Here is a 55938-nt window from a genome sequence, read left to right on the forward strand (position 1 = left end):
TTCGCCCGCGCTGCGGCGGCGAGTACGCGTGCGTCATCGGCTTCGCACAGCACGATGCGCATCGGCGCGAGACGTGCGTTCTCGACGATACGGTTCAGGGCTTTCATGGTGTCATGGGCTCAAAAACGGATGGACTCGCGCCAGCACCTGGCGTCACCAGACGAAAACCGGCCACAAGCGGATGCCCCGCCTGCGGCCGGCAAACGCGCAAGTCCGCGTGCGCCGCTTTGCAACCTATGGCGCGCGCGGGTTGCTGCTGGCCCTTCAGACGAAATCCTTGTACTTGTCGAGCAGACGCACGGGCTTCGAGAGCGCGTCGCGGCGGAACGGATCGCCCAGCTCGCGCGTGCACATGATCTCGACGATGGTCGTCTTGCCCTGGTTCATCTGCAGATCGATCGCGCGCTTGAGCGCCGGGCCCACATCCTCTAGCTTGTCCACCACGATGCCTTGCGCGCCCATCGCCTTCGCGATGCCGGCGAAGCTCGGGCTTTCCAGCTCGCCGGCCACGAAGCGGCGGTCGTAGAAGTCCACCTGGTTCTTCTTCTCGGCGCCCCATTGGCGGTTGTGGAACACGACGGCCGTCACCGGAATGTTGTGACGCACGCAGGTGAGCGTTTCCATCATGCTCATGCCCCAGGCGCCGTCGCCCGCATACGAGATCGCGGGGCGGTGGGGCGCCGCCACCTTTGCGCCGATGATGGTCGGGAACGCGTAGCCGCAGTTACCCCAGCTCATCGCGGCGAAGAGGCTGCGCGGCTTGTTGAAGCGCAGATAGCTGTTCGCGACGGAGTTGATGTTGCCGATGTCGGTCGACACCATGACGTCCTCGGGCATCGCCTTCTCGAGTTCGCGCAGCACCTGGCGCGGATGCAGATACTCGCCGCCGGTGGGCGTGCGCTCGTGCTTCTGCTCTTCGATCATGTCGAGGCTGTAGGCGTCGCGCTCGTGCGTCCACGAGTCGAGTTCCTTTTCCCAGGCGGCCTTTTCCGTGGCGATCTGGTCCGCGCGCTCGGCGCGGTTGGCGTCGCTTGCGAGGGTGCGGTTGGCGAGGCGCTCGGTCAGCGCCTGCGCCGAAGCCTTCGCGTCGCCGCAAATGCCCACCGAAATCTTCTTCACGAGGCCGAGCATCTTGTGATCGGCGTCGATCTGGATGATCTTCGCGTCTTTTGGCCAGTAGTCCATACCATGTTGCGGCAGCGTGCCGAACGGGCCGAGGCGCGAGCCGAGTGCAATCACGACGTCCGCCCGCGAGATCAGCTTCATCGCGGCCTTCGATCCCTGGTAGCCGAGCGGGCCGCACCAGAGCGGATGGTTCGCCGGAAACGAATCGTTGTGCAGGTAGCTGTTGACGACGGGCGCGCCGAGGCGTTCGGCGAGCGCCTCGCACGCCTCGATCGCATCGCCCATCACGACGCCGCCGCCGGAAATGATGACCGGGAACTTCGCGGCTGCGATCAGATCGGCTGCTTCGTTCAGGCTTTCGGCGCCGCCGGGGCCGCGGTCGAGCCGGCGCGGCTGGGGAATTTCGGCCTTGATCTTGCCGTAGAAGTAATCGCGCGGAATGTTCAGCTGGGTCGGGCCCATTTCGGACATCGCGCGGTCGAAGCAGCGCGCGGTGTACTCGGCCATGCGCGCGGGGTTCGTCACGTGGCCCTGGTACTTCGTGAACTCCTGGAACATCGGCAGCTGATTCGCTTCCTGGAAGCCGCCGAGGCCAATGCCCATCGTGCCTGCCTCCGGCGTGACGATCACGACCGGGCTGTGGGCCCAGTAGGCCGCCGCAATGGCCGTTACGCAGTTGCTGATGCCGGGACCGTTCTGGCCGATCACGACGCCGTGGCGGCCCGATACGCGCGAGTAGCCGTCGGCCATGTGCGCCGCGCCCTGCTCGTGAACCACGGGAATGAGACGAATGCCGGCGGGCGCGAAAATGTCCATCGCATCCATGAACGCGGAGCCCATGATGCCGAACATGTCGGTCACGCCGTTGGCCGCGAGGGTTTCGACGAAGGCCTCGGACGGGGTCATGTCCTGCGGGCCGCCAGCCGTCTGGGTGGGGGTCTTTTCGCTCATCAACTGTCTCCGGTTATCGTTTGACGGAACGCCGTGTTTTGAATGCTATTCGGCACCCTATGAGGGTCAAGGGATTCCGTCCTCGATGGGTGAATCTGAAATGGAATGGAACGTTTCGTTTCAAAACACTGGCGACCGCTGCGCCGCTGCACGCCGGTCAACCGGGCTGCCTTGGGCGCTCCTTGCGGAACGCGCGCTTCACGGCGATCAGGCCGTCGCGGAACTCGAAGAGATCGCAGCCTTCGGCCTCGATGCGCCAGCCTTCGGCATGCGTGCCGCTGAATACCCATTCGGATACGCCGCGTTCGCCCGCGACGTAGTGGCGGCCGCTGCCCCAATGGGCGTCCGGAAACGAGCGGAAGACCGCTTCGAAAGCGGCGCGTACCGCCTCACGCCCGACGAAGCGGGTGCCATGGATGTCGGGACCGCCGGCCGCGTCGAACACGCAGTCTTCGGTCATGAACCCCATCAGTGCGTCGGCGTCATGGCGGTTGAAGGCATCGGAAAAGGCGGCGAGCGTGCCGGCCGTGACGGCGCGTTGGGCGCCGAGCGTGTCTGCCATACGTGTCTCCACTGGGAAAGCGGGTGCCGTCCGCTGCGCGAGGCGTCGCGCGCGGTACGGTATATCGACACGTTAGGGTTTGCCTGCCGACGGCGGTAGCACCAGTGCCGGGCTTTCGCCTGGGCCAGTGCCCGGAGACTTTCTGGGAGACTCAGGCAGGCCGCTGCTTGCGCACGACCTCGGCGAGCGCGCGCACGCCGGGTTCGATTTTCTCGAGCTTGATGGCGGAGAATCCCATGCGGAACCATGGGCTGGGTCCGGCCTCGTCGGCGAAGAACACGCCGCCGGGCTCGATCAGAATGCCGGCCTCGCGCGCATCGTCGGCAAGGCGCGCGGCGTCCAGCCACGCCGGCCCCTGGACCCAGCACGACGCGCCGCCGCCGATCGACACGTAACGGACCTCGGGCAGGTGGGCGTCGAGCGCCGCCATCAACGCGCGGGCTCGCTCCTTGTAGGCATGCGCGAGCCGGCGCAGAAGCGCGTCGTGGTGTCCGAGCGCGAGAAACGTCGCGAACGCGCGCTGGATATAGGCCACCGGGTGGCGGACCATCAGGCGGCGCAGCGCGCGCAACTCGCGCACGAGTTCTTGCGGGCCGACCACGTAACCGAGACGCAGTCCGGGAGCGAACGTCTTCGAAAGGCTGCCGACGTAGATCACGCGATCGGCCGTGTCGAGGCTCTTCAAGGCCGGATGCGGCGTGCCGGAGAAAGTGTTTTCGCTCTCGTAGTCGTCTTCGATGATGACGAAGTCGTGCTGCTGGGCGAGTTCGAGCAGTGCCTGGCGGCGGGCGAGGGGCATGGTGGCCGTGGTCGGGCACTGATGGCTCGGCGTGACGAACACGTAATCGCAGCGGGCGAGCGAGTCGCGCAGGCGCACGGGATCGATTCCTTCTCCGTCGATCGGCAGTTCGAGCAGCTGCGCGTTGCGATTCACGAAAATATTGCGGGCATCGGGATATCCCGGATTCTCGAAGCCGACCGTCGTGTTCCTGCCGCAGAGCAGGTCGGCGACGAGATAGAGCGCCTGCTGGCAGCCGTTTGTGATGATGATTTCCTCGGGCATGGCGAACACGCCCCGCCGTGGCAGCACCCGCGTGCGGATCTGCTGGATCAGCGACTCGTCATCGCGTTCGATCAAGTCGGGCGCCCAGTTGCGGATCTCCATGATCGAGAGCGCTTTCAGGCAGCACTCGCGCCAGTCATTGGTCGGGAAGAGCGACTGATCGAACTGCCCGTAGATGAAGGGATATGCGTAGTTCTGCCAATTGGCGGGTTTGACGATGTTGCGCTGGGCCGAGGGCGGGCGCACGATGCGCGACTTCCATGAGGGCGGGGCGGGCATTGCGGCGTCATGGGGTTTGACGACCTCGGGCTGCCGCACCCGTTGCTGGACGCGCTGTTGGACCCGCTGTTGGACCCGCTGTTGGACCCGCTGTTGGACCCGCTGTTGGACCGTTACGCCGTGCAGGCCCTCCAGCATCCCCGGGTTGACGAAGTGGCCGCTGCGTTCGCGCGAGACCAGATAGCCTTCCTCCACGAGCATCTGGTAGGCGAGCACCACGGTATTGCGCGCCACGCCGAGCTGCTCGGCCAGCTCGCGGCTCGACGGCAGGACAGAGTCTGGCGGCAGCTGCCCGTCCAGGATGGAGGCCACCAGCATCTCGCGGATCTGGTGCTGCAGACTGGTTTTCGACTCCGGTGACCGTCGGAATTGCTGTGCCCAAAGGGCGGCCGGGGTACGGGTCGGCATGCTGGCTCCTGGAAATCGATGATGGCAGTGAGAGACGGAAGAGCGGCGGGATATCGGCTAGATCGGCCAGTCAATCGACACACGATATTCAACTCTGGCCGTCCGAGTCGATTAGGTCAATTTCGGAGCGACAATTTTGGAGCGACGGTTCGCGAGGAGACGTTCAGCACGATGTTTTCCGAAAGACACTCGACGCGTACACACGCTCGCCGGGCCCTTGCTGCGGCGCAGCGCGACCGGCCGGCGGGCCTTGGGGCCGGGAATCGCGGATTTCAAATAATCGGAGGAAATTGGCTGCTGCGCTTCGGGAAAGCGGCAGACAGCGGTCATTCCCGGCTGGCCCCATCGGAACTTCCCGCCTGGTACTACCCGCCGCTTTATTGATTGAGAATGCTTGACTAAACGGGCGAGTTTGCACGAGCGAAATAAAAGAAGCCGAAATTTGCCCCGGTAGCCGCTGACTATACTTGAATTGAGACGGAACCCGAACCGGACGCGGAGCTTCGCGCTGGCGTGCGCATTGTTTTTCAACTTGAGGAGACGGCGGTGAGAGCCTTACCCAGACTAAAGACGATGAAGCATTCCGCGGACTCGCCGATCGAGCCGGTGATCAAGATTCGCCGCGGCCACGGGAAATTGAATTCTTACTGGCTGACCACGGGCGTGCTCGTGATATGCGTCTTGCTCTGGCAGGCCGTATCGATGGCGGGCATCTTTCCGGCGTTCGCGCTGCCTTCGCCGGTGGCGGTGTGGCAGGCCTTCGTCGAAATCGTCCACAACGGCTATGGCGGCCAGTCGCTTGTCAGCGACATCCTGATTAGTTGCTTTCGCATCGTTATCGGTTTTGTCGGTGCGATTGCGATCGGCGTACCCATCGGGCTGCTGATGTCGCGCAACAAGATTGTGTTCGACATCATCGATCCGCTGCTGCAGTTCGTCCGGCCGGTGCCGCCGCTTGCCTATATTCCGCTGCTGGTGGTGTGGTTCGGCATCGGCGAATTGCCTAAAGCCATTCTGATTCTGGTCGGCACCATTCCCGTCATCATCATCGGCACGATGTCGGGCGTGAAAAGCACGCCGCCTCTGCGCATCGAGGTGGCCCGCACGCTCGGTGCGAGCAACGCGCAAATCTTCCGCAAGGTCGTGCTGCCCTCGGCAATGCCGGAGATCTTCACCGCGATGCGCGTGGGTATCGGCGTAGCGTGGACCTGTCTCGTCGCCGCGGAACTGATCGCGGCAAGCAGCGGGCTAGGCTGGCTCGTGCAGTTCGCCGGACAGGCCTTGCAGGTTGCCATCGTGATCGTCGGCATCGTGATCATCGGGTTGATCGGCTATGCAATGGAGCTGGCGATTCGAAAAATCGAAAATATCGTCGTACCGTGGCGCGGACATAACTGATCGGGTGACTGAGGAGACGAAAAATGAAAAAGATGCAATGGATCTACGGCATGAGCGCGGCTATGCTGGCGAGCAGTTGTCTGGTTCCCGGCGCCGTGCATTCGCAGAGCAAGCCCGAGGTGATCATCGGCTACGAGGACAATGGCGCCGATCCGTACATGGTGTCGATGGCCGAGCACCTGTTCGAGAAGCAGATGAACGCCGACGTCCAGTACAAGCTCTTCAGCTCGGGTCCGGCGGCGATGAGTGCGCTGGCATCGAACAGTCTCACGTTCATGTGCGGGCTCGGCGTTCCGCCGCTCGTCACCGCTATCGCACAGGGCTTGCCGATGACCATCGTGTACAACCAGGAGCGCTATACGAATGCGGCGGGCATCGTGGTCAAGCCGGATAGCGGCATCCACGACGTCGCCGGGCTGCAAGGCAAGAAGATCGCCATTGTTGCCGGCTCGCAGGCCTCGTTCGAACTGGCGACCTTCCTCGCGGCTGCGCATGTGCCGTATGCCTCCGTCACGCAGATCAATATGGCGCCGCCCCAGATGCGCACCTCGTGGGTGACCGGAGCGATCGACGCCGCGATCGTCTGGGATCCGGTATTCAGCGCGCTGCGCACGGCCGGCGGCAAGGCGATCAAGACCGACGGCGACTTGCCGCGGGAAGCCTCGAGCTACAACGTCTGTATCGCCAACTCCGAGTGGGCGAAGGCGCATCCGGACCTGGTCCGCGGTTTCGTCGCGGCGCTCGACCAGGGCTATCAGGTGACGATGAAGGATCGCGATAAGGCGCTCGCGGAGATGGCGAAAGCAACGGGCGTGACGGTGCCGGTTGCGACGAGCGAACTGGCCGGTTACGAGCTGTTTTCGGGCGCCGACCAGACCACGCCGAAAGTCATGGGCCTCGACGCAGGCGTCAAAACCTCCGCGACGTACCTGACTCTGGTGAATACGGCGAAGGTGCTCAACTCGATAGGGCGCATTCCGAGTGTGCCGGCGAATTTCGACAACAACGTCGCGCCGCAGTACTCGAAACATCTGGCGCATTGACTCATCGACGGTCTAGCAGGAGACGAACTTGAACATCGTCATCGATTCACTGTACAAGACATTCGGCGCCACATCGGCACTGGAAAACATCAACCTGCAGTTCCGGGGCGGCGAATTCATCACCGTGCTCGGCGCCTCGGGCTGCGGAAAGACGACCTTGCTGCATTTGCTCGCCGGTCTGACTTCGCCCACGAAGGGCAATATCTATATCGATGGCGAGATCAAGGACCAGCCCGGGGCCGACCGGGTCGTCGTGTTCCAGCAGGCCGGCTTGTTTCCGTGGCTCAGCGTGGAAGAAAACATCGAGTTCGGGCCGTCCCTGCATGGGGTGCCCAAGGCGCAACGGCATAAGGAGTCGGCGGACATCCTGCGCATCATCGGGCTGGAGTCCTTCGCCCGGCACAAGCCCTATGAGCTATCGGGCGGCATGCAGCAACGCGTCGCGATCGCGCGGGCGCTCGTGATGAAGCCGAAGGTGCTGCTGATGGACGAGCCCTTCGGCGCGCTGGATGCGCAGACGCGCAGTTCGATGCAGACGTTTTTGACCGCGCTGTGGGAGCAGCTCCACTGCACCGTCGTCTTCATCACCCATGACATCGACGAGGCGATCTTTCTCGGTACGCGCCTCGTTGTGCTTTCGGCGCGACCGGGGCGGGTGGCGCTCGACGTACCCATCGAGCTGGAAAGGCCGCGTACGCCTCAGGTTGCATTCGAACCGCACTTCCTGGATCTGAAGAAACGCGCGATGGGGATTCTTGCGCACTGACTGCATTCGTCGGCTTCTACGCGCTCGCTTACGCACGCGCTACCCAGATGCGAGGCGCTTGCGGGATCAGCGGCGCGCGGCCGCCGACGCCATTGCAGAAGGCGAAGCGGCGGCGCGCGCCTGCGTGTCGATGCGGCGGAAGATCAGTGCGGAGACCAGCGTGATCGCGCCCACACCCGCGAAGCTCATGCGAAAACCGGGCGCCACCGAACCCCACTGTGCCTCGCCAAGGCTCACGAGCGCGCCGCCAATGGTGACGCCGAGTCCCATTGCGAGCATTTGCACCATGGAGAAGAGGCTGTTGCCGCTGCCGGCGTCTTCGTGGGAGAGATCCTTGAGCGTGACACTGTTCATCGCGGCGAACTGCATCGAGTTGGCCGCGCCGAAGATGGCCAGCACGGCAATCTCCACGGCGACAGGCGTGCCGCGCGAGATCAGTGCGAACGCAACGATCGATGCGCCCACGACGAGCGTGTTGACCAACAGGAAGGTCTCGTAGCCGTAACGGCGGATCAGCGGCGCAATCCAGCGTTTGGCAACCGTCCCGGCGAGCGCGGCGGGCAGCATCATGAGACCCGAGCGCAGCGGCGAGTAGCCGAGCTCGATTTGCATGAGCAGTGGCACGAGAAACGGCACGGCACTCGAGCCGATGCGGCAGACGAGATTGCCGATCAGCCCGACGCTGAAATTCGGCTCGCCGAACAAGCGGAGCTTGAAAAGCGGATCGCGGCGGTCGCGTGCATACGCCACGTAAGCGAAGGCCGCCGCGATGCCGACTGCGAAGAGCCCGGCGGACCACGCGGCGCGATGCGTCTGGACCGGTGTGTCGAAGGCCAGTGAGAACGCAATCATGCACAGCGACACGAGTGCGCAGCCGGCGAGATCGAAGCGGGGCGCGGCGGTGCCCGACGCGTCCCGCAGATAGCGGTGGACCGCGAACACGCCGGCGAGGCCGATCGGCACGTTAATGAGAAAGATCCAGTGCCACGAGATCGCCTGCACGAACCAGCCGCCGAGCGTCGGGCCGACGATCGGCCCCACCTGGCCGGCGACCGAAATGAGCGCGAGCGCCGAGACGTACTGCTCGCCGCTCACCGCACGCAGCACCGCGAGCCTGCCGATCGGCATTAGCATCGATCCGCCGATGCCCTGCAGCACGCGCGCGACCACGAGCTGCGCGAGCGTGTGCGCACTCGCGCAGCACAGCGAGCCGAGCACGAAGATCAGAATCGCGACGAAATAGACGCGGCGTGTGCCGAAACGGTCGGCAAGCCAGCCCGAAGCGGGTGTGAGCATGGCCATGGTCAGCGTGTATGCGACGATGACCGGCTGCATCACGAGCGGTCCTACGCCAAGGCTGCGCGCAATGGAGGGGAGTGCGGTATTGACGATCGTCGTGTCGAGCGTCTGCATGAAAAAGCCCGCGGCGACGATCCATAGTAGCGCCGTGTGGCTCGAATTATTGTTCATCGGGAACTTCTCGGCGCGCCGCGTCGGGGCGGGTACGGCTTTGCGGCGCAATTGTCATCAATGGCGTCATGATATTGTTACCATCGCTCATCGGGAACCCCAGTAGAGACTTTGACTGTCATCGACATTGCCGATAACCATCCGCCATGCTCAATCCCATCTGGCTCAGGACCTTCGAGGCAGTCGCGCGTTGCCACAGTTTCACGGAAGCGGCGCGCCAGCTCGGACTGACGCAGTCGAGCGTGAGCGATCACGTGCGCCGGCTCGAAGCGGCGGTCGGGCGCCGCCTCTTTATTCGCGATACGCATTCGCTCGCCATCACGTCCGATGGCGAGGCGATGCTGGCGCATGCCGGCAGCATCCTGCAGGCGATCGACCGCGCCGAGTGGCAGTTCCGGGCGCCGCGCCTGCGCGGGCGGGTGCGGCTCGGCTGTTCCGACGACGTTGCGCTCGGCCCGCTGCCTGCCGTGCTGACGGCGTTTCGCAACGCGCACCCCGATGTGGAGCTGGAGATCACCATTGGGATGACGGGCCGGCTGTACGAGTTGCTGGATTCGGGTGCCATCGACCTGATGGTGGGCAAGCGGCGACTGGGCGACAAACGCGGCGCGGTGCTCTTCACCGGACGGCTCGAATGGCTCGCGCGCGCCGGCACGACGATGGATCTCGCGCAGCCGCTGCCGCTCATCCTTGTCGCCGAGCCGAGCGTGACGCGGGCCGTGGTGCTCGACGCGCTTGCGCAGACTGACTTCCGCTGGCAACTGGTATGCACGAGCAGCAGCCATTCGGGCTGCGTGGCGGCGGCGCGCGCCGGACTCGGCGTCACCGTGCGGCCTCAATACCTTGCCGCGCGCGGACTGGCGCCGCCCGTGAACGTCGCAAGCCTGCCGGCGCTGCCCAATGTGGAATTCATCGTGCTCGCAGGCAAGCGGCTTTCCCGCCCGGCGCAAACGCTGCTGCAACTCATGCACGACAGCGACTTGCGCGGTTCGTGGATTGGGGAATGAGCGTGAGGCGAGGACGCCGGGAGTCCGGGTGGCGCGCGGTTCAGGTGTTGTCGGATTCGGAAGTTGCTTTATTTGACATAATATAATTTATCGATTTTTATAATTAGAGTCCGACCCAATATAATCCCCGCGTTGATCACCCATGAGAAACAGCGAACCCCGGGCGCGCCCGTTGGGCATCCAGCCAACGAACGAGCGAAGGCATCTCCGGCTGCGCAGCAAGCAACGTGCGGAAACGATCGTTGAGGCCGTACCACCGGTGCACGGCCAATGCCACCACGAGATCGGCGAGCGTGAACTGATCCAATGCCAGGTAGTCGCGCGTTTGGAGTCGCTCGTCTGCAATACGGAGAAGACGAGCCGACTCGGCAAACGACGCGCGAATCGCTCCATAGTCGCGTTGCGGTTCCGGCGTGCGTGTCAGCCCGAGGAACGCCACGCGCAACGTCGCCCACAATGCGCCCAGTTGCCAGTCCATCCATCGTTCGACCTCCGAGCGCCCTGCCGCATCCAATGGCAGCAGGTGCGCTGCGCCGCGCGTCGCCGCAAGGTAGCGCAATATCGTGTTCGACTCCCAGATCACTTGCCCGCCATCCACGAGCGTCGGCACCAGGCCGTTCGGATTGAGCGTCCGGTACGCCGGCGTATCGACGACACCGAACTGCAATCCCGCGTCGATGCGCTGAAAATCGGCACCTTCCACAAGCTCAAGCTCGGCAAGGCACCACAGCACTTTCTGCACGTTGATCGAACTGCGTCTTCCATAGAGTTGCATGTCATTTTCCCTCAATTGATTTTGCCCAGCAGGATGTTCAACATGCCCGCAACAAGGAGAACAATAAGCGGATTGATCCGTGCCCGCGACATGAATACGGCCAGTGCGGCAAGCGCGAGAACCCAAACCGGCCAGGTTGACGCCGCCGCGCGCAATACCGTCAGCGAGCTAGCCAGGATGAGTCCTGTCGCAACTGGCGCGAGTCCCGCTTGAATACGCTGATGCCATCGATGGCGATCGTGCCTGCGCCAGATGTGCGTTGCCGCGAGCGCAAGCAGCGACGACGGCAAAAAAAGCGCGAGGGATGCGACGACCGCGCCGGCCCAGTCGGCTTCTTTCCAGCCAATCAGCGTGGCCAGCAATGAGCCAGGACCGGGCGCCGCCCGCGAGATCGCGAACAGGTCGATGAACTCGCGCTGCGTCATCCACCCGTGAATGGCGACGGCTTGCTGGTTGATGTCTGCGATGACGCTTTGTCCGCCGCCGATGGAGAGCAGCGATAGCGGTGCGAACACCGCTATCAATTGCAGATAAATGTTGTCACGCATCCGGCGCTGTCCCTCGCGAGAGTAGCACGCCGGCCGTGCCTGCAACGAATGCAACCGGTACGAGTGGCCAGCGCAGTACGCCCACTGCGACGAACACCGCGACGCTCACCACGAGCGGCCAACGCCGCCCATCCTTGACGGCGCGCGCCCCACGCACGCCGACCGCCGCCGTCATGCCGACCGCGGCTGCCGCGACTCCCTCAAGAAACGCATGGACTGCCACGCCTTGTATCCACGTGTCGAAGGCATTCGCAATCAGCACGATCACGATCATCGGGGGAGCGAGCAGCGCGACGACCGCCACCACGCTGCCCGGCAATCCGCGCATCCGGTACCCGACGTACACGGAAAGGTTCACCACGTTCGAACCGGGCAGGATCTGCCCGAGTGTCATCGCGCCGAGGAACTCCCCTTCGTCGAGCCAGCCGCGCTGCGTCACCACCTCGCGGTAAAGCCATGCGGACAGCCCGCCGCCGAAGCTCGTCAGCCCGACGCGTGCAAAGAGCGCGGCAATGTCCACGCAAGAGACGTCGTGCACCGGGCTGCTGGGCTGCGTATTCATCTGGACTCCGAATAGCGGGTTTGGGCGGCGCCGGCGCTCAACGGCGGTCGTCGGCGAGCTGGTGTTCCGTCAATTGCTCCTGGGTTTCCTGAAACGCCTTTGGCGGCTGCCGGCGACTCCAGATCGACGCGCCTATGCTAATGCACGCGCACACTAGCAGCCCGGCGGAAATCGGACTGCGCACGAACACGGTCGGATCGCCGTTCGAGATGGTCAACGCTTGGCGGAACGACTGCTCGAGCGTATGGCCGAGAATCAGCCCGAACAACAACGGCGCCTTCGGAATATCGAACTTGCGGAACCCATAACCAAGTACGCCGAAGCCGAGCGCCATATACAGGTCGAAGGTATCGCTGTTGAACGAGTACACGCCGGCCGATGCGATCACGAGAATCAGGCTCAGCAGCACACCCGGCGGCACATACAGGATGCGCGACAGAATCCCGACGAGCGGCAGGTTCAACAGTAACAGCATGATATTGCCGATGTACATGCTCGCGATCAGCCCCCACACGAGGTCCGGCTGCGTATGGAACAACAGCGGTCCCGGCTGGATGCCGTACATGATGAACGCGCCCATGATCACCGCGGTCGAGCCGGATCCCGGCACGCCGAGCGCCAGCAGGTGAACGAATGCGCCGCAGGTGTCCGCATTCGTTGCCGCCTCGGGCGCGGCTACGCCTTCGATGGCTCCGTGACCAAATTCCTCGGGATGCCTGGAAATTTTCTTTTCCAGCACGTACGAGAGCATCGACGCGAGCGTGCCGCCGAGACCCGGCGCGGCGCCGCACAGGAAGCCGACAAACGTTCCGCGCAGGGCCGCCGGACGCGCACGGCGCCATTCTTCGCGCGAGAACCACAGCTTGCCCTCGACGCGCACCGTGTGCAGCGTGCCGCCGAGCGTTCCTTCGACCATGCGGCCCACCTCCGAGATCGCGAACAGGCCGACCACCACGACGAGGAAGTTGACGCGGTCCTGCAGTTCGGTGAAGCCGAGCGTGAAGCGCGGTACCCCGCTTTGGAGATCGATCCCGACGGTGGCGAGTCCAAGACCGAGGAACACTGAGATCATGCCCTTCGCGAGCGACTCACCGGTGAGCGCACTGGCCGTCGAAAGCGCGAAGCAGATTAGCGCGAAATATTCGGTGGGACCGAAATGCAGCGCGACGGCCGCAAGCGGTGCCGCCACGAACGACAGCAGCGTCACGCCGATCATGCCGGCGATGAACGAGCTGGTCGCGGCGATCGCGAGCGTGGCGGCCGCGCGCCCTTTACGCGCCAGCGGATAACCGTCGAGCACCGTCATCACCGCGGCGGCATCGCCGGGCGTATTCAGCAGGATCGCCGTCACCGCGCCGCCATACATGCAGCCGTAATAAATCCCGGTCAGCATCATCAATGCCGAAGTCGGATCCATGCCGAACGTCACCGGAATCAGCAGCGCGATGCCCGCCGACGGTCCGATTCCGGGCAAGTGGCTGATCATCGTGCCGATGAAGACACCGATCAGCGTATACAGCAGATGGGTCGGCGTTGCCGCGATCGACAACCCATGCAGAATGCCTTGCAGACTTTCCATCATGCGGGCCTCAGAATGACAGCAACCCCGTCGGCATCGGAACGCCGAGAAGCCTGGAGAAGACAAGGTCAAACGCCAGCGCCACACCCAAGGCGACGATCACGTTCATCACGTGACGCTTGCGGTTGAAGTAGCTGAGCAGACCGAGAAGGAACACGCTCGTCGAGATCAGATAGCCGACGGGCTCAAAACACGCGTAATAGATGATGGCCCAGACGATCATCCCGATCAGCACCGTCGGCTGAACCTTGGGCGCTGGTTCGACGTGCGCGGCACGTGTGCGCGCCTCGGTGTTGGGACGCGTCTTGCGCTTGCTGCGCGTTTCGAGCAGCAACAGCAAAGCCGACACGATCAGTCCTGCGCCGACTAGCGCGGGAAAAGCTTTCGGGCCGAGCGGATCGCTCAGTCTGACTTCGGGCAACTGCATGTTGAGCACCAGATAGCCCGCCGCCAGGGCGATCACGCACACGGCGAGACCTACGTCGCCCTTGATAGATTTCATGTCTCCTCCAGTTCTGCGGCCGCGCAGCGCGGGTGCCGGAAACGAACACGGCCTATTAGTGGCGTGGTTCGTCTCCGGCGTGGCCCGACTTACTTCTCGTTGTAGCGGCCAGGCTTCACCACCTCGGCAATCGTGCCGTCCGGTGCGCGGAACTTGAGCGCGCCTTCGCCCTTGGCCGAGAGAATTTCGCCGCCGTACTGGCGAATCTTTTCGGCGGCCACTTCCTGGTCGTCGACCGTCACGCCCCAGTGATGCAGACGCGGGCCGGGACCGGCCAGTTGCGCCTCGTGCGACTCTTCACTGTCGTACTTCATCAGCGTGAAGTCGATATGGCCGTCGGTCATGTGGCGGGAGATGTGCTGACGATTACGGCCCGTCTTGACTTCCGTGAAGCCAAACACTTCGGTATAGAAACGGGTGGCCTCGTCGAGGTCGAGAACTTTGACAGCGAGGTGAACGATGCGTGACATATGGCTCTCCATGTCTATATTTACAGCGATGAAAAGATAAAAGTGAAACTGGCGGCAGCCGGGGGCGGCTGTCCGACCGGACTGGAAACCGGTCAAACCTTTCTCTGGTGATTAGTTCCGCGCGAGGCCCAGTTCACCCATGAGCGGGCCAAGGCGTCCGGCTTCCTCGTCGAGAAACTGCCTCGTCTGCGCGCTGTTGCGATACGCAGCCGTCCATTCGTTGCGTTTGACCGCCTCGGCCCATTCGGGTGACGACGTCGCCTTCTGCAACACGTTGTCCCACCACGCGATCTCGTCGGCACTCATGCCCTTCGGTCCGACCAGCACACGCCAGGTGGTGAAGTCCACGTCCAGTCCCTGCTCCTTCCAGGTCGGCACGTCGGCGAGCGCGCCGCCATCGCGCTCGCCACCGGCGACCGCGATCATGCGCGTGCGGCCGGACTGGCTCGGTCCGATCACCGTGCCAGCCGGCGTCGCCGTCACGGTCACGTGGCCGCCCATCAGCGAGGTCACCGCTTCGCCGCCCGAATCGAAGAACACGATCTTCAACTTCTTCGGATCCTGGCCGGCCGCCTTGACCACGAGCGCTGCGGCGTCGTGGCTCTGCCCGCCGGGCGAACTCGATACACCGATCGTCACGTTTTGAGGGTTTTGTTTGAGCATCGCGATCAGGTCCTTGCCAGTCTTGATCGGCGACGACGCGGGCACCGAGAACACCACCTGTTCGGTCACGAACATGCCGAGCGGCGTCACGTCGCCGACGCCGACTTTCGACAGGCCGGTGATCTGGTTGGTGATGAGTGGCAACGCCTGAACGCTGACGTAGTGGCCGTCGCCGTGGTGATTGTTGATATATGCGAGACCGACCGTGCCGCCGCCACCCGGGCGGTTCAGTACCGTCACCGGCTTGTTCGACAGCTTTTCCTGCACGATGGCGTTCTGCAGCGTGCGTGCCACGAGGTCGAGGCCGCCGCCCGCCGCGCTCGGCACCACGATCTCGATCGGCCGGTGCGGCTCCCAGGCGTCGGCCGCGAGGGCCGGAAACGCTTGCGCACTGAGCAACGCTGTGCACATCGCGAGTGCGGCGCGAGATGCAGTCAACCTCTTTGTCATCGATCGTCTCCAGTTTTGTAATGTATTGCGTATCGCGAGGGGGAATGCGAGAGGTATTGCGAGGGCTCCCTAGAAACTAAATGCGTCGAAGGTGCTGACGGCAAACAACTGCTCGACCGGTACCGCTCCGTCGATCAGGCCATCATCGGTCGCGTAGCGCTGCAGCGTATCGATGTCATGGCGGTTGCCAGCCATGCCGTAGCGCCAGTAATCGTCGCCCATCACGCCCTTCACGCGCTCCACCTCGGACGCGATCCAGGGATGCATCACACGCAGCGTGTCTGTAATGACGATTTCCTGCATCGCGATCTCGTGCGCCTTGCGAAACGCCTGATAAACGTTCACGGGCAGCCATGGGTGCTGCTCGACCAGCGCGCGGCGAATGCCGACCATGTGCATCGGCGGGAAAAGACCTGTCTTGCGGACCCACGCTTCCTCCGCCGAGCGGAAGTCGGGAAAGAGCCGTTGCACGTTCGCATTGCGGCCGAAGCAGGACGGCGGGCGCGGTGCGATCACGGCGTCGATGTCGCCCGCGTCGAGCAGTGCCGCCAGTGTCTCGTCAGGGCCTACCGGCTCGATGTTCAACTCGGGTGGGAGGTTGACCGGCATGCGCGCCTGGCGCCCGGCCTGCTCGAGGCCGCCCACTACCCACGTCACATCACGCCGGTCGAAGCCGTATTCGTCGGCAAGCATGCCCCGAACCCAGATGCCTGCGGTCTGCTGGAAATCGGGCACGCCGATACGACGTCCCTTGAGCGCTTCGGGTGCATCGATGTCGCGATCACTGCGCACGTAGATTGCCGAATGGCGGAACGAGCGTGACAGGAACACCGGAATGCCGATATAGCGGCTTTGGCCCCGCGCCGTCGTGAGAATGTGCGTGCCGAGCGACAGCTCCGATATGTCGAATTCCTCATGACGAAACGCGCGCTGAAACAGCGCTTCCGCCGGGCCCTCGATGAAGTTGATCCGGCAGCCCTCGATCCGTACGCGGCCGTCGAGCAACGCCCGGCTGCGATCCGTGTTTTGGCATGCTAAAGATAGCTCAAGCATAAGAATTGAGAAGTAGCGATCCTGGTGCGTTGACATGCCCGACAGACAGCCAGGCCGGACATGCATGGTGATTCTCTTTTGTACTACCAAATAATGAACCCGGTTCGTGCGCGGACCTTCCAACCCGGTTCAGCGTGCGCTTCGCACCGCGAAGAACAGGTCAATGCCAGGCGGCTTCGCTGACAGATTGGTTGCCGCCCTCGCCGTTCTTCGTCATGCCGTCGAGCGAAACGAGCATGCGCTCTTTGCCCCGCGAAACGTGGCCAAAGCTCATGCGGTAGCTCAGTTCGATATCCTTTGCTTTCAGCGCGGCCACGATCTCGCGGTGCTCCGCGTTCGACTCCAGCAAGGCGCCGCGCTGCACCAGCCCGTGAACGCGGAACAGGTGAAACTCCTTGACAAAACCACGATACAGCCTGATCAAGCGCGAGTTGCCGGTCGAGCGCACGATGTAGTCATGGAATTCGAGGTTGAGTGGATCGAAGCGTGCGAAGTCGCCCTTCTCGGCCGCGTCCTGCATGTCATCGACATAACGTTCCAGTTGGCCGGCCATCTCTTGAGTGAGCATCGGCGCAAGCAGCGACGCCGATAGCGCGGTGAGGCCGGAGCGCAGGTCGTAGACCTCGATGGCGTCGTCGCGCGTCACGCGCTTGATGAATACGCCGCGATTCGGAATGAGATAGACAAGACCGAGTTCGGCAAGTGCACGGCAAGCTTCGCGCACGGGCCCGCGACTCACCGCGAGCTTGTCCGCGACAGCCTTTTCGTTCAGACGTTGGCCTGGCGCGAGTTCGCCACTCAGGATCATCCGTTCGATTTCGCGCTGCACGACGCCTGTGAGCGTATGGGCGCGGAACTCGGCAACGGTGACGGTGACGGAGGAAGCGTTCAGTTCAGTGTTCATGTGCAAATTCTAATTGCCGAATGAAAACTGTCAACACTTTTCATTTAACCGTAGGGTCTTCCCCAGGCGATGCGGCGTGCCGACGACGTGTCTCGTCCCCACATTCCGCAGTAGCGAGCCGGGATGGACGACTCACTTGTCAAAAAGCCCTGCCCGATCGCCCGCTACGTCACGCTGCAGCCTCGTCAAACTTAAAAAAAGAAAAATGTTGACAGTTGGCGTATCGCATTTTACATTGCCGCATCAAGACCAGGTGCGGTCGTTTGCGTTCAGCTGCGCCCTGCCACGCGAGTTCGTGCAGCACGCGCCTCGCAATTTAATATGTAGTACGAATTTGATGATCTGGAGCACCTGATTTGAAGTGACAATCACCCGAATCACCGATGCCGAAACGGCGTCGCTCTGATTCGATTAAATAATGATTGGAGACAACATGCGACCTTTCCTGCGGATGGGATTTTTTGCCGTTGTAGCGGCTTGTACCTTTACCGGAATCGCGAAGGCGGAGGGACAATCGCATTACAAACTTGTGAAGACAATCGACCTGCCCGGCAAAGGCGGTCACGGCGATTGGGTCGTATATGATCCCGCCGTCAATGAGGTTTGGCTGGCGCAAGCGCCTAACCACTCAGTGGTGGTCATTGACGCAGACGATCTCAAAGTCAAAGCCGCGATCGGCGGCATAGAAGACGGTAACGGCATTGCATTGAACGACCGCTACGCGTTTGTCGCCGACGCAACGGCGAACAAGCTGGTGGTGATCGACAAGCGTTCCTACAAACAAGTGGCAAGCGTCGACACAGGCGGGAAAGGCTCCGACGGAGTGAGCATCGACACTCGTGCGGGCCGCGTCTACGTGGGCAACGACGACAGCGATACCGAGTCCGTATTCATGGATCGGCCGCCCTTCAAGAAAGTCGGCGACATCGCGCTGACCCCCAATCCGGCGAAACACGGACCCGACGTCAATCTGTATGTGCCGAGTCTCGCGCGCGTCTATCAACCCGTCGACAACGTCGTCGATGTGATCGATCCGAAGACACAAAAAGTAGAAGCCGTCTGGGACTTCAACCTCAAGAAAGATGCAAAGCCCATGGTTTACGACAGCCAGGGCAAACATCTGATCATCGGAAGCCGCGACAACAAGGTCCTTGTTGCCGATCCCGATGGAAAACTCGTTTCAAGCATCCCGTTCGATGGCGGCAATATCGACCAGATTGCGATAGACGTACGTGCACGGCGCATTTTTCTCGGAGACAAATCCGGCCAGCTCGAAGTGATCGATCTCGACACGAACCAGGTCGTTGATCACCTTCCGGCGGAAAAGGACACACATACCTTGACGGTCGATCCCCGTACGCACCGGATCTTCGTGTATCTGGACTCGAGCAACAAGGTCGCCGTATTCGAACCGGCATAATTTTTTGAAACGAATAATTAGTAGTCGAAAATATAGACAGGAGACAAAATGAACCATCAGAAAATCTGGGCCGGCGTAGCGGCTATTGTACCGACGCTAACATTTGTGCCGGGCGCCCACGCACAAAGTACCGTCACACTGTACGGCGAACTCGACGAAGCGCTAACCTACTACAACAAGGTCGGAAATCATTCTCTGGTTGAGTTGCAAGGCGCCAATCTGACTGCCAACAAGTGGGGAATGGTGGGCAAGGAGGATCTCGGCGGCGGTTTGAAGGCGATTTTCAAACTGGAAAGCGGCTTCAACATCAATACGGGGAAATCGAGCCAGGGTGGGCGGTTATTCGGAAAGCAAGCGTGGGTTGGGTTGGCGAGCGACAGCCTCGGGACCGTGACGATGGGCCGACAACTGGATACGACCGTCGATCTTGTGCAGCCGCTGACGGCCGACAACTACGGCCCCGCATTTACTACGCCGGGCGACGCCGACAACAACGACAATACCTTTCGTCTTCAGAACGCGATCAAATATGCCAGCCCGACCTACCGCGGCCTCCAGTTCGAGTTGATGTATGGCTTAGGTGGCGTAGCCGGCGATTTCACGTCGCAAGGCTCATCGTCCGCGGCCGTGGCCTATACCAATGGTGGTTTTGGGGTGGCAGCGGGTTATGTCTATGCACGTAATGACGGACCCGGCGGCGCCGGCACCGCTGACCAGACCCAGAACAGCTCGGTAACGCCGCTTTTCGGCGACACGCCGTTCGTCGGTTCGCGGATGATCGTCCACGTCGCCACGCAGTACGAATTTGGCAAATTTACCGCCAACGTTCGTTACAGCAATGCCCAGTGGAAACCGTACGCGACCTACGCGGCATTCAATCGAACGCAGACGTTCAATACGGCAGCGACGTCGCTGGCCTACCAGATGACCCCGGCATTCACGATGATTGCCGGGTATACCTACACAAAATCGAGTGGCGCCTCCTCGGCGACCTATAACAATGTTGCGTTGAGTGCCGAATATTCCTTGTCCAAACGCACCATGCTTTACGCGATCGGCGCGTACTCGCATGCAAGCGGCACCACGTTCAGTGAAGACGGCAATAGCCTTGTCGCCGCGGGTGGCACGGTTGGCGACCTCGCTTCGAGTTCGAGTACGCCGAACCAGATCGTCCTCATGTTAGGGTACACAACGAAGTTTTGAAGTGGTGCGAGGCGCATGTGCGGACCTGCCCTGTCCAACGCGGGAGTCAACTCGGGCTACATACGCCAAAAAAGTAAAGTGTTGACATTTTCCATTCGCGCTCATAAACTCCGCCTATGGATATGGAAAACCCTTCGAGTACTGTCTCTCTCGCCGACTTTCGGGCGCACACGCTAACGGGTGTTGTGCAGCACGAGATCGAGAGGATGATTTTGAGCGGCGAGCTGAAGCCGGGCCAGCGGCTCAACGAAAAGGCCGTCGCCGACAAGCTTGGTGTAAGTCGAGGTCCCGTGCGTGAGGCGTGTCGCGCCCTGGCCGAACTCGGGCTCGTCTATCTGATTCCGCAGCGCGGCGTCTTTATCCAGCGTGTGACGCGCGACGATGCAGCTGAGGTTTATGACCTGCGTGCCGGACTCACCGCGCTGGCCGCCTCCCTTCTCGCTCCTGCTTTGACTGCGTCGATGGAAAAGCAACTCGACGGCTATGTCGACGAGATGCAGGAGGCCGCTGAAAAAGGCGACTTCTCACGGTTCGATCATGTGAACCAGGAGTTTCACGATTTCATCGTTCGCTCGACCGGCAATTCCCGTCTTCTCAAGGTTTATCGTGCGTTTGTGAAGGAGTTCCATCTCTTCCGCGTGCATGGACTCGTTCAGAGCGGCGCATTGCTGGAGTCCAACGAAGAGCATCGGCAAATCGTGAACGCCCTGAAGGCGCGCAACGTCGACCTGAGCTATGAGACGAGCTTCCGCCATGTGTCGAAGGGCAAGGAGCGGATGCTGCAGGCACTGGATCGTATGGCCAATACCGACGCCGACGTGGATGAGCATCAGGTCGGGGCCGACGTGGACTAGACGTGGCACCTGATCAACGCGACCCGCACGCCGAGGTGCGCCGCGGAACTCAAGCTGTTGCACCACCCTTACCTTGACCGCTTAGCCAGCGTCATCGGCCCCTGCATTCATGCCCAGCGGCTTTTCGCGCCTGCAAAGATCGAGAAGCTGCGCTGACCCCGCCCGATTTGGACCTGCAGCGCCAATCCTGTATCCTTCCGTCATTTACGCGCGCGCCCAACCCGTGCGTACTCCTTGACTCCAGGTCCTCTTCTGCTGAACCCATGCCAGGAATTCGCAACTCAGGCGACCAGCCGCTGTATGAAATCGTCCGCGCAGGGATTCTCGAGCAGCTACGCACCGGCAAATGGGCGGCCGGCGAGAAAATCCCCACTGAGCCGCAACTGGCCGAAGCGTTCGGCGTCGGCATCGGCACCATCAGGCGGGCGGTAGAGGAGCTCGTGGCGGAGCGCCTGCTGATTCGTCGTGCGGGGCGCGGCACGATCGTCGCGAAGTTCGCCGACGAGCACGCGTTCGATCAGTATTTCAACTTCGTCGATCGCGATGGCAACGCCGTGCACGTTACCGCCCGGATGCTGCGCTTCGGCAAGGAACGCGCAACACCCGCGCTCGCGTCGGTCCTGAATCTTGAGCGCGGCGCGCGCCTCGCGAGCATACAGAATCTGCGCCTGCGCAGCGGCGCGCCTTTGATGCTCGATCATCTGTGGATACCGTTCGACCTCTTTCCGGGTCTCAGCGCAGAGACTTTCGCCGCACGTCGTGGATCGATCTACGGCTTCTATCAGGAAAGTTTCGGGATTTCGGTCGTGCGCGTGGTCGAAGACCTGGGCGGCGCGGTCGCCGACGAGGCGCTCGCGCTCGCGCTCGACGTGCCGGTCGGCACACCCGTGCTGCGCATCGAGCGCACCGCCTACACGTTCAAGGACAAGCCGGTCGAGTACCGCGTGCGCTTCGTCGAATCGAGCCAGTGCGTCTATCGCAACATCCGCGGATTGCAGGACTAGGCGGCGTTTCAAACGCCTCGCGTGCCTGTCGCCCGGATACGGCACACGTCACGACGCGTCCATCTGCGGGGCAAGTGTATCTGGTACGTGCTGCGCATTCGACGCCTCCAGCTCGCCAAGGTACGGGCGGTCAGGACGAATCCAGTTGGCGGCGATCGGCCCGAGCATGAGGAAGAACATCGAAAGCGCGAACACCGGTTGCCACGAATGCGTCGCGTCGACGAGCCAGCCGACGAGCGGCGGCGACGCCGACGCCGCAATACCGAGCCCCGTATTCATGATGCTGCTGGACGTGGCCGCGTGATTCGGCGCAAGGTCCATCGCCACAGCCCACAGTGGCGCCGTCACGAGTTCGGAGAGAAATAGCGCGGCGGCAAGAGAAAACGCGGCTGCCGTCAGCGATGGATGCAGGAACATCGGCACGAAGAACACAATCGGTGCGAGAAAGCCGATCGTAATCACGGTCTGGCGCGAACCGCGGATATTGCCGGTGCGTTTGAGCAGTAAATCGCTCAGCGTGCCGCCGAGCGTAGTGCCAACGACTCCGCTCAGAAAAATGCCGGAACTGAAGATTGCGGAATGGCGGATGTTCAGATGATAGGACTGCTCAAAAAACGAGGGCATCCAGTTCAGAAAGAACCAGAGAATCCAGCCGTGGCAAAAGCTCACGACCGTCGCGGGCCAAAGCGCGCGCAATAGCGGCTTCCAGCGCATCGGTACGCGCGCTTTGCCGACATTCGCGGGTAGCCCTGCGATTTCCTCGGCTGTAATGGCAGGATGGTCAGCGGGATTATCGCGGTAATACCAGATCCAGAGCACGACCCATGCGAGGCTCGCCACGCCGAGAATCATGAATGCCGCATGCCATGAAAACGCCCCAATGAGGACTGCGACGAGAATGGGCGTCGAGGCATTGCCAAGACGCGCGCATGCGTGCGTGATTCCTTGCGCAAACCCGCGTTGATCAGGTTTCATCCATGCTGTGAGCGCGCGAGCCGAGGCTGGGACGATCGGGCTTTCGCCGATACCAACGACGAAGCGTGCCAGCAGCAGCGTGAAGAAGCCGCCGGCGAAACCCGAGAGCAATGTGCCGACGCCCCAGAGCACGCCGCAGATCGCGAGCATTTTGCGCGAACCAAGGCGGTCGCCAATGAAGCCGCCCGGGATCATCGCGACCGCGTAAGTCAGCGCGAACGCGGAAAATACGAACCCGAGCTGGACGTTGCTCAGTTGCAGATCGCGCCGGATCACCAGCGCTGCCGTGGAAATATTGGTGCGGTCCACGTACATCAGGAACGACATGATGCACAGCACAAACAATACGCCGTTCGTAGCGCTCAACCGTCTCGCGGAACGAGTGAATGCCATCGCCTGTCTCCTGTTGACAGGACGAGGCGCTCGAGCGCCTCGTCCCATCTATCCAAGGCTCGCGCGCACCCTTTCTTGAGGGCGCGTCGTGGTGGCTACGTGCTGACTATAACGTCATTGTGAAGCGAGCCAGCATGCCGGAAAACCGCTGTTATTCGAGCACTTCGCCGTGCACGCCGGCCGCGAGCGTGTCCTTCTCCCAGCGCTTCATCGGCACGACTTCGGCGACGGGACCATTCGGGGAGCGAAACTTTACCGGCAGATGCCCTGGCTCGGTAAGAATCTGGCCGCCGTTCGCCTTGATCTGCTCTATGAAGGCGTCGAGGTCCTCGACTTCCATGCCGATGTGATGAATACACGGCGCCGGGCCCGCGAAATCCGCTTCGTCCGAATTCGATGACTCGTAGTGGATCAGGGTCAGGTCCATGTAGCCGTCGCTCAGGTGATGGGAGATGTGGTCGCCGTTCACGCCCTTGCGGCGCACCGTGTTGACGTGCTTATAGCCAAATACGTTCTCGTAGAACGCACGCTCCTTTTCGACGTCCTCGACCTTGAAGGCAATGTGCTTGATGAAATTCGGCATCGATATCTCCTGTGGGTGGCGCGCAGAGCATGTCTCGCGATGGAAGCAGTCTAGAACTACCCCTCCAACCATGTCAATCGAATCATTCGAATGATTCGAATTTATTGAGAGGCGTTACCCGGCCGTGGAACCGGTGAACCATACTGAACGAAACGCCCGTTTGTTTGGCGTGCGTTGGTCACGTAGCCGTCCGCGATACTGGAACTTTTGCGTACAAGCGCTCAAAACACCTTTCTCCACCAACATTTGAAATGCCGGTTTTTCAGTTCTTTACCCGGCCTCCCGGCGTTAAGCTTGTCAGTGCCCAAATAGAATCCAGGTCCTCTGAGTTCGCAAAGTCCGATGCCAGATTCAGTCCGGGGAGAATGCCCTGCAACGATGAATGGCGACATCGAGCCGGGCAGAGCCGTCGCAAGCAGCGCCGCCAAAGCGTGCACTGCAGCCGCAAGTGCGACGGAGGTCCAGCGAGCGTGATGCCGGGATTGCACGACAGCTACTGACTGCACGGTCTGACGCGCGCACAAAGTTAACTTGTAGATTACGCTACATATGAGTAGCATAATCTACATGAGCACGCTGCTGAGCTGGTCACTTCTTGTTTTGACGCTTCCCACCGAGAACGCGACCGCGCGCATGCGCTTCTGGCGCGCACTCAAGGCGCGGGGTTGCGCCGTGTTGCGCGACGGCATTTATCTGCTGCCGTACACCGAGGAGCGTGAGAGCGCGTTGCGCGAGCTTTCGGCCGCGATTGGCGAAAGCGGGGGCGCCGCGCACCTGCTGCGTGCGCCCAGTCTGGACGCGTCGCAGGAGGCCGAATTCTGCGCGCTGTTTGATCGCGCCGACGAATACGACAGCTTCATCCGCACGCTCGCCGATACCCGCAAAACGGTTTCCGGTCAGTCCGCCGCCGAACTCACAAAGGTATTGAGGCGCCTGCGCAAGGATTACGTGACCATCGTCGGCGTCGACTTCTTTCCGGGCGAGGCGGCCACGCGTGCGGAGGCGGCCTGGCAAGATTTTGCGGCACACGTGGACACGGTGCTCTCGCCCGGCGAGCCGCACGTGGCAGACCGCGCAATCCGATCGCTGTCCGTCGATGACTATCAGGGGCGGATTTGGGCGACCCGCAGGCGCCTGTGGGTTGACCGTGTGGCAAGTGCGTGGCTGATCCGCCGGTTCATCGATCGCGACGCGAGCTTTATATGGTTGACGTCGCCCGGCGCCTGCCCGGACAACGCGCTCGGCTTCGATTTCGACGGTGCCGCCTTTACTCATGTCGGCGAGCGCGTCACGTTCGAGGTGCTGCTGGCAAGCTTCGGTCTGGACAGCGATCCGGCGCTCCTGCGGCTCGGCGTAATGGTTCATGCGCTCGACGTGGGCGGCGCGAGCGTGCCGGAAGCTATCGGGTTCGAAGCGATCATGGCAGGCACCCGCGAACGTGCGGCCGACGACGACCAATTGCTCGACGGCATGAGCCCGGTGCTCGATGCGATGTACGCGCACTTCTCAGCCAGCGAAAGAAGCGGCGCTGCGGGGATGCGCCCTTGAGCACGACAACCGCGCACGTGCTTCAGGAACCTGCCGGAGCCCGTGACCGTCGTCGCAGCGGCCCTGATCGGCGCCGTTCTCTATCCGCAGTTCCATCCGCACGTGCGGTAATGCGAGGCGTGCGGAAAAATTGCGGGAAATGCCTGTGAAATCGGCGATGCCGTCGCGCGCTGCGGTGTGACGCTCGACCGCGCGAAGCGAAGTAACGTCGAGGCGTGAATCAGGGTAATGCGATGACTCCTGCGAGGACGCCACTTTCGATCCCGCTCCCGCCTGCGGGCGTGGAGCGGAGTGCGTGGCTGCTGCTTGCGGCACGGAGCCTGCGCGGGATTTGCGACGGATTCGTCGCCGTGTTGCTGCCAGCGTATCTGCTGTCGCTCGGTTTCGGGAAGCTCACGGTCGGCCTGATCGGCACCACCACCCTGCTCGGCTCGGCCATAGCGACGATTGTCGTCGGCCTGCTGGGTAGCCGTTATCCGCTGCGTGCGCTGCTGCTCTTCGCTGCCGCCCTGATGGCGGCAACCGGCCTTGCGTTTGGATTCCTGTCGTCACTCTGGCCGCTGCTCGTAGTGGCTTTTGTCGGCACGCTCAATCCAGGCTCGGGTGACGTCAGCCTGTTTCTGCCGCTCGAGCATGCACGCCTCGCCGAATCTGCAAAGGGCGACGCGCGAACTGCGCTCTTCGCCCGCTACAGCCTCGTGGGCGCGCTGTCGGCCGCACTGGGCGCGCTGCTTGCCGGGCTTCCCGACTGGATCGCGGCGCACTCCAGCGTTTCCGCGGTCCTCGCCATGCGCGGGATGTTTATCGTCTACGCGATAACGGGCTTCGCCGTCTTCCTGCTGTATCTGCGGCTACCGAAGCGTGAACCGCACACCATGGCTGCACGCGCACCGCTCGGTCCTTCGCGGGCGATCGTCACGCGCCTCGCGCTGCTGTTCAGCGTTGATGCGTTTGCGGGTGGGTTGCTCGTGAACTCGCTTCTGACGCTGTGGCTTATGCAGCGCTTTGGCCTTTCTCTTACCGCCGCAGGACAGTTCTTTTTCTGGTCGGGGTTGCTCAGTGCAGGTTCGCAACTGGTCGCTGCACCGATGGCGCGCAGGATCGGCCTGCTCAACACCATGGTGTTCACCCACATCCCATCGAGCGTGTGCCTGATCGCTGCAGCTTTTACGCCTTCACTGCCGGTCACCCTGCTGTTTCTGCTCGTGCGCAGCGCGCTGTCGCAACTCGATGTGCCGACCCGTAGTGCTTACGTGATGGCTGTCGTGACACCGCCCGAACGACCGGCCGCTGCGAGCTTTACCGCGGTGCCGCGCAGCCTCGCCGCGGCGATCGCGCCAACGATCGCAGGGGGGCTGCTTGGAGCCGGATGGCTCAGCGCCCCACTGATTGCATGCGGTACGCTCAAGATCGCCTACGATCTCGCGGTGCTCGCCGCCTTCCGTCATATCAGACTGGACGGAGGATCATCGTGAAAAGTACGCGTGCGGGCCATCGCTTCGTTGCGCGATGCATCGGCATGCTTCTAGCGGTCGCGGTGGCTGCCGGTTGTAGCGCACATGGAGCGGATGATGCAATATCCGGCAACCTGCCACTGAAACACGTGGAGGATGTACCGCTGCCAGGGCGCGCGTCACGATTCGACTATGAAAGCTACGACCCTGGCAGGCATCTGCTGTTCATTGCGCATCTGGGCGACAGCGAAGTCGTCGTCGTTGACACACTCGCATCGCGCGTCGTCGCCCGCATACCTGGGGTCTCCGCTGTGCACGGGGTGCTTGCCGTGCCCGAACTGTCCCGTGTGTATGCCTCCGCGACCGGCACGAACGAGGTTATCGCGATCGACGAGCACACGTTAAGGATCACTGCCCGGGCGCCCGGCGGCGTCTATCCGGACGGCATGGCGTATGCGCCCGACGCGCACAGGCTCTTCGTGTCAGATGAGACCGGAGAAACGGAGACGGTCATCGATGTCCCGAGCAATCGCCGTATTGCGACGATTCCGCTCGATGGCGAAGCTGGCAATTCGCAATACGACCCGGCTTCGCGGCACATCTTCGTCAACGTGCAGACACGACACCAACTGGTCGAAATAGACCCAGCCAGCAACACGATCGTTTCCCGCACCGATCTGCCGGGCGCGAAAGGCAATCACGGACTGCTGATCGTCCCGGAATCGCGCCTCGCGTTGATTGCCTGTGAGGACAACGACCGCCTGCTGGTGCTCGACATGCATTCGATGAAGGTTGTCTCGGCGTTCGACACCGGCGGCGATCCGGATGTGCTCGCGTATGACCCCGCGTTGCGCACGGCATACGTCGCCGGTGAGACGGGCGTCGTATCGATGTTCAGCGTGGACGCGTCCCGCGTGTCGAAGACCGGTGAAGGCACGGTCGGACCGAACGCACATGTCGTAGCTGTCGACGAGCAGACGCATCGATCCTGGTTCCCGCTGAGGGACGTCGACGGGCGTCCTGTGTTGCGCATCATGGCGCCCCGATGAGAGCAGGCGCGCAAATTTAGCGTGGCAGGAGCGCTATGTAATGCCATCCTCTTCGTTGTCGCGTAAGGGCGACGCACACGTGACATCAGCCTGGTAGAACGCCGCGAAACGGTCGAGTTGCCGCCGGGCTTCTTCGTGACCAATGCCTTCCTTCAGCACCGCGCTCGAAAAGCCCATGCGTTCCATCTGCAGCAACTGGTCGATCAGCACCTCGCCCGTTGCCCGCAGGTCTGCCTTGAAGCCGAGCCGGCGACGCACGAGATAAGCCTGGCTATACGCGCGGCCATCGGTGAACGACGGGAAGTGCAGCTCGACTCGCGCGGCGCCCGCGATTTCGGCAGCATAGGTGAGCGGGTCCGCGTCGTTGGGCAACGCAAGGACTGGCGTGGCTGCATCGGCGGCATGGTCGGGTGCGCTAAGCACGCGAATGCGGGCAACGGTCTTCATGCGGGATCCTCCGCTGTTGCGCGAACGGCGTCCGCGGCCGCCTTGAACGGTTCGTGCCCGACCCGGCGCACGGTTTCGATGAACGTCTCGCGACGCTCGCCCCCGTGCACGCGCAGCGCCAGATAGCAGCCGAGCACCGCTTCGACTGCGTCGGTCACCTCGTGCGCGGCAAACGACGGGCCAATGACCTTGCCGGGCCGCGCATCGCCGCTACGCGCAGAGCCGTCCGCGCCGCCGAGCGTAATCTGGTACCACTCTGCGCCGTCCTTATCGACGCCGAGTATGCCGATATGCCCGCTGTGATGATGGCCGCACGAATTGATGCAGCCGCTGATATGCAGATCGATCTCGCCGATATCGTTTAGCTCGTCGAGGTCCTGGTAGCGCTCCATGATGCTCTGTGCGATCGGCAGCGAGCGGGCGTTGGCGAGCGCGCAGAAGTCGCCGCCAGGGCACGAGATCATGTCGGTGAGCAGATGCACGTTGGCGCTGGCGAGCTGAGTGTCGACGGCCGCGCGCCAGAGCGGCAGCAAGTCGTCGACATGCACCCATGGCAGGACGATGTTCTGTGTGTGCGTGACACGCGCTTCGCCTGCCGAGAAGCGGTCCACGAGATCCGCCACGCGTTCGAGCTGCTCTGCCGAGGCATCGCCTGGCGCCTGCAGGACGCGTTTGAACGAGAGCGTGACGATGCGCAGCGACGGGTCCTTGTGCGGCGCGACGTTGCGCTCGAGCCAGCGCCGGAACTGCGGCGTTTGCCGGGCTGCGTCCTCGCGTGCAGCGGTAGCGGCGGTGTCGGCGGGGCGGCAGGCGGCCACCTGCTCAGGCACGACGAAATACGCGCGCATGCGCTCCAGTTCGGTCTGAGGGATCGTATGTGGACCGCCGTCGAACTCGACGATTTGCCGGAACTCCTCCTCGACTTCGTCGACGAAGCGCTGGCCCTCGCCTTTCGCGAGAATCTTGATGCGCGCCTTGTATTTGTTGTCGCGCCGGCCGAACTGGTTATACACGCGAACGACCGCCTCGATGTAATTCATGATGTGCCGCCACGGCAGGAATTCGCGCAACACGATGCCAATGACCGGCGTGCGCCCCATGCCCCCGCCCACCGTGACGCGAAAGCCCAGCTCGCCGTTTTCATTGTGAAGGAGGCGCAGCCCGACGTCGTGCCAGCCGGTCGCCGCGCGATCTTCCATGGCGCCCGTCACCGCGATCTTGAACTTGCGCGGCAGAAACGCGAACTCGGGATGCAGTGTCGTCCATTGCCGCATGATTTCGGCAAAGGGCCGTGGGTCGGCGATTTCGTCGGGCGCCACGCCTGCGCGCTCGTCGCATGAAATATTGCGGATGCAGTTGCCGCTCGTCTGGATGCCGTGCATGTCGACCGTGGCGAGCAGGTCCATCACATCGGCCGCTTTCGACAGCGGAATCCAGTTGAACTGGACGTTGGTGCGCGTCGTGAAGTGCGCGTGGTGCGTCGGCAGGCGAACGGTGCCGAGCTTGCGCTGGGCCTCCAGTGCACGGCGGTAGACCTCTGCGTCAGGCTCGTCGTACTCGCGTGCAATGCGCGCCAGGACGCGAATCTGCGCGCTTGAAAGTTCACCGTATGGAACGGCGACACGCAGCATCGGCGCATGCCGCTGGACATACCAGCCATTCTGCAGACGAAGCGGGAGGAATTCCGCGTCGCTAAGCTTGCCAGTTTGCCAGCGCTCGATCTGGTCCCGAAACTGGGCAGCGCGGCTCGCCACAAAGGCCTTGTCGAATTCGTTATAACGATACATGGTGACTGCGGAAATGCCGAACTTCCGGCGAATACGGAGCGTCGACCTTATCGCGCCGCTGCCTCCGGTTAAAGCAGCAGACGACGACTAAACGAGCGCAGCAGTTGCTGCGCTCGCGGACGGTTCAGGTTTTACGCGAGCCCCGGGATGAGTAAGAGGCTCGACAAGCGTGTGCATCGCCTGAAGTTCGGCCATGGTCCGTCAATCTGCTGCCGCCCGGACCGGCATTGTCGAGCACCCTGCCGGACGCCGGGGCGGCTTCTGTCCCGGACAGATTTGCACCTGTGCCGTTGACGAGATCGGCGGGGGTCGACGCCACGTAACGTAAAGAGCAATTCGGGCCGCGCGCCGGTGCCGCATCGCGTTCACGCCGATGCCCGGTGCGCGATGGCGTGTTTCCTGCCGACGACGCGCAACTGCGCAACCTGTTGCTGCACGTCGAGGGTCTGAGTCGGCTCGTCGACGATCTGCGCGTGGTCACGCTCCAGGACAGCGGCCGGCTCAACATGCTGCTCGCACCGACCGACGTGTCCGTCGAAGTCCGGCGCGCGGTCGAGTCGATGCGCAACGTGCTGGAGAGCACCGGGCTCGCGGTGGAGTTGACTCTCGCGCCGGTGGTCCTGCGCTGCGATGCGGCACGCGTTCGCCAGGCGGTACTCGCGGTGCTCGACAACGCGCGCCGCCACGCGCGGACGCCACGGCCTTGTGCTTCCCGGCGCCGCAGTGGCCCGCGAAAATCCCACGCCGAGCAGGATCAATTGAGCTATAATATCGGCTCAATTGATCAACGGCGGGTACGTACCATGCAACTCGTTTCCCCCGAGAAAATCGCCGCAGTCATGGGTCTCAGCCCGGTTCCGCATTCGATTGCCGAACTCGAGGCTCAGGTTGCTGAAGGCCTGCCCAAATCTGCCTTACGGCACGGCGTCGAGCAGATCGCCCTGACCGCGGAGTCAAGGCGTGCGCTCCAGGCGCGCATCGTCCCCGAGGCAACCTACAAACGTCGGCGCGACAGGCTCACACCTGACGAATCGGAAAAAACAGAGCGACTCGCGCGGGTCTACGCGAGCGCGGCGTACGTCTGGGACGACCCGGCGGATGCGCGAACCTTCCTTGCGACGCCCCATCCCCTGCTGGAGGGGCGCGCGCCGCTCGAGGTCGCGCTGACCGAGCTGGGCGCGCGCCGTGTTGAAGAGCTGCTCTGGAAGCTCTTCTACGGACTGCCAGCCTGATGAGGATTTTCCGCATCGCCGACAGACGCCATCCGGTCTGGAGCGGTACCGGCGCCATGCTGGTCGGCGGCCGGTTCAACAGCCCAGGCCGTCCAGTCATCTATGGCGCGCTCACCTTCGCGGGCGCCATGCTGGAGGTGCTGGTTCACGCAAGAATCGGCAAGGTGCCAAAGACGCACGTCTGGGTCGAGGCACAGGTTCCCGATGGTGTGCGGATCGAAAGGCAGACAACGGCCACGCTCCCGGGAGGATGGGACGGACCGTCCCCCGAGATCGCACGTGGGTTCGGCAACCTCTGGCTGGAGGAATGCCGCTCTGCGATCCTGATCGTGCCTTCGGTCGTTGCGCGCGCCGAAACCAATGCCCTGGTGAATCCCGCACATCCGGACGCTGCGAAGATCGTCATATCCGAAAGCCAGCCCGTCGTATGGGATGAACGCCTGTTCCTTCTGCCCGCGGAGGGCGGCTCCGCGAACGCAGAACGTCATTGAACGCTTCCTGCTCCCAAGGCTCAGACAGTTGCCGCCGGCGGCTGTCCGCTTTCCCGATCGGGCGCGACTGCGCGCGATGAGAAGCTGCCGTTCGTTAGCCGGGTCGTTCGTAGACCCAGACTGACCTCAACACCGCCACTTCGACGTCCGAATGGAATGGCTTGAGCGTGCCGATCGCGCCGCACGGGGACATGGTCGATGCGCCTGCTCGGCGCACACGACAAAGCACCAGGGCGATCTCATCCGCGCAGCACCGCACCGGGGAACTTGAACAACGCATCATGTCGTGCAGCAACCCCGTAGGGACAATGCCACTTCATTCAGGATTCCAACCATATCTTGCGCAATCTGGCCAAGCGGCGTGTCTGGCCCGAATATCTTGAGCACGCCGCAGGTGAACAGCGATTCGTGATGGGCTTTTGGCACGATGCCGCCGAGCACCACCGGCGCGCCGCAGCCGCGCTCGCGCAACGCGTCGAGTAGCGCGGGCACCAGCGTCGCGTGCGCGCCCGCGAGCGTCGAAACCCCGACGATATCGGGCTCGCGCGAGTCGGCCCAGCCAGCCGCCTCGTGCGGCGTTGCGAACAGCGGTCCCAGGCTGACTTCGAAACCTGCGTCGCCAAGCGCAGCCGCTACAACACGTGCGCCGCGATCGTGGCCGTCCTGACCTAGCTTCACGAGCGCCATCCGCGGCTTGCGTCCATTTGCTGCGCACCAGCGCGAAACAGCGTGCTGCGCCGCCCTCCACGCGGCGTCGCCCTCGCACGCGCCCGACCAGGCGGACGCCTCGCATGTGAGCGCGGCGTGCCAGCGCGGCCACACACGCTCGAGCGCCGCAGTGCACTCTCCCACTGTGGCGCGCGCGCGAATCGCATCAATCGTCGCGGCGAGCAAATTGCCCTCACCCGTGCGAGCGCATTGTGCAAGCGCATCGAGCGCGGTATCCACGCGTGGCGCATCGCGAATTGATTTCATCTGCCGCAAGCGCTCGACCTGCATCGTGCGCACCACGCGTCCGTCGACTTCGAGCCGCTCACTCCCGGTGGCATGTGCCTCGCGGCAATGATTCACGCCCACTACCACGCGCTCACCCGAGTCTATCTGCGCCTGAGTGCGAGCCGCGCCGCGATGCAACCCCGCCTGTACCCAGCCCGATTCGATGGCGGCGATCACGCCGCCTCGATGATCGATTTCGGCGAGCAGCGCTTTCACGTCTTCCACCATACGCGCCGTGAGTGCTTCGATCAGATACGAGCCGCCCCACGGGTCCACCACGTCGCACAGCCCCATCTCGTGCTGCAGGATCAGTTGCGTGTCGCGCGCGAGCGTAGCGGCCGCGTCGCCGGGCAGCGACAGCGCTTCGTCCCACGCGTTCGTGTGCAGCGACTGCGTGCCGCCGAACACGGCTGCCATGGCCTCCACTGTCGTGCGCACGACGTTGTTTTGCGCACGCTGTGCATGCAAACTCGATCCCGCCGTCTGGCAATGCATTCGCAGCTGCATCGCGCGCGCCGAGCGCACGCCGAGTGCCTGCGCGAACTCGGCCCACATCACCCGTGCGGCGCGCAGCTTGGCGATCTCGCCGTAAAAGTCGCGCCCCACGGCGAAAAAGAAGCTCAACTGGGCACATACGCGATCTGCATCGGCCCCTTGTTCGACTAGCCGCCGGACGTATTCGCGCGCGTTGGCGAGCGTGAGCGCAAGTTCGAGTGCGCCATCCGCACCGGCTTCGTGCAGGTGATAACCGGAAACCGACATCGCATTGAAATGAGGCAAATGGGCGAGCAGGTAGTGCACCACGTCAGTCGCGATCCGTAACGAAGGTTCAGGCGCGAAGATATACGCGTTGCGCGCCATGAACTCCTTGAGGATGTCGTTCTGGATCGTGCCGCGCAGTTGCGCCACGTCGAAGCCCGACTCCTCGGCCGCAACGATGAACGCGGCGAGCACGGGCAACACCGCACCGCTCATCGTCATCGATACGGAGACGGCGTCGAGCGCCACACCATCGAAGAGCCGCTTCATGTCCTCGACGGAGTCGATCGCAACGCCCGCCATGCCCACATCGGCGGCCGCACGATTGTGGTCGGAATCGTAGCCGCGATGCGTGGGCAAATCGAACGCGACCGACAACCCCTTCGCACCGCGTTCGAGCGCACCCCGGTACGCGAGATTCGAGGTGGCGGCGTCGGCGTAGCCCGTATACTGGCGAATGGTCCATGGGCGCTGCGTGTACATCGTCGCGTGAATGCCGCGCTGGAACGGATATTCGCCTGGACGCGCATCGAGCCAGGGCACGTCGGCGAGGTCGGTCTTCGTATAGAGCGCCTTGCGCGGCGCCATGCCTCGTTCATTCATGCGACCACCGTTTATGTGTGATGACTTCGGCGATGCGCATCCCGTCCGCCGCGCGCGAAATGGTGCACCAGTGCGAGAGCCCGTCGTGGCCCGCGTGGCGCGCGCCGAACGACAGCGTGAGCCGGTCGCCGACATTCGCGTTGCCATAGAACACCATGTCGCGCTCGGCCAGCGTGGGCGGCGCGGAGTGCTGCGCGGACCGCCAATGCCACTCGGCGCGCTCGACCATCGACTGGAAGCTCGCGAAATACAGCAGGTGCGCGCCGTTGAAATCGAGCGAGGGACAAGGCAGATAGTCGACCACATGCTCGACCGCATGCGCCGCGCGATCGAGACGGCCATGCCGCGTCCAGTCGCCCACGCGCAGCCGCTTCGCTTGCGCGATCAGCGCCTGCGCGGCGGCGGGCGTCGCAGGCGCGGGGGAACCGGCGAACATCGCCTTGCACACCGAGCGGTTGTCGCCGGCCTGCTCGCGCCGTACGAACGTGGACATCATCTCGACGTTCGTCACCACGCTCTCGGTGGTAAAGACGCGAAACAGGCCGAAATGGCGCGCGCCCGCGATCCGCCTCACATCCGCTTCGATCGCGAAGCGCTGGTTCTCGCTCACGTCTTCGAGCCGCGCTTCGCGCACGCGAATCGCCGTGAAGGCCGCATACGATTTGCGGCCTTCGTCGTCGTAGAAGTCCGGCGTGTTCAGCTGTGCCTGTGCCGCAAGCGCATTCCAGTGCAGCTGGCCGCAGGTGCGCAGGAGCCACTGCTCGGACAGTCCAGCGAAAGCCAGCTCCGGCATGCCCGCGATGTAATGCGTGCGGGTTTGCGCGGGCGCACGCTCGCTGTCACGCCGCGCGCGCATCGAGCCTCGCAGGCGCTGAAATCTGGTCGGCCAGCCACGCGGCGTCACGCGCGATGCCCGAGAAACGCCCCGAGCCCCACGTGTGCAGCCACGGCAGGCCCAGAAAATAGAGCCCTTCCTGCGCCGTCACGCCGCGCGTGTGGCCCGGATAGCCGCGCCCGTTGAAGACAGGCAGATCGATCCAGCTGAAGTCGGGCTGAAAACCGATGCACCAGACGATGCTGCCGATGCCGCTCGCGGCGAGATCGAGCGACGTGCGCTCATCCGGCGGCGTCCAGACCGGACGATAGGGCTCGCCCGGCGGCGCCTCGATACCGTTGTGCGCGATGAAACGATCGATCGAAGCGTTGATGCGGTTATACGTTTCGTCGGCGCTATCGAGATTGGCGCGCAGATTCCCTTTGAAGCGCAGCGCGCCGTCGGCGAAATCCTCGAGCACGCCGTACAGTTCCATGCCTTCGCTCGCGAACTTGCGCAGATCGATGTCGCGCCCGCCGTCGCGGCCCGTGACGTAGTGATTCGTGTTGTCGCGCACGCCTTCGCGTAACGGATGTTCTTCGACCGGCATGTCGTAGTACTTCATATCGGCGAGCCAGTCGACCACGTCGCGGCCGCGATAGAAGCGCGCGCAGCGCGGTGCCTCACCGACGGCGAGCACGACCTTGCGCCCGGCAAGATGCAGGTCTTCGGCGATCTGCGCGCCCGACTGCCCCGAACCGACGACGAGCACCGCGCCCTCGGGCAACGCCGCCGGATTGCGATACGCCGACGATTGCATCTGCACGATCGACGCGGGGAGCCGCTCGGCCATGCGCGGCACGATCGGCGTGTGATAGCCGCCCGAGGCGATCACGACCTGATCGGCGCTCAATGCCCCGTGGCTGGTCTGCATGAGAAAGCCGCCGTTGGGCCGCTTCGACACGCGGGTAACGGCAACGCCTTCGCGCACAGGGGCATCGACATGGCGTATGAAGCCGTCGAGCCACGTAATGATTTCGTCCTTCTTCATGAAGCCGTGTGGTTCGTCGCCGCGATACGGGTAGCCCGGCAGCGCGCATTGCCAGTTCGGCGTGACAAGCGAGAACGCGTCCCAGCGCTGCTCGCGCCACGTATGCGTGACAGCGCGCTTTTCGAGCACGACGTGATCGATGCCGCGTTGCTTGAGGTAGTAGCTCATCGACAGGCCGGCCTGACCGCCGCCGACAACCGCCACGCTGAAATGCTCTTCGGGAACCGGCGGGTTGGCCGCGAGAGTCTGGGTGGACATGCAAACCTCCTTGATAGATTCAGTCTACGCTCACGACGGTCACCTGAGCCGCCGGTTGCGAACGGTAGGGTTGTGCGGCAAGCTCGATCGCTGTCCACTGGTCTCGTGCCGACGAACACGCGTAGCCGAACTTCTCGCGCACGCGCTCCGACGCCGCGCTCAGCGCGTCGTGCGCCTTGACGAGAAAGAGTTCGAGCGGGTACACGCCGGGCTGCAGATGCTCGCGCACGATGGTCGAAGGGGAATAACAACGTTCTTCGTGGCCGTCGGGCCAGCGCACCACGAAATGGGTAACAGGCATGATTCCTCTCCGCGAGGGAAGCTCAGATAGATGACTACACGGTCGATTGCTCGAACGCGCGCGTCGCGCGGCGGTCGGCAGGCACGATGAACGGCTGCGCATCGAGGCGCCAGACGCTGCGCGTTTCACCGCCAAGTTGCAGGTCGATGGAGGGCTCGCCGTGAATCTCGCCGATCTGCGCACATGCGATGTTCCGCGCCTGAAAACGCGCAATGACCGCATCGACGTGCTCGTCCCGCACGCTCAGCAAATAGCCATAGCTCGGGAAAATCTCCAGCCAGCGTGCGAGCGGCACGTCCGCAGGCTTGGGCAATCGATCGAGATCGATGCACACGCCCACGCGCGAGCACTCGGCCAGCATCATCGCGGTTCCCGCGATGCCCGCCATGCTGATGTCCTTCGCGGCCGCGCAGAGCCCGCTTTCGGCAAGTTCCGCGAGCACCGCCAGGTCGCCGCGCAGACGTTGTGCGGGCGCCTCGGTCGCGGCGTTCCAGTATGGATACGGCTCCACGAAGGCGCCGCGCAGGTCCACGGCCATGAGCAGCTTCTCGCCGGCCCGGGCTGCAAAACTCGAAAGCAAATACTTTGCTCTACCGAGTATTGCCACGGCGAGCTGCGTACGCTCGCTGCGCGCATTGCTATGGCCGCCGACGATCGGCACGCCCAGTTGCCGCGCCGCCGCCGCCATGCCTTCGAGCACCGGCGCGGCGGGTTCTACGCCATCGCTCCAGATCACATCGACGACGGCAATCGGACGGCCCCCCATCGCGCATACGTCGCTGACGTTCACGAGCACCGAGCAGTAGCCGGCGAACCACGGCATCGCTTCGATCAGGTCGCTCACCATGCCTTCGGCCGCGAAGAGCAGATACCCGTCGCCGTCGGGTATGGCGGCACAGTCGTCGCCCGCCGCCATCACCGCGGAGTCCGCGTTGTCGTTGCTACCCGCACCCAGCGCGGCCAGCATCGGCGCGATATCGGTCTTGTGCGCGACGCCGCGGCCCGCACGCAGCTTCGCTACGATTTCGTCGAGCGTCACGCTGCCCTCCGCTGATCGATGACGAAGCCGTCGAAAGGCGTGGCGCAGGCAGGATAGTGCGCAAGGTCGGCCTGCATGACGTGGTGCGCACGCCCGAAGAACATCGCCTCCTCGACCGTGTGCCAGTGCAGCCGGCGAAAGAGCGGCGCGTTCTGCGCCTGGACGTGCGCGAGAAACGTCTCGCAGCCGAAGGCGTGAGCACTGCTCACGGCAAGACGGATCAGGGTCGCGCCAATGCGGCCATGGCGCCGGTATGGTTCACTCACCGCGAGGCGCGAGCCGTACCATGTCGCTTCCGTCGCGTGGTCGCGATGAATACGCACGGTGCCGACCACTTGCGGCGACTCGCTGTGCGGATCGAGAACGGCAACGAGCAGTTGCGCGTGCGCGTCGATCTCGTCGCGATCGTCCTGTGCGAAGATGCCTTGCTCCTCGCAGAACACGGCGCGGCGAATGGCAAACGCGGCTTCTCGCTCCCACTCATAACGCGCCCAGCGCACCACCATGACCTCGTCCCCGGCGACCGGATGAATGACGTTCATGCGGCCACCTTTTCGAACGAAGAGAGCGAGGAACACGCGCCGCATTTTCCGCAGCCTGCCTTGATATCGGACGTGCGCAGGCCGGCCTCGCGCACCATCGCGCCAAGCGGCGCGAGTATCGAGCGCATGAATTCCGCCGTGGGTGGCGCATGATCTTCCAGCGGCGTGCCGGAGATGGGCACGAACGGCACGACGAACGGATACACACCGATACGCAGCAGTTGCTGCGCCATTTCGAGTACACGCTCGGGCGTGTCGCCGAGGCCTGCGAGGATATAGGTGCTCACCTGGCCGCGCCCGAACACCTCGACCGCCGCTTCGAACGCCGCCATGTAACGGCTCACGGGCACCGTCGCCTTGCCGGGCATGATGCGCGCGCGCTCGGCCTCCCCCAGCACTTCCAGATGCATGCCGAGCGAATCGATGCCCGCCTCGCGCATGCGCGCAAACCACGCATCGTCGTCAGGCGGCTCGCATTGTGCCTGCAGCGGCAAATCGACCGCGCGCCGGATCGCACGCGCGCTATCGCACAGGACGGCCGCGCCGCGATCGGGCGTGGACGGCGTGCCGGTCGTCAGCACCATGTGCTTCACGTTGTCGAGCAGCACGGCCGCGCGCGCCACTTCAGCAAGCTGTTCCGGCGTCTTGTGTGCGACCGTGCGCCCCGCCGCGAGCGACTGCCCGATTGCACAGAACTTGCACGCCTTCTTGCGGCTCTCGTAGCGAATACAGGTTTGCAGCACCGTGGTGGCAAGCACGTCGGTGCCATGCAGTGTGGCGATGTGCGAATACGGCACGCCGTCGAGCGTTTGCAGCTTGTAAAAGCGCGGCTGCCTTGCGAACGCGATCTGCGCGACGGGGATACTGCCGCGCTTGAGGACGCTCACGCCGTTGGCGTCGGGTGCATTCGCGACGAACGCGGACTGGTGCGCGCTGTGCGTATGCACGGGCACCATCAGCGTGACGCCGTCGATCACCACGGCCTTGTGATCGGACGGCCCCGCGCCGCCACGCCTCGACAGCCCCTCGTGATCGGGCGCGGCAAGGCGCAGGCCGCTCGACTGCAGCTCAGTCAAGAGTTGCAGGCTCGATTCCGGGAAATTGACGCTGGCATTCATCGTGGGAGCTCCATGAAGCGGTGACGGGCGTGTCGTCGAAGGAGAAAACAGGCGTGGCGGGTCGTTCGTTGATCGCGAGACTGAGCAGTTCGGGCCGCGCATAGTGGCCAACCGAATCCATCATCCGTTTGCGCTTGGTGATGAGCGCCATGTCGAGATCGGCGATCACCATGCCCTCGCCTTCGCGCAGCGGCGCGGCCAGATGCTGGCCTTCGGGCGAGACGATCGCCGCATTGCAGCCGCCGCGCAATGCCTTTTGCAGCTTTGGATCGCTGGTGACGGAGGCGATCTGCGCGTCGGTCAGCCATCCCGTTGCGTTGACAACAAAACAACCCGACTCGAGCGCGTGATGTCGGATCGTCACTTCGATCTGCTCGGCGAAGATCGGCCCGACGAGGGAACCCGGAAACTGACTGCAATGGATCTCCTCGTGCTGCGTCATCAGCGCGTAGCGCGCCAGCGGGTTGTAGTGCTCCCAGCAGGCGAGCGCGCCGACGCGGCCCACAGCAGTGTGCGCGACCTTCAGGCCGGCTGCGTCGCCCTGCCCCCAGATCATTCGCTCATGGAACGTGGGGGTGAGCTTGCGCCGCTTCACCTTGATCTGGCCGTCAGTATCGAAGATCAACTGGGTGTTGTAGAGGCTGCCGTGGTCGCGCTCGTTCACGCCGAGCACGATCACCATGCCGTGCTCGCGCGCGAGCGCGCCGATGGTTTCCGTCACCGGGCCGGGTATCGTCACCGCCTGCTCGTACAGCCGCAGATGCTCTGCGCCCGACTGCACCGGCGGCAGCACGAACGAAAAGTACGGGTAGTACGGCAGAAACGTTTCGGGAAACACGGCCAGTTGCACGCCCTCGCGAGCGGCGCTGACGATCGCGTCGCAAACGCGCGCGAGCGTGCCCGCGCACGATTCGAGATCCGGCGCGATCTGCACGGCGGCGGCGCGAACGATGCGCTTCGTGGATGGAGTCGACATGGCGATACCCGTGCGAACTCAAACCGTCCAGGTGTCGATCACGAGCGCGTTCGACTTGCGATGCAGCAGCTTCAGGTCGAGCACGTCGAGCGGATTGATGGCCCGCACGCCTTCGATCAGCGCGGCTTCGCTTTGCCCGTAGAGTGCCTGCAGCGCGAAGCGGCACGCGTAGACCTTGCCGCCTTCGGCCATGAACTTCATCAACTGGTTGTTGAAGTTCAGATGACCCGGAAAGGCTTCGGCCCCGAGCGTCGGGAAACCGCGCTGCACGCCCAGCATCACACCCGGGCCGTAGAGCAGGATCGACGTTTCAAACCCCTTGCGCTGCAAGCGCGTGGCCTGGAGCATGTTGACGAAGCCGATGGAACCTTCGAACGCGACGGTATGGAACGTGACGAGCGCTTTCTCGCCGCGTTCTGCCTTGACGTCCTCGAAAACCTTCTCTTCGTAATCGACGAGGAAGTCACCGGTCTTGTGGGCGGGCGTGGTGATGGCGGGCATTGCATGACTCCGTTCAATGATTGAGGACTGTGGCCGACCGGTGGCCGGCGTCTGTCTTTTCGCAACGGGTATGCCATCAAGTGGCACGCGTCATGCAATCAATTGCCAATCAATGCCGCGTGCCGCGAATGATCCAGGTGATGATTTCTCGCGAAGCGCGGGCGAGGCGCGCGTGGATGATGTGGGTCGCAATCCGCACAGCGCCGCGTTCGCCCCGGCGTTGGGCAACACGCCAGCGATTCAGGTGCATGCATGCATCATTTCGGATCATTCGATGCGATCACCTGCAATCAATTGTTTTATTTTTCGCGACTCATTCTCACTAGAATGAATCAGCCCATCCTGGAAGGCGCTTTTGCGCAATGCCCTATGTCGAACATGACCGCCCACTGGCTCAAACGGCTTGCCGAAAGTGACAAGCCCGTTTATCAGACCATTCCCGATCTCATCGAAGAAGACGTGGCGAGCGGCCGCCTGCGACCACGTGACCGCCTGCCGGCGTTGCGCGATCTCTCCGACGCACTCAAGATCAATTACACCACGCTCGCGCGCGGCTATGCCGAAGCGCGCAAGCGGGGCTTGATCGATTCGCGCGCGGGCAGCGGTTCATACGTGCGAGGACGGCCGCCCGCGGTCCCGCTTCGCGCTGGCACCGCGCTGGAAATGACCATGAACATGCCGCCCGAGCCGCCGGAATTGACGGCGCTGCTCGCGGAGTCGGCGGCGCAGATCATCGGCACGGCCGACCCGTGGTCCATGCTTCGCTATCAGGATTTTGGGGGCTCGCAGTTCGAGCGCAGCATGGCGAGCCAGTGGCTGCGCCACACGCTGCCTTCGCTTCGCGCGGATGCGCTGCTGGTCTGCCCCGGTATCCATAATGCGCTCGTCGCATTGCTGCTGCGGCTCGTCAAGCCCGGCGAAGCCATCTGTACCGACTGCCTCGCGTATCCCGGTTTGAAAGTGATCGCAAATCAGCTGGGCATGCCGCTCGCACCGTTGCCCCGCGACGACGAAGGCCTCAACGCCACGGCGTTCGAAGCGCTCTGCAAGACGCGCAAGCCCGGCGTGCTCTACTGCAATCCCACGCTACAGAATCCGACCACGCGCACGCTCTCGCAAACCCGCCGCGAGCATATTGCCGATATCGCGCTTCGCTACAACGTGCCCATCATCGAAGACGACGCCTACGGCATGCTCTGCGAAACGCCGCCTGTCGCGCTCGCCACGCTCGCGCCCGAGCTCACCTACTACGTGACGGGCATGTCCAAGTGCTTCGGCGCAGGCTTGCGTGTGGCCTTCGTCGTCGCGCCGGGCGCGCGTCATGCGGAGCGGCTTTCGGGCGCGTTGCGCGCGACCACCGTGATGGCGAGCCCGTATATGTCGAATCTCGCGGCACGCTGGATCGAAAGTGGCGTTGCGCAGCAAATGCTCGAGGCCATTCGCAATGAATGCGCAGTACGCCAGCACATCGCGGCACAGGTGTTTGCGGCGCGCGAAATCGAAGCGTCCAGCGACTGTTTTCATCTTTGGCTTACGGTGCCTTCGGAAACGGGCTGGAGTGCTTCGGAACTCGCATCGCATTTGCGCACGAAGCAGATTGGCGTGGTCTCGGGCGCGGCATTCAGCACCGATGGCAATCCGCCCAATGCCGTGCGCATCTGCCTTGGCGGGCCCGGCGATGCAACGGCCATGGAGGAGTCGCTGCACCTCGTGGCGGACATGCTCGATCATCCCGACCATCTGCATTCGCCAATGCTCTGAAAGGCGGCTTGCTCATTTTCGGCGAGGTCTACTGGCTTCGCTCCTGAGTACGCCCCACCGCGACGCTTTCCGCCCCAACAGTCAACAGGCGCAACTGTTCAAGCAACTTGACCGCAGGACTCGGCAAGATGCCGTGGCGGCGCCGAAACACAGTGAGCGTGCGCTTTCCGACTACGCCGGGAAGATCGAGCGTATCGAACACACCGGCCTTGCTTTCAGTGAGATACATCGGACATTGCGGTATCGGACTACGGATTTCCAGCTTTCCTTCTGCGCGGATTGCGTGTCGACCACCGTTCCGGCGATAAGCGAGGGTTCGCGAATCGTTCGATACATCAGATAGGCGAGCACAAGCCCCGGCGCTGCGACGATGGCGAAAACGATACGCCACGACGGCACGACACCAAGCAACTGCGTGGCAATAATCGGCCCGAGCCCCAAACCAAACAACGCGAAGCATCCCTGGATGAAGCCAAGGTTCAGCCCGCGACGTTCGGCCGGGGACGCGTCAGCTGCGGCAGCGAAGCTCGTCGGGCAATTCGAGCCTTCGGTCATACCCATGAGAACCCGCGACAGGATTAAAACCGAGATCCCGCTGACCAGCCCGGTTGCGCCTGACAGAAAGGAAAACAGGATAATGGAAGGAATAAGGATTCTCCGACGACCAACCCTGTCGGAGATTCCTCCCATCAGAACAGCAAATATGCCCCACGTGAGACCTAAGGCTGCAGTAACGTTGCCGAGATCCTGATATGTCAGGTTCAGATCACGCATCATCTGAGGAAAGAGCGGCGTGATTAGCCAACGGTCAAGTCCAACGAGGCCGAAGCCAAGTGCAAGCAGGAATACAGTCTTTCTTTCATAGCGTGTGTCGTTTGCGATGTTATTAGTCATGTCGTCTGTGTCTCCGGTGGCAAGGGGTCGCAAATCGGCTGCGATCTGATGCGGTGTTCTCCAGGCAGAACCGCGCAGTGCGACCAATCGTCGGTCGCGAAAAATTTCTGCGGTTGACTGACAGCGAACGACTTTTTGACCGGGGGACGACAATCGGCTATGGAGTAGCCGGCTTTGTCAGGGCGACAGGAGGGAAGCGGTGGAATGGAATGATGAAAAAGACGACATCACTTGACCAGGGTAGCGGCCAGGGTAAACGCACGATTTCCCGGAAAGCCGCATCCGATAAGGCTATGCGAGCCGGTCAGACCACAGAGGAATATTTCCGACCCGGATTCGCTGAAGGAATACGTCGACGAGCCACCGCGATCAAAGTTCAAGAACCCGCGCCTCAGCGCCCGGCGCCAGGACCGGTTCGTAACGTTAGCCGGTTCGTTACCGCCCTGACACCACGGACTGACCTTGCCGCGTTCCCGGCCCGCGCGATCTGTGAGTGGTGTGGCACCGACCCTGTCAGCGTAGCGATACCGCTGCGTACCCGGACCTGAATATTCATGGAATTCAGGCCTGGTGTCCGAACGAGAGCACGGCGGACGTCACCAGCCAGCATCGTATCCGACCTGCCTCGCTGCGTAGACGGCGCCACCGCTCCAGTTTGCGCGGACCTATCGACAGCGGAACCTGTACTTGTTTGGGCGCTCGCATAGGTTGTGCCATTTACGGTGGCGAATGCTAACAAGGCACCGATGAGTCGTCGCTTATCGCTGCTTCTCATGCTCGCTCCTGTAGTTGCACGCCGCTTCCTTGCATGAAAAGAAACCTGCAACCGTTTTCAATGCGCTTTCCAACTGAGCTGATCCGGTCCTTTTCGATATTACAACAGATGCTCTCCAATTCATTCGACCTGCTAACCCATTATGCGCGAGCGGCGGCGTGCCCGGCATCGAACAGGCAACGCTTAGGTTGTTGATTTCGCATCCTGCTCGACTGATGCGACGACCTTGAAGAAGCCGTCGAAGACGAAGAAGATCATCAGCATCGCGGTCGGACCCCACGCGTCTTCTACCAGCCGTACTTGAGTTCGATACCCGCGTAGTCGGCGTTGTGACCGCCGGCCTGGCGTATCGTGTTCCCTACCTGAAAGTGCACGGCTTCGATCGAACCAATGAGGTTCGCCGCAATCGTCCAGTCCGCGCGCAACTGCACATACATACCGGTCCACAGACTGCCCTTGCCTGCCGTGCCGGGCACGACCTGACTGCCCTGTTGATACACGGCGTCGCCGGTCGTCTCGCGCCACTGGAAACCCAGCGCACCGAGCAGCGCGAGATTCGCAGTCGGCTTGAGCGTGATGGAAGGCTTCACATGAATCAGGTTCGAGTAGCCCGTATAGCCGGCCAGCGTGAAATAGTAGCCGTTAGGAAACAGCGGATTGAAGGTGCCGATCCGGCCATCGTTCGGATGCCGGTCGCCCGAAGCCGCATCGACTTGCAGGCCGATGCGCGGCGACCAGGGCATGTCGAGTTTGTAGCCCGCGAGCGTGCCGATCGCCCACGCGCCGATCGTGCTGTTGCCGACCGTACCCGTCTGCAACATGCCTTCGGCGTCCCAGTCGAAGCGCCCTTGCGTGCCGGTGTAACGCAGGTCCCATACGTCACGGTGCTCGGGACCGCTCGCATCGAGATATCGTGCGTTGCTGCGGTTATAGCGGGACCAATAGCCGGACAGATCGCCGGGGCCCACCGACTGGCGCTCGAAACGCACGCCGCTGAACGTGAGATCGCGATTCGACACGTCGTCAAAGACGGTCGCGTCGCGGTACTGCACGGGCTGCGTCGCGTACGCAATGAAGCGCCACCTCTGATATTCGTAGTCGGCCCAGACGGCGTCGAACGCCTGGCGCACATTCGGGCCATCACGCACCGAAATGAAACGCTGCAAGTCGAACGCCATTTCCTGGCGGCCAATGCGAACCTTGACCGTGCCGCCGCCGAGTGCGCCCGTATAGGTCACGAATGCCTGCTCGACATCGAGCGGATTCTTGTCCACGGGCGTAACTGTGTTCTTGCCGAATGGACGAGCGTCCTCGAGTTGCACGAAGAACTGCCAGTGCTGCGCGAGATGTGCGTCGGCGTGCACTTCGACGCGCTGGAGCAGGTACGTGTCCGACTGAGCGGAACCGATGCCGAACAGCGGCGCGTTGTTGCTTTCGATCCGCTCGCGCAGATTCACGCCGAGCGAAAGATACGACGAGGGGTCGCCGCCGAGCGGGATGTATTTGAGGCCGTCGAGCGGCTTGCGCGCAACGCACGGATTGGCGAGCACGGACCAGTCCTCCTGCCAGCGGTTGAACATGACGACAGGACGTTTGACGTCGCATGTGGCGACGGTCTGGGTGTTTTCTGTTTGCGCCGCCAGGGTGCCAGCCGTATTTCCCGTACCCACCGGATCGGCCGTGAGGCTTATCCCTGCTGCGGATTGCGTGGCGGTTTGCGCGAACGCCGCATCGGCGGCCGTCAGCAACAGCCCTGCGATGGCCGTCACGCTGGCGGCCTTTTCGAACCGCCGCCTGCGCATCGTGCTCGATACCATGAATTTCCTTGCCGTTGCCGGCTTATGATTGGATGTGTCCGCCCGGCTCACCGTGCTTCACGTGTGCCTGGCGTCGCCGCGCGCTCGTATTCGCCGGTGGCGAACGCGAGTCCCGCAAGCGCGCACGCCGGCGCGAGCAGCGCCCAAAAGCCTGCGTAGCGCAACGCCAGCGCTCCAGCCACCGCACCGATCGCAAATGCGACAATGGCCGGCATCATCTTCGCGAAGCGCGCGCGTGCGGCGTCGCGCGCGCTCCCGGCCATACTCGCGGACAGCATGTCGACTACGTCGAGGATGGCCTGGGTGACGTTGCCCGTCATCACGGTATTCGGCACGCCGGCACGCTGGATCAGGCGCGGATGCGCGTTCTGCACGCCCATCGCAAACGCACCGACCACACCGGCCACGATGACCGGCAGGCTGTCGGGCCGGCTGACCGGCGTCGCCCAGACACCCGCGAGGCAAAAACCGACCATGAGCACGGCTTGCACCAGATGAAGCAGGCGCGCGCCCTGACGTGCATACGCCGCGGGGAGCGACCGCACCAGCAGGCTGCTGAGCACAACCCCGCCGACGAATGCGGGAAACACGATCAGCTTGAGCACGACGCCCTTGCCGTAGCCCGCAATGCCGGCGCCGATCAGCACGAAGTTGCCTGTGACGTGCGCGGTAAACAACCCGAACAGCGCCACGAAGCTCAGCGTGTCGACGAATCCGGCGATGGCGGCGAGTATCGTGTCCTCGTGTTTCATTTCGCCGCGTTAGCGTGAATCTCGGCGATGTAGCCGCCTGGGAACTGGACAATCGCGGCGGCGCGTCCTTCGGAAGTGAACGGCGCAACGAGCACGCTGACGCCCGCGGCCTTTGCCTTCTCCAGCGTCTCGGCGAGATTCGCTACTTCGTAGCCCGCCATTTCGCGCCCGAACGGATAAGGCAGATGGCCGTCGGTCACGAGCACGGTCATCTTCCCGAAGCCCGATTCAATGCGGACGCGGCGATAGGTGTCGTTCGGCCGTCCGATTTCGACGCCCGGTGCGTTAGCTTCGTCGGACACCACCTTGCCGTGCGAGAAGTTGACATAGGCATGGACCAGCTTGTGCAGGTTTTGCGGCGACACGTACACACGATTCTCGGGCACGGTCAGGAGCGCATCGTAATGCGGCGCCTGGGTGTGCCAGTAGAGTTGCATGTTGACGCCGCCCGGCCACGTGACGACCGCGTCGCGGCCGATCGGATCAGGGAACGTATCGACGATCACGTCCGCGCCGAGCGCGCGCGCCGACTTCACCGCCGCGTCCATGTCGGTCACGAGGTAGCCCGTGCGCTCAGCACCGAACGGCCAGGGAACGGGCGTCTTGAAGCCGAACACGGAGATCGTGCCCACCGGCGTGAAGACGAGTTGCGACATCGTCTGGCTCGGCGTCGGCGTAACCTGGAACACGCCCTGCTTCGACTTGCTGCCGCCGAATGTCGCCACGAAGCTGTCAGTGAAGCGGTCGAAATCTTCCGGCGCAACGTACACGTGGGTCGTGTCGTACTGTGGACCGACCGCGACCCACGGCGCCTGCGCCGGCAGTACCGGCGGCTTGGCGAACGACACGGGCGCAGCGACGAGACCGCCCGCGATCATCAGGGCAACGAGTACGGAGCGAATGGCTTTCATAACGGGATTTCCTTGATATTTCGTTTTGCTGATCGATCAAATGCGGCCGTCGCCGGCCGCGGGTTGTGCATCGCCGAGCATGGTCGCGAGCACGAGCGCCGCGATCAGACCCAGATGTTCGAAAAAACTGTTGAGTGCCATGAAGTGCGCGGTGCCGGTCTGATTCCAGAAATCGTTGGCGACCAGCATCGCCACGGCCGTGAGCATACCGAGGCCGCCCGCACCCATCCAGACGAAGCGGCGCAGGACGATGCACAGCGAACCGCCGACCTCGACCATGATCGCAAGTGCCGCCCACAGCGCGGGCGGATGCAGGCCGAAATGCGCCTGCTCCGCGATGGCGCTGCCGAAGTGCAGCGCCTTGTCGACGCCGCCGATCAGATACGCGGACACCAGCGCGAGGCGCATGAGCGCAGCGACCCACCACTGCGAAAGCAGCGCACGCACCCATACGGGGTTGCGACGGCCGCTCAGCACCGTCATGTCAGATCGCCCAGCAGGAGCAGCCTAGCGCACCCCAGAAGCCCGTGGCATCCGAGGTCGGCAACGTGCTGCCCCATGCGCTCGCGTGGCCGTGGCCATGCACGTCGCACGCATTCGCGCATGCGCACATCGCGGCTGCCGCCGCGCGCTGCAACGGCGCGCCCTCGCGCTGCTGATCTGCGTACCCGCGTCCCCAGCCGCCATAGCCGCCGTACTGGCGCACCGGCGACCAGTCCGGCATGGCGGGCGGAATCGGCGCGTCGTATTGCGAGAACGGGCCTGCGCCCCAGACAATCCTGCCGCCCACGACCGTGAGCAACGCCGTCGTCGCGGCGATATCGTCTTCTGCACACGCAAAGAAGTCGCGGTCCGGCACCATCAGGTCGGCGAGCTGCCCGACGGCGATGCGGCCTTTGCGGCCTTCTTCGTTCGAGAACCAGGTGACGTACTCCGTCCACATGCGCAACGCCGTTTCGCGATCGAGCAGATTGCGCTGCGGATACATCCGCAGGCCGCCGACCGTCTTGCCAGTCACGAGCCACGCAAGGGACACCCACGGGTTGTACGACGCCACGCGTGTGGCGTCGGTACCGGCCGAGACCTTGATGCCCTTGGCAAGCATCTTCGCAACGGGTGGTGTGGCTTCCGCCGCCTGCGCGCCGTAACGCTCGACGAAATACTCGCCCTGGTAGGCCATGCGGTGCTGCACGGCGATGCCGCCGCCGAGCGCGGCGATGCGGTCCATCGAGCGCTCGGAAACGGTTTCCGCGTGGTCGAAGAACCAGTTCAGGCCCGCGAGCGGAATGTCCTGGTTGACCTTCTCGAACACGTCGAGCGCGCGGCTGATGGTTTCGTCATAGGTGGCATGCAGCCGCCACGGCCAGCGGTTCTGCGCCAGCACGCGCACCACGCCTTCGAGCTCGCCTTCCATTCCGGGCGGCAGTTCGGGGCGCGCGACACGGAAGTCCTCGAAGTCGGCCGCCGAGAACACGAGCATTTCGCCCGCGCCGTTATGCCGGAAGTAATCCGAACCATCGTGATACTTGACCGTGCGTGTCCAGTTCGCGAAGTCTTCCTTTTCGGCCTGCGGCTTCTGCGTGAAGAGGTTGTACGCGATGCGCACCGTCATCTCGCCCGCCTCATGGAGCTTGCGGATGACTTCGTAATCGTCGGGATAGTTCTGCGAGCCGCCGCCCGCATCGATTGCGCCGGTCACGCCAAGACGATTGAGTTCGCGCATGAAATGGCGCGTCGAATTGTATTGATACTCGGGCGGCAGCTTCGGACCTTTCGCGAGCGTCGCGTAGAGGATCGAGGCATTGGGACTCGCCAGCAGCAGGCCAGTGGGGTTGCCCGCGCTGTCGCGCAGGATCGTGCCGCCCGGCGGCTCGGGTGTTTCCTTCGTATAGCCCACTACGCGCAGCGCAGCTGCGTTGAGGAGCGCACGATCGTACAGATGCAGGATGAACACGGGAGTATCCGGCGCCGCCGTGTTGAGCTCTTCGATGGTCGGCAGCCGCTTCTCTTCGAACTGATGCTCGGTGAAGCCGCCGACCACGCGCACCCATTGTGGCGCGGGCGTGATGGCCACTTGCTGCTTGAGCATTTCCATGGCGGCGGCGAGCGAGCGGACGCCGTCCCAGCGCAACTCCATGTTGTAGTTGAGGCCGCCACGAATCAGATGCAGGTGATTGTCGATCAAGCCGGGGAGCGCTGGGCGGCCGCCGAGATCGACAACTCGGGTCGCGCCGCCCGCGAGCGGCATGACCTCGGCGTCGCTGCCCACTGCCACGAAGCGGCCTTCGGCAATCGCCACGGCAGTGGCAGTCGGGTTCGAACGGTCGAGCGTGGTGAACCGTCCGTTACGCAGAATGAGATCGGGATGGGTGGCGGTTGCACACATGTGCGTTTCCTCGCTTCACGTACTTCGATTAAAAGCCGAACAACGGCTTGAGGGTTGAGATGGCCTGCGCGCCGATTACCATGCCCAGCAAACCGATGAGGGCAACGAGAGGCGGCGCCGGCGAGCGGACCTTGATGGCGCTGTAGATCACGCCGGCGAGCGCGCCCGCACCAAGCGACACGAGATACGTTTCCATACGCTCAGACTCTTCGAAGGATTAAAATGAGAGGGCTTGCATCCCGGCCCATGCCGCCGGGATCCGTTCCGGGTACGCGCAGCGGCGTTGCGCCCGCATCGACGCGGCAGGCCCACTCGACGTTCCGTTTGCAACATGCTCCAACATGCAAAATCTCCCTGATCTCGAAGCCTGGGCCATTTTCTTGCGCGTGGCGGAAACCGGCTCGTTCGCCAAGGCGGCCGAACTGCTCGGCATTTCGCAGCCCACAGTCTCCAAGGCCATCGCCCGCCTCGAAAAAAAACTCGGCACCATGCTGCTGTACCGCACGACACGCAGGCTCTCGCTCACGCCGACCGGCGAACAGTTGCGCGAGCGCGCGATGCAAGTGCTCGCCGCGGCCGAAGACTTCGAAAGCGAAGCATCGGCACTCGCGCTCGAGCCGCACGGCGTCGTGCGCGTGAACGCGCCGATGTCGTTTGGCCTGCGGTATCTCGCGCCGCTGCTTCCCGAGTTCCTCTCTCGCTACCCCGGCGTCGATGTCGAACTCATGCTCACCGACCATCTGGTCGACATCGTGGCGGGCGGCTTCGATGTCGCGATCCGGATTGCCGAACTCAGCGATTCCTCGCTGCGCGCGCGACGCCTGTGCGCCGTGCGCCGTCCGCTCGTCGCGGCGCCCGCCTACCTCGAACAGCACGGACGTCCCGCGCATCCGCGCGATCTCGAACGGCACGCCATCCTGACCTATACGAACCTGCCGACGCCGGAGTGCTGGCGCTTTCGCCATACGGCGTCCGGCAACGAACATGCGGTGCCTGTGCGCGGGCGTATCCGCACCAACAACGCCGACGTCATCGCGCCTGCGCTGCTCGCCGGGCAGGGCATCGCCCTGCAACCGGAGTTTCTCGTGTGGGACGCGCTGCAGCGCGGCGAACTCGAGCATGTCATGGGCGAGTGGGCGATCGCCGACATCAACGTGAACCTCGTCATGCCCCCCGGCTTCATGCGCACCACACGCGTCACGGCATTGATCGACTTCCTCGTGGAACATCTGGCCCATGCACCATGGGCAATGCCCGAGCGCTGACGGCACCTGTCCGCCTGCGCCTGCCGATGCAGCGTCTTTGCATGAAACGCGCCGCATCGGCATCGGGGGCCGCGAGGAACGCAATTACTTTGCCGGCACTGCCGCAAGCAGCTCGTGCGGCGCAGCCGTGCGCTGCTGGGCTTTGTGAACCATGGTGTAGGCATAGTCGATGCCCATGCCATAGGCGCCCGAATGCTCCTTCGCAATCGCCATGACCGCGTCGTACGTTTCGCGGCGGGCCCAGTCGCGCTGCCACTCGAGCATGACCTGTTGCCACGTGACGGGCACGACGCCGGCCTGAACCATGCGCTGCATCGCGAAGTCGTGCGCATCCTTCGACGTACCGCCGGAAGCGTCAGCCACCATGTAGATTTCGTAGTCGCCTTCGAGCATGGCGCACAACGCGAACGTCGTATTGCAGACCTCCGTCCAGAGACCCGCCACGACCACCTTCTTTCGGCCGTTCGCCTTGAGTGCATCGCGAACCTTCTGGTCGTCCCACGAGTTCATGGACGTGCGTTCCAGCAGCTTGTGTTTCGGGAATACGTCGAGCAGTTCGGGGTACGTATAGCCCGAGAAGCTTTCCGTTTCGACCGTGGTGATCGTGGTCGGAACGTCGAACACCTTGGCCGCCTTGGCAAGCGCGACGACGTTGTTCTTCAGCACCTGGCGGTCGATCGACTGCACACCGAAGGCCATCTGCGGTTGTTGATCGATGATGATCAGCTGGCTGTTCTGCGGAGTGAGGACTTCAAGCTTCGGATTGCTCATGACTGGTATTTCCTTTCAACCGGGGGAGAAGAGACACTACCTCGCGGCTATAACCGCGAGGTGACCAAGGTGTATTGCGCTGGCGTTATCGTTTGCCAGCTGCGGTCATTTGACACGCTAAAGAGGACATTCAACAACTAAAAAATGGAATTAATCTAATTCCAGAAAATTTACCCTTAAATAATCTGAATACCCTTTTCCCGATTATGAAAATTCGATACCGTTGCGAATAACCAGCCGTGCAGCCTGTTTCCACGCAGCGGCCGTCAACGAGATTCGTATCATGAAACCGTATATTCTTTCGCTGCTTGCGGGCATCCTTATTGGCGTTGTCTATTACGCAATTGGCGTGCAGTCTCCGGCTCCGCCCACCATTGCACTGGTGGGGCTGCTAGGCATGCTGGCCGGCGAGCAGATTCTTCCGCTCGCGCGTCGCATGCTCTCGGGCGACAAGCCGCGCGCGGCGTGGCGCGAAGCAAAATGCGGCCAGCATATGTTCGGCTCGCTGCCGGGCGCTCAAGTATCCGACGCTGCGGCCAGGGACCGGCAATCATCGTGATGCATCGCCATATACCTGTTCCCGCACTGCCTCACCTGCCGGCACGCGGATGAGCAACGTCGAGCTGTTTCACTACCTGTTGCTGCTGATCTGTGGCGCGGGCGCGCTAACCTGGCTCGCCGGGCGCGCCTCGATCCCGCCGGCCGTCATGCTGCTGCTGGGCGGCTGCGTAGTCGCCGTCGCCGGCAAGCGCGTGCCCGACATGGACCCCGACCTGCTGCTCGTGGCCGTGCTGCCGCCACTGCTCATGTCGAGTTCGTTCTACACGGCATGGAAGGAATTCCGTCAGGAGCTCGCCACCATCGCCTCGCTCGTGCTCGGGGCGGTCGCGTTCACCACCGTTGCCGTTGCGGTGGCCGTACGCGCCTTCAACCCGGACCTGTCCTGGGCCGCCTGCTTCACGCTCGGCGCAATCGTCTCGCCCCCCGACGCGGTCGCCGCAAAAGCGATTCTCCAGCGCAATCCACTGCCCGCAAGACTTGTCGCCGTGCTCGAAGGCGAAAGTCTCGTGAATGACGCTTCTGGCCTGCTGCTCTATCAGATGGCCGTTTCCGCCGCGCTGGCGGCCTCTATCACTGCGGCGAGCGGAACGGGGTTGTTCTTCGCGCTCACGTTGATCGGCGTCGCAGTGGGGCTCGCCTGCGGCCAGGCCATGTGCTGGGTGCTGCCGCGTTTGCGCGATCCGATGCTCGGCATCGTCTTGACCTTCGTGATGGCGTGGGCGAGCTACGGCATTGCCGAGGCCGTGCACGGCTCGGGCGTGCTCTCGGTGGTGACCTGCGGGCTCGTGCTCGGTGTGCGCCAGCACCGGGTATTCGACGCCGACATGCGCATCAAGGCCAGGTCGACATGGGAAGCGATCGTGTTCGTGCTCGACGCGCTCGTCTTTATCCTGATCGGCCTCGCGTTGCACGGCATTCTCGCGGGCGTGAATCACGAAGGCGCCGTGCTGGCGGCCGGGCTGCATGTCGCGTTGCCGGCGACCGCGGCGGCCATCGCCGCGCGCCCCGTCTGGGTATTCGCCGCCATCTGGCAGCCAGGCAGGTTGCGCGCAAGGCGCACAGGCGGCCAACCGTGGTCGTTCGCCGAGGCCGTGGTGCTCAGTTGGGCCGGCATGCGCGGCGTCGTGAGCCTCGCCGCCGCGATTGCGCTGCCCGGCAATTTCCCGGGCCGCGACCTGATCGTGTTCAGCACCTTCCTGCTCATCATCGCAACGCTCGTCGTGCAGGGCGGCAGCCTTGCGCCGCTCATCCGGCTGCTGAAGCTGCGCCCCGCCGCGCGCCATACCATGTCCGAGCACGAGGCGCGCGCACAAACATTCGGTGCGTCTCTTGCCGCGCTCGATGAAATCGGCAAGCGCCCGTCGGATATCGAACGCGCCACGCTGGAGCGCCTGCTCGCCGAATACCAGGTTCGCGTGAACGCCAACCAGGATGCGCACGCATCCGGCGCCGATCGGGTCGAGCACCGCGCGCGCTTCCTGCGCGTCGAACTCGAACTGGTCGGCGTGTCGCGCGCGACGCTGCTCGACCTGCACCGCGCCGGCAAAGTGGACGATGCGGTTCTGCATCGCATCGAATCCGAACTCGATCTCGAAGAGTTGCGGCTGCAACGTCTGCTCGAACCTTGAAGCGCGGCGCCGATGACCGCGGGACTTCAGTCCGGCTTGTCCTTATCCGTTCCTCAAGACGTACTGACTTGCTCCGCGCTCCGCCTTAGCCAGGCATGGATCTGCCCCACCGCCGCTGCCCCATCGCCTACCGCCGAGGCGACGCGCTTCGCCGCGCCAGAGCGCACGTCGCCAATAGCGAAAAGACCCGGCACGTTCGTCTCCAGCGGGAGGCAGCCCGCGTCGTTGCTGTCCGACTCGCTGCTCACATTCGGCGGGCCTGTCATGACGAAGCCGTGCGCGTCGAGGTGTACGCCAGTCGATCTCAGCCAGTCGGTCTTCGGATCGGCGCCGATGAAGAGAAATAGATGCCGGGTCTCGATGGTCTCGCTGCCCGCATCCCGATGCCGGATCCGGACGCGCTCGAGACTTCGGTGGCTCGCTTCCAGCGACGCCAGCGTACAGCCCGCGCAAATCGAGACGTTGCTCAAGGCACCGATTCGATCGATCAGGTAACGCGACATGGTGGCATCGAGACTGTCTCGACGAATCAGGACGCGCACGCTTCGCGCGAAGTTGGCGAGAAACACGATAGCCTGCCCCGCCGAATTGCCGCCACCGATCAGCACGATGTCCTGCCCTCTCACGAGACGTGCTTCGATGGGCGATGCCCAGTAGTAAACCCCTTTATAGTCGAAGCGCTCGAAGCCTGGCACATCGGGCTTGCGGTACGCCGCGCCGCTCGCCGCCACGACCGTTCGCGCCCGGACGCATTGGCGGTCGGAAAGCGCGAGCGCGAACCTGCCGGACGTGCGCTCGACGCGCTCCACGCCAATCGGAATGGCGACGTGCACGCCGAACTTCAGCGCCTGCTGGAAGGCGCGCGCTGCGAGTGCCTGCCCCGTGATACCCGTCGGGAAACCGAGGTAGTTCTCGATGCGCGCGCTCGCGCCGGCCTGGCCACCCGGCGCACGCCGATCGAACACCACCACCGAGAGTCCTTCCGATGCCGCGTAGACTGCCGCCGCGAGGCCGGCCGGTCCGGCTCCGACGATCGCGACGTCATAGCATTGCGAAGCGCAGAACGTCGGCACGAGGCCAAGCCGGGTGGCGAGTTCCACTTCGTCCGGCGCGCGAAGGACCGTTCCGTCCGGACAAAACACGAGCGGGAAGTCGTCGGGCTCCGAGGTGAGCCCAGCAAGCAACCGTACGGCCTCCGAATCATTACGCGCGTCGACCACGGCTGCGGGATACGCGTTACGCCGCAGGAAGCCCTGCAGGCGCACGAGCCGCGCGTCGTCGCCATAGCCGACGATAATTGGACCGAGTCCCTGTTCGATGAGCCCGAGGCGCCGCAGGATCAACGCACGCATGACGTGCTCGCCGAGCTGGGCGTCCGCGATGATGAGCGCGCGCAGTTGCTCCGGCTTTAGCACGAGCGTGTCGCAATCGGTTAGCGCAA

55 protein-coding genes (2 of these 55 cut by a window edge) are annotated in these 55938 nt (G+C 63.3%); 17 read left to right on the forward strand and 38 right to left on the reverse strand.

The annotated features are described in order from the left end of the window. The 4 genes from pta to pdxR all read right to left on the reverse strand — a co-directional run. Positions 1 to 107, reverse strand: the start of a protein-coding gene (pta, locus tag BHE01S_RS09550; protein ID WP_042263126.1) for a phosphate acetyltransferase. Its footprint begins 934 nt before the window's first position; only the first 107 of its 1041 coding nucleotides appear in the window; it begins with the start codon at positions 105 to 107; the stop codon falls past the left edge of the window. Between the two features lie 157 nt (positions 108 to 264). Next, on the reverse strand, positions 265 to 2076 hold the full coding sequence (gene xsc / locus BHE01S_RS09555; protein WP_042263127.1) for a sulfoacetaldehyde acetyltransferase: 1812 nt from the start codon (positions 2074 to 2076) through the stop codon (positions 265 to 267). A gap of 157 nt (positions 2077 to 2233) precedes the next feature. Next, positions 2234 to 2638 (reverse strand): nuclear transport factor 2 family protein, encoded by a 405-nt coding sequence (locus BHE01S_RS09560; protein ID WP_042263128.1) that lies wholly within the window; start codon positions 2636 to 2638, stop codon positions 2234 to 2236. A 151-nt stretch (positions 2639 to 2789) separates the two neighbouring features. Further along, the gene (pdxR, locus tag BHE01S_RS09565) at positions 2790 to 4388 is read right to left on the reverse strand and encodes a MocR-like pyridoxine biosynthesis transcription factor PdxR (protein ID WP_042263129.1); all 1599 of its coding nucleotides are present in this window, start codon (positions 4386 to 4388) and stop codon (positions 2790 to 2792) included. A gap of 573 nt (positions 4389 to 4961) precedes the next feature. On the opposite strand from pdxR, the gene BHE01S_RS09570 reads away from it, so the two are divergent. The 3 genes from BHE01S_RS09570 to BHE01S_RS09580 are packed head-to-tail and all read left to right on the forward strand — an operon-like array spanning position 4962 to position 7595. Next, entirely contained in the window at positions 4962 to 5786 is an 825-nt protein-coding gene (locus tag BHE01S_RS09570) for an ABC transporter permease (protein WP_042263130.1), read from the forward strand. Between the two features lie 23 nt (positions 5787 to 5809). Beyond that, positions 5810 to 6829, forward strand: a complete 1020-nt coding sequence (locus BHE01S_RS09575; RefSeq protein ID WP_042263131.1) for a taurine ABC transporter substrate-binding protein — start codon at positions 5810 to 5812, stop codon at positions 6827 to 6829. A gap of 28 nt (positions 6830 to 6857) precedes the next feature. After that, positions 6858 to 7595: an ABC transporter ATP-binding protein gene (locus tag BHE01S_RS09580; protein WP_042263132.1), complete on the forward strand. Its 738-nt coding sequence runs from the start codon at positions 6858 to 6860 to the stop codon at positions 7593 to 7595. A 66-nt stretch (positions 7596 to 7661) separates the two neighbouring features. Here BHE01S_RS09580 and mdtD read toward each other — a convergent pair whose 3' ends face one another. Then, positions 7662 to 9116, reverse strand: coding sequence for a multidrug transporter subunit MdtD (gene mdtD, locus BHE01S_RS09585; RefSeq protein ID WP_281177751.1), 1455 nt, complete (start codon positions 9114 to 9116; stop codon positions 7662 to 7664). A gap of 95 nt (positions 9117 to 9211) precedes the next feature. Between mdtD and BHE01S_RS09590 the strand changes: the two genes are divergently transcribed. Then, positions 9212 to 10072 (forward strand): LysR family transcriptional regulator, encoded by an 861-nt coding sequence (locus tag BHE01S_RS09590; RefSeq protein WP_042263133.1) that lies wholly within the window; start codon positions 9212 to 9214, stop codon positions 10070 to 10072. A gap of 136 nt (positions 10073 to 10208) precedes the next feature. Here the strand turns inward: BHE01S_RS09590 and BHE01S_RS09595 are convergent, their stop codons facing one another. The 9 genes from BHE01S_RS09595 to BHE01S_RS09635 all read right to left on the reverse strand — a co-directional run bounded on the left by BHE01S_RS09595 (position 10209) and on the right by BHE01S_RS09635 (position 17578). Beyond that, the gene (locus BHE01S_RS09595) at positions 10209 to 10847 is read right to left on the reverse strand and encodes a glutathione S-transferase family protein (protein WP_042263134.1); all 639 of its coding nucleotides are present in this window, start codon (positions 10845 to 10847) and stop codon (positions 10209 to 10211) included. Positions 10848 to 10858: 11 nt separating this feature from the next. Continuing rightward, positions 10859 to 11395, reverse strand: a complete 537-nt coding sequence (locus BHE01S_RS09600; protein ID WP_042263135.1) for a chromate transporter — start codon at positions 11393 to 11395, stop codon at positions 10859 to 10861. Continuing rightward, complete coding sequence (locus tag BHE01S_RS09605) at positions 11388 to 11957, reverse strand: chromate transporter (RefSeq protein ID WP_042263136.1); 570 nt, start codon at positions 11955 to 11957, stop codon at positions 11388 to 11390. The genes BHE01S_RS09600 and BHE01S_RS09605 overlap by 8 nt, the downstream gene beginning before the upstream one ends. 37 nt (positions 11958 to 11994) lie before the next feature. Next, positions 11995 to 13539: a tripartite tricarboxylate transporter permease gene (locus BHE01S_RS09610; protein ID WP_245639685.1), complete on the reverse strand. Its 1545-nt coding sequence runs from the start codon at positions 13537 to 13539 to the stop codon at positions 11995 to 11997. Positions 13540 to 13546: 7 nt separating this feature from the next. Then, positions 13547 to 14038, reverse strand: a complete 492-nt coding sequence (locus BHE01S_RS09615; protein WP_042263139.1) for a tripartite tricarboxylate transporter TctB family protein — start codon at positions 14036 to 14038, stop codon at positions 13547 to 13549. A gap of 89 nt (positions 14039 to 14127) precedes the next feature. After that, positions 14128 to 14508, reverse strand: coding sequence for a VOC family protein (locus BHE01S_RS09620; protein ID WP_042263311.1), 381 nt, complete (start codon positions 14506 to 14508; stop codon positions 14128 to 14130). A 111-nt stretch (positions 14509 to 14619) separates the two neighbouring features. Continuing rightward, positions 14620 to 15621, reverse strand: a complete 1002-nt coding sequence (locus BHE01S_RS09625) for a tripartite tricarboxylate transporter substrate binding protein (protein ID WP_042263141.1) — start codon at positions 15619 to 15621, stop codon at positions 14620 to 14622. A gap of 69 nt (positions 15622 to 15690) precedes the next feature. Then, positions 15691 to 16797, reverse strand: a complete 1107-nt coding sequence (locus BHE01S_RS09630) for a substrate-binding domain-containing protein (protein WP_245639686.1) — start codon at positions 16795 to 16797, stop codon at positions 15691 to 15693. Between the two features lie 37 nt (positions 16798 to 16834). Further along, entirely contained in the window at positions 16835 to 17578 is a 744-nt protein-coding gene (locus BHE01S_RS09635) for an FCD domain-containing protein (protein WP_042263142.1), read from the reverse strand. A gap of 433 nt (positions 17579 to 18011) precedes the next feature. Here BHE01S_RS09635 and BHE01S_RS09640 point away from each other — a divergent pair, with 433 nt between their 5' ends. The 4 genes from BHE01S_RS09640 (at position 18012) to BHE01S_RS09655 (ending at position 22059) form a co-directional block, all read left to right on the forward strand. Beyond that, positions 18012 to 18998 carry a YncE family protein gene (locus BHE01S_RS09640; RefSeq protein WP_157025255.1) on the forward strand — a complete coding sequence of 329 codons (987 nt, stop codon included), beginning with the start codon at positions 18012 to 18014 and terminating at the stop codon, positions 18996 to 18998. A 48-nt stretch (positions 18999 to 19046) separates the two neighbouring features. Next, the gene (locus BHE01S_RS09645) at positions 19047 to 20201 is read left to right on the forward strand and encodes a porin (RefSeq protein WP_042263145.1); all 1155 of its coding nucleotides are present in this window, start codon (positions 19047 to 19049) and stop codon (positions 20199 to 20201) included. Between the two features lie 122 nt (positions 20202 to 20323). Beyond that, positions 20324 to 21055, forward strand: coding sequence for a GntR family transcriptional regulator (locus BHE01S_RS09650; protein WP_245639687.1), 732 nt, complete (start codon positions 20324 to 20326; stop codon positions 21053 to 21055). Positions 21056 to 21318: 263 nt separating this feature from the next. Continuing rightward, complete coding sequence (locus tag BHE01S_RS09655) at positions 21319 to 22059, forward strand: GntR family transcriptional regulator (protein WP_042263148.1); 741 nt, start codon at positions 21319 to 21321, stop codon at positions 22057 to 22059. A gap of 48 nt (positions 22060 to 22107) precedes the next feature. Here the strand turns inward: BHE01S_RS09655 and BHE01S_RS09660 are convergent, their stop codons facing one another. Next, entirely contained in the window at positions 22108 to 23427 is a 1320-nt protein-coding gene (locus BHE01S_RS09660) for an MFS transporter (protein WP_042263150.1), read from the reverse strand. Between the two features lie 151 nt (positions 23428 to 23578). Then, positions 23579 to 24010, reverse strand: a complete 432-nt coding sequence (locus BHE01S_RS09665) for a VOC family protein (RefSeq protein WP_042263152.1) — start codon at positions 24008 to 24010, stop codon at positions 23579 to 23581. Positions 24011 to 24577: 567 nt separating this feature from the next. Between BHE01S_RS09665 and BHE01S_RS09670 the strand changes: the two genes are divergently transcribed. The 3 genes from BHE01S_RS09670 (at position 24578) to BHE01S_RS09680 (ending at position 28061) form a co-directional block, all read left to right on the forward strand. Next, positions 24578 to 25558, forward strand: coding sequence for a chromate resistance protein ChrB domain-containing protein (locus BHE01S_RS09670; protein WP_084068710.1), 981 nt, complete (start codon positions 24578 to 24580; stop codon positions 25556 to 25558). Positions 25559 to 25791: 233 nt separating this feature from the next. Beyond that, complete coding sequence (locus tag BHE01S_RS09675) at positions 25792 to 27033, forward strand: MFS transporter (RefSeq protein WP_042263156.1); 1242 nt, start codon at positions 25792 to 25794, stop codon at positions 27031 to 27033. Between the two features lie 44 nt (positions 27034 to 27077). Further along, positions 27078 to 28061: a YncE family protein gene (locus BHE01S_RS09680; protein ID WP_042263314.1), complete on the forward strand. Its 984-nt coding sequence runs from the start codon at positions 27078 to 27080 to the stop codon at positions 28059 to 28061. Positions 28062 to 28094: 33 nt separating this feature from the next. Here the strand turns inward: BHE01S_RS09680 and BHE01S_RS09685 are convergent, their stop codons facing one another. Together BHE01S_RS09685 and BHE01S_RS09690 are read right to left on the reverse strand one after the other, a co-directional pair. After that, positions 28095 to 28508: a DUF934 domain-containing protein gene (locus BHE01S_RS09685; RefSeq protein ID WP_042263157.1), complete on the reverse strand. Its 414-nt coding sequence runs from the start codon at positions 28506 to 28508 to the stop codon at positions 28095 to 28097. Further along, the gene (locus tag BHE01S_RS09690) at positions 28505 to 30295 is read right to left on the reverse strand and encodes a nitrite/sulfite reductase (RefSeq protein ID WP_042263159.1); all 1791 of its coding nucleotides are present in this window, start codon (positions 30293 to 30295) and stop codon (positions 28505 to 28507) included. The genes BHE01S_RS09685 and BHE01S_RS09690 overlap by 4 nt, the downstream gene beginning before the upstream one ends. 803 nt (positions 30296 to 31098) lie before the next feature. On the opposite strand from BHE01S_RS09690, the gene BHE01S_RS09695 reads away from it, so the two are divergent. Both BHE01S_RS09695 and BHE01S_RS09700 read left to right on the forward strand, forming a co-directional pair. Next, a complete protein-coding gene (locus BHE01S_RS09695; protein WP_042263316.1) occupies positions 31099 to 31527 on the forward strand; it encodes an antitoxin Xre/MbcA/ParS toxin-binding domain-containing protein in 429 nt (142 codons plus the stop codon). Then, positions 31527 to 32018: an RES family NAD+ phosphorylase gene (locus BHE01S_RS09700; RefSeq protein ID WP_042263160.1), complete on the forward strand. Its 492-nt coding sequence runs from the start codon at positions 31527 to 31529 to the stop codon at positions 32016 to 32018. The genes BHE01S_RS09695 and BHE01S_RS09700 overlap by 1 nt, the downstream gene beginning before the upstream one ends. 279 nt (positions 32019 to 32297) lie before the next feature. On the opposite strand, the gene scpA is transcribed toward BHE01S_RS09700, so the two are convergent. The 10 genes from scpA to BHE01S_RS38750 all read right to left on the reverse strand — a co-directional run bounded on the left by scpA (position 32298) and on the right by BHE01S_RS38750 (position 41226). Then, positions 32298 to 34376 carry a methylmalonyl-CoA mutase gene (gene scpA / locus BHE01S_RS09705; RefSeq protein WP_042263161.1) on the reverse strand — a complete coding sequence of 693 codons (2079 nt, stop codon included), beginning with the start codon at positions 34374 to 34376 and terminating at the stop codon, positions 32298 to 32300. Then, positions 34369 to 35232, reverse strand: a complete 864-nt coding sequence (locus BHE01S_RS09710) for a Pnap_2097 family protein (protein WP_042263164.1) — start codon at positions 35230 to 35232, stop codon at positions 34369 to 34371. Before BHE01S_RS09710 ends, scpA begins: the two co-directional genes overlap by 8 nt. Beyond that, positions 35216 to 36499 (reverse strand): MSMEG_0569 family flavin-dependent oxidoreductase, encoded by a 1284-nt coding sequence (locus BHE01S_RS09715; RefSeq protein ID WP_042263165.1) that lies wholly within the window; start codon positions 36497 to 36499, stop codon positions 35216 to 35218. Before BHE01S_RS09715 ends, BHE01S_RS09710 begins: the two co-directional genes overlap by 17 nt. A 19-nt stretch (positions 36500 to 36518) precedes the next feature. Further along, positions 36519 to 36800: an MSMEG_0570 family nitrogen starvation response protein gene (locus BHE01S_RS09720; RefSeq protein ID WP_042263167.1), complete on the reverse strand. Its 282-nt coding sequence runs from the start codon at positions 36798 to 36800 to the stop codon at positions 36519 to 36521. 34 nt (positions 36801 to 36834) lie between these two features. Continuing rightward, positions 36835 to 37839 (reverse strand): sll0787 family AIR synthase-like protein, encoded by a 1005-nt coding sequence (locus tag BHE01S_RS09725; RefSeq protein WP_042263169.1) that lies wholly within the window; start codon positions 37837 to 37839, stop codon positions 36835 to 36837. Then, positions 37836 to 38381 (reverse strand): MSMEG_0567/Sll0786 family nitrogen starvation N-acetyltransferase, encoded by a 546-nt coding sequence (locus tag BHE01S_RS09730; RefSeq protein WP_042263171.1) that lies wholly within the window; start codon positions 38379 to 38381, stop codon positions 37836 to 37838. Before BHE01S_RS09730 ends, BHE01S_RS09725 begins: the two co-directional genes overlap by 4 nt. After that, positions 38378 to 39499, reverse strand: a complete 1122-nt coding sequence (locus tag BHE01S_RS09735; protein WP_084068711.1) for an MSMEG_0568 family radical SAM protein — start codon at positions 39497 to 39499, stop codon at positions 38378 to 38380. The genes BHE01S_RS09730 and BHE01S_RS09735 overlap by 4 nt, the downstream gene beginning before the upstream one ends. Further along, complete coding sequence (locus BHE01S_RS09740) at positions 39450 to 40475, reverse strand: Nit6803 family nitrilase (protein ID WP_042263176.1); 1026 nt, start codon at positions 40473 to 40475, stop codon at positions 39450 to 39452. The genes BHE01S_RS09735 and BHE01S_RS09740 overlap by 50 nt, the downstream gene beginning before the upstream one ends. Before the next feature lie 18 nt (positions 40476 to 40493). Next, positions 40494 to 40976, reverse strand: a complete 483-nt coding sequence (locus tag BHE01S_RS09745) for an MSMEG_0572/Sll0783 family nitrogen starvation response protein (protein ID WP_042263177.1) — start codon at positions 40974 to 40976, stop codon at positions 40494 to 40496. 109 nt (positions 40977 to 41085) lie between these two features. Continuing rightward, complete coding sequence (locus tag BHE01S_RS38750; protein ID WP_218000405.1) at positions 41086 to 41226, reverse strand: hypothetical protein; 141 nt, start codon at positions 41224 to 41226, stop codon at positions 41086 to 41088. A 119-nt stretch (positions 41227 to 41345) separates the two neighbouring features. On the opposite strand from BHE01S_RS38750, the gene BHE01S_RS09750 reads away from it, so the two are divergent. Continuing rightward, the gene (locus BHE01S_RS09750; RefSeq protein ID WP_042263318.1) at positions 41346 to 42737 is read left to right on the forward strand and encodes an aminotransferase-like domain-containing protein; all 1392 of its coding nucleotides are present in this window, start codon (positions 41346 to 41348) and stop codon (positions 42735 to 42737) included. Between the two features lie 171 nt (positions 42738 to 42908). Here the strand turns inward: BHE01S_RS09750 and BHE01S_RS09755 are convergent, their stop codons facing one another. The 8 genes from BHE01S_RS09755 to BHE01S_RS09785 form a co-directional block, all read right to left on the reverse strand. Further along, positions 42909 to 43631 carry an MFS transporter gene (locus BHE01S_RS09755; protein WP_052405799.1) on the reverse strand — a complete coding sequence of 241 codons (723 nt, stop codon included), beginning with the start codon at positions 43629 to 43631 and terminating at the stop codon, positions 42909 to 42911. Between the two features lie 391 nt (positions 43632 to 44022). After that, a complete protein-coding gene (locus tag BHE01S_RS39650; protein ID WP_084068713.1) occupies positions 44023 to 44406 on the reverse strand; it encodes a BON domain-containing protein in 384 nt (127 codons plus the stop codon). A 287-nt stretch (positions 44407 to 44693) separates the two neighbouring features. After that, on the reverse strand, positions 44694 to 46223 hold the full coding sequence (locus BHE01S_RS09760; protein ID WP_042263179.1) for an alginate export family protein: 1530 nt from the start codon (positions 46221 to 46223) through the stop codon (positions 44694 to 44696). Between the two features lie 47 nt (positions 46224 to 46270). After that, positions 46271 to 46975, reverse strand: a complete 705-nt coding sequence (locus BHE01S_RS09765; protein WP_042263181.1) for a YoaK family protein — start codon at positions 46973 to 46975, stop codon at positions 46271 to 46273. Next, positions 46972 to 47886 (reverse strand): hypothetical protein, encoded by a 915-nt coding sequence (locus BHE01S_RS09770; protein ID WP_042263183.1) that lies wholly within the window; start codon positions 47884 to 47886, stop codon positions 46972 to 46974. The genes BHE01S_RS09765 and BHE01S_RS09770 overlap by 4 nt, the downstream gene beginning before the upstream one ends. Before the next feature lie 36 nt (positions 47887 to 47922). After that, on the reverse strand, positions 47923 to 48369 hold the full coding sequence (locus BHE01S_RS09775) for a DoxX family protein (RefSeq protein ID WP_042263186.1): 447 nt from the start codon (positions 48367 to 48369) through the stop codon (positions 47923 to 47925). A 1-nt stretch (position 48370) separates the two neighbouring features. Next, positions 48371 to 50272 carry an amidohydrolase gene (locus tag BHE01S_RS09780; protein WP_042263189.1) on the reverse strand — a complete coding sequence of 634 codons (1902 nt, stop codon included), beginning with the start codon at positions 50270 to 50272 and terminating at the stop codon, positions 48371 to 48373. A 28-nt stretch (positions 50273 to 50300) separates the two neighbouring features. Continuing rightward, positions 50301 to 50468 (reverse strand): DUF1427 family protein, encoded by a 168-nt coding sequence (locus BHE01S_RS09785; protein ID WP_042263191.1) that lies wholly within the window; start codon positions 50466 to 50468, stop codon positions 50301 to 50303. Between the two features lie 145 nt (positions 50469 to 50613). Here BHE01S_RS09785 and BHE01S_RS09790 point away from each other — a divergent pair, with 145 nt between their 5' ends. Further along, on the forward strand, positions 50614 to 51537 hold the full coding sequence (locus tag BHE01S_RS09790; RefSeq protein WP_042263193.1) for a LysR family transcriptional regulator: 924 nt from the start codon (positions 50614 to 50616) through the stop codon (positions 51535 to 51537). Positions 51538 to 51621: 84 nt separating this feature from the next. Here BHE01S_RS09790 and BHE01S_RS09795 read toward each other — a convergent pair whose 3' ends face one another. Next, positions 51622 to 52308 carry a hydrolase gene (locus BHE01S_RS09795; RefSeq protein WP_042263194.1) on the reverse strand — a complete coding sequence of 229 codons (687 nt, stop codon included), beginning with the start codon at positions 52306 to 52308 and terminating at the stop codon, positions 51622 to 51624. 283 nt (positions 52309 to 52591) lie between these two features. Between BHE01S_RS09795 and BHE01S_RS09800 the strand changes: the two genes are divergently transcribed. Beyond that, complete coding sequence (locus BHE01S_RS09800; RefSeq protein WP_042263197.1) at positions 52592 to 52867, forward strand: XapX domain-containing protein; 276 nt, start codon at positions 52592 to 52594, stop codon at positions 52865 to 52867. A gap of 49 nt (positions 52868 to 52916) precedes the next feature. Further along, positions 52917 to 54497 (forward strand): cation:proton antiporter, encoded by a 1581-nt coding sequence (locus tag BHE01S_RS09805; RefSeq protein WP_042263199.1) that lies wholly within the window; start codon positions 52917 to 52919, stop codon positions 54495 to 54497. 53 nt (positions 54498 to 54550) lie between these two features. Here BHE01S_RS09805 and BHE01S_RS09810 read toward each other — a convergent pair whose 3' ends face one another. Continuing rightward, on the reverse strand, positions 54551 to 55938 hold the 3' portion of the coding sequence (locus BHE01S_RS09810) for an FAD-dependent oxidoreductase (RefSeq protein ID WP_042263201.1). It continues 334 nt past the right edge of the window; only the last 1388 of its 1722 coding nucleotides appear in the window; the start codon falls outside the window, past its right edge; the stop codon is at positions 54551 to 54553.

Source organism: Paraburkholderia heleia NBRC 101817, from assembly GCF_000739775.1.
In the GTDB taxonomy this organism is placed as follows: domain Bacteria; phylum Pseudomonadota; class Gammaproteobacteria; order Burkholderiales; family Burkholderiaceae; genus Paraburkholderia; species Paraburkholderia heleia.

Bases quoted from the DNA above. Each gene is read 5' to 3' on its own strand.
- BHE01S_RS09780 (WP_042263189.1), bottom strand. From the start codon at position 50,272: ATGTGTGCAACCGCCACCCATCCCGATCTCATTCTGCGTAACGGACGG.
- BHE01S_RS09765 (WP_042263181.1), bottom strand. From the start codon at position 46,975: ATGAAACACGAGGACACGATACTCGCCGCCATCGCCGGATTCGTCGAC.
- BHE01S_RS09695 (WP_042263316.1), top strand. From the start codon at position 31,099: ATGCAACTCGTTTCCCCCGAGAAAATCGCCGCAGTCATGGGTCTCAGC.
- BHE01S_RS09570 (WP_042263130.1), top strand. From the start codon at position 4,962: ATGAAGCATTCCGCGGACTCGCCGATCGAGCCGGTGATCAAGATTCGC.
- BHE01S_RS09750 (WP_042263318.1), top strand. From the start codon at position 41,346: ATGTCGAACATGACCGCCCACTGGCTCAAACGGCTTGCCGAAAGTGAC.
- BHE01S_RS09625 (WP_042263141.1), bottom strand. From the start codon at position 15,621: ATGACAAAGAGGTTGACTGCATCTCGCGCCGCACTCGCGATGTGCACA.
- BHE01S_RS09715 (WP_042263165.1), bottom strand. From the start codon at position 36,499: ATGTCCACCCAGACTCTCGCGGCCAACCCGCCGGTTCCCGAAGAGCAT.
- BHE01S_RS09740 (WP_042263176.1), bottom strand. From the start codon at position 40,475: ATGTCGACTCCATCCACGAAGCGCATCGTTCGCGCCGCCGCCGTGCAG.
- BHE01S_RS09675 (WP_042263156.1), top strand. From the start codon at position 25,792: ATGACTCCTGCGAGGACGCCACTTTCGATCCCGCTCCCGCCTGCGGGC.
- BHE01S_RS09590 (WP_042263133.1), top strand. From the start codon at position 9,212: ATGCTCAATCCCATCTGGCTCAGGACCTTCGAGGCAGTCGCGCGTTGC.
- BHE01S_RS09795 (WP_042263194.1), bottom strand. From the start codon at position 52,308: ATGAGCAATCCGAAGCTTGAAGTCCTCACTCCGCAGAACAGCCAGCTG.
- BHE01S_RS09660 (WP_042263150.1), bottom strand. From the start codon at position 23,427: ATGGCATTCACTCGTTCCGCGAGACGGTTGAGCGCTACGAACGGCGTA.
- BHE01S_RS09610 (WP_245639685.1), bottom strand. From the start codon at position 13,539: ATGATGGAAAGTCTGCAAGGCATTCTGCATGGGTTGTCGATCGCGGCA.
- BHE01S_RS09655 (WP_042263148.1), top strand. From the start codon at position 21,319: ATGCCAGGAATTCGCAACTCAGGCGACCAGCCGCTGTATGAAATCGTC.
- BHE01S_RS09640 (WP_157025255.1), top strand. From the start codon at position 18,012: ATGCGACCTTTCCTGCGGATGGGATTTTTTGCCGTTGTAGCGGCTTGT.
- BHE01S_RS09770 (WP_042263183.1), bottom strand. From the start codon at position 47,886: ATGAAAGCCATTCGCTCCGTACTCGTTGCCCTGATGATCGCGGGCGGT.
- BHE01S_RS09805 (WP_042263199.1), top strand. From the start codon at position 52,917: ATGAGCAACGTCGAGCTGTTTCACTACCTGTTGCTGCTGATCTGTGGC.
- BHE01S_RS09785 (WP_042263191.1), bottom strand. From the start codon at position 50,468: ATGGAAACGTATCTCGTGTCGCTTGGTGCGGGCGCGCTCGCCGGCGTG.
- BHE01S_RS38750 (WP_218000405.1), bottom strand. From the start codon at position 41,226: ATGCACCTGAATCGCTGGCGTGTTGCCCAACGCCGGGGCGAACGCGGC.
- BHE01S_RS09670 (WP_084068710.1), top strand. From the start codon at position 24,578: ATGAGCACGCTGCTGAGCTGGTCACTTCTTGTTTTGACGCTTCCCACC.
- BHE01S_RS09730 (WP_042263171.1), bottom strand. From the start codon at position 38,381: ATGAACGTCATTCATCCGGTCGCCGGGGACGAGGTCATGGTGGTGCGC.
- BHE01S_RS09755 (WP_052405799.1), bottom strand. From the start codon at position 43,631: ATGACTAATAACATCGCAAACGACACACGCTATGAAAGAAAGACTGTA.
- BHE01S_RS09560 (WP_042263128.1), bottom strand. From the start codon at position 2,638: ATGGCAGACACGCTCGGCGCCCAACGCGCCGTCACGGCCGGCACGCTC.
- BHE01S_RS39650 (WP_084068713.1), bottom strand. From the start codon at position 44,406: ATGAGAAGCAGCGATAAGCGACGACTCATCGGTGCCTTGTTAGCATTC.
- BHE01S_RS09735 (WP_084068711.1), bottom strand. From the start codon at position 39,499: ATGAATGCCAGCGTCAATTTCCCGGAATCGAGCCTGCAACTCTTGACT.
- BHE01S_RS09575 (WP_042263131.1), top strand. From the start codon at position 5,810: ATGAAAAAGATGCAATGGATCTACGGCATGAGCGCGGCTATGCTGGCG.
- BHE01S_RS09710 (WP_042263164.1), bottom strand. From the start codon at position 35,232: ATGCGCGCGCGGCGTGACAGCGAGCGTGCGCCCGCGCAAACCCGCACG.
- BHE01S_RS09665 (WP_042263152.1), bottom strand. From the start codon at position 24,010: ATGCCGAATTTCATCAAGCACATTGCCTTCAAGGTCGAGGACGTCGAA.
- BHE01S_RS09800 (WP_042263197.1), top strand. From the start codon at position 52,592: ATGAAACCGTATATTCTTTCGCTGCTTGCGGGCATCCTTATTGGCGTT.
- BHE01S_RS09600 (WP_042263135.1), bottom strand. From the start codon at position 11,395: ATGCGTGACAACATTTATCTGCAATTGATAGCGGTGTTCGCACCGCTA.
- BHE01S_RS09595 (WP_042263134.1), bottom strand. From the start codon at position 10,847: ATGCAACTCTATGGAAGACGCAGTTCGATCAACGTGCAGAAAGTGCTG.
- BHE01S_RS09790 (WP_042263193.1), top strand. From the start codon at position 50,614: ATGCAAAATCTCCCTGATCTCGAAGCCTGGGCCATTTTCTTGCGCGTG.
- BHE01S_RS09690 (WP_042263159.1), bottom strand. From the start codon at position 30,295: ATGTATCGTTATAACGAATTCGACAAGGCCTTTGTGGCGAGCCGCGCT.
- BHE01S_RS09650 (WP_245639687.1), top strand. From the start codon at position 20,324: ATGGAAAACCCTTCGAGTACTGTCTCTCTCGCCGACTTTCGGGCGCAC.
- xsc (WP_042263127.1), bottom strand. From the start codon at position 2,076: ATGAGCGAAAAGACCCCCACCCAGACGGCTGGCGGCCCGCAGGACATG.
- scpA (WP_042263161.1), bottom strand. From the start codon at position 34,376: ATGAATGAACGAGGCATGGCGCCGCGCAAGGCGCTCTATACGAAGACC.
- BHE01S_RS09685 (WP_042263157.1), bottom strand. From the start codon at position 28,508: ATGAAGACCGTTGCCCGCATTCGCGTGCTTAGCGCACCCGACCATGCC.
- pdxR (WP_042263129.1), bottom strand. From the start codon at position 4,388: ATGCCGACCCGTACCCCGGCCGCCCTTTGGGCACAGCAATTCCGACGG.
- BHE01S_RS09645 (WP_042263145.1), top strand. From the start codon at position 19,047: ATGAACCATCAGAAAATCTGGGCCGGCGTAGCGGCTATTGTACCGACG.
- BHE01S_RS09700 (WP_042263160.1), top strand. From the start codon at position 31,527: ATGAGGATTTTCCGCATCGCCGACAGACGCCATCCGGTCTGGAGCGGT.
- BHE01S_RS09775 (WP_042263186.1), bottom strand. From the start codon at position 48,369: ATGACGGTGCTGAGCGGCCGTCGCAACCCCGTATGGGTGCGTGCGCTG.
- BHE01S_RS09620 (WP_042263311.1), bottom strand. From the start codon at position 14,508: ATGTCACGCATCGTTCACCTCGCTGTCAAAGTTCTCGACCTCGACGAG.
- BHE01S_RS09605 (WP_042263136.1), bottom strand. From the start codon at position 11,957: ATGAATACGCAGCCCAGCAGCCCGGTGCACGACGTCTCTTGCGTGGAC.
- BHE01S_RS09615 (WP_042263139.1), bottom strand. From the start codon at position 14,038: ATGAAATCTATCAAGGGCGACGTAGGTCTCGCCGTGTGCGTGATCGCC.
- BHE01S_RS09720 (WP_042263167.1), bottom strand. From the start codon at position 36,800: ATGCCTGTTACCCATTTCGTGGTGCGCTGGCCCGACGGCCACGAAGAA.
- BHE01S_RS09635 (WP_042263142.1), bottom strand. From the start codon at position 17,578: ATGAACACTGAACTGAACGCTTCCTCCGTCACCGTCACCGTTGCCGAG.
- BHE01S_RS09760 (WP_042263179.1), bottom strand. From the start codon at position 46,223: ATGGTATCGAGCACGATGCGCAGGCGGCGGTTCGAAAAGGCCGCCAGC.
- BHE01S_RS09745 (WP_042263177.1), bottom strand. From the start codon at position 40,976: ATGCCCGCCATCACCACGCCCGCCCACAAGACCGGTGACTTCCTCGTC.
- BHE01S_RS09680 (WP_042263314.1), top strand. From the start codon at position 27,078: ATGCTTCTAGCGGTCGCGGTGGCTGCCGGTTGTAGCGCACATGGAGCG.